The 53,754-nt window shown below is 64.5% G+C and carries 54 protein-coding genes and 3 tRNA genes (2 of these 57 only partly in view); 37 read left to right on the top strand and 20 right to left on the bottom strand.

The window, feature by feature from the left end:
* A protein-coding gene (locus tag L0D16_RS01690) for a (Fe-S)-binding protein (RefSeq protein ID WP_243029606.1) crosses the window boundary here: on the top strand, positions 1 to 1,573 show its 3' portion. 413 nt of this gene lie to the left of the window's left edge; the window shows 1,573 of its 1,986 coding nt (coding positions 414–1,986); the start codon falls outside the window, past its left edge; it ends in the stop codon at positions 1,571 to 1,573.
* Here L0D16_RS01690 and L0D16_RS01685 read toward each other — a convergent pair.
* The 4 genes from L0D16_RS01685 to L0D16_RS01670 are packed head-to-tail and all read right to left on the bottom strand — an operon-like array spanning position 1,563 to position 4,578.
* A complete protein-coding gene (locus L0D16_RS01685; RefSeq protein ID WP_243029605.1) occupies positions 1,563 to 2,105 on the bottom strand; it encodes a class I SAM-dependent methyltransferase in 543 nt (180 codons plus the stop codon). The genes L0D16_RS01690 and L0D16_RS01685 overlap by 11 nt on opposite strands.
* Complete coding sequence (locus tag L0D16_RS01680; protein ID WP_243029604.1) at positions 2,098 to 2,772, bottom strand: TerC family protein; 675 nt, start codon at positions 2,770 to 2,772, stop codon at positions 2,098 to 2,100. Before L0D16_RS01680 ends, L0D16_RS01685 begins: the two co-directional genes overlap by 8 nt.
* Positions 2,769 to 3,707, bottom strand: coding sequence for an alpha/beta hydrolase-fold protein (locus tag L0D16_RS01675; RefSeq protein WP_243029603.1), 939 nt, complete (start codon positions 3,705 to 3,707; stop codon positions 2,769 to 2,771). Before L0D16_RS01675 ends, L0D16_RS01680 begins: the two co-directional genes overlap by 4 nt.
* A 31-nt stretch (positions 3,708 to 3,738) precedes the next feature.
* Positions 3,739 to 4,578, bottom strand: a complete 840-nt coding sequence (locus L0D16_RS01670; protein WP_243029602.1) for a DUF1517 domain-containing protein — start codon at positions 4,576 to 4,578, stop codon at positions 3,739 to 3,741.
* A gap of 110 nt (positions 4,579 to 4,688) precedes the next feature.
* Between L0D16_RS01670 and lon the strand changes: the two genes are divergently transcribed.
* Entirely contained in the window at positions 4,689 to 7,115 is a 2,427-nt protein-coding gene (gene lon, locus L0D16_RS01665) for an endopeptidase La (protein WP_243029624.1), read from the top strand.
* A gap of 62 nt (positions 7,116 to 7,177) precedes the next feature.
* On the opposite strand, the gene bshA is transcribed toward lon, so the two are convergent.
* From bshA to L0D16_RS01635, 6 genes are all read right to left on the bottom strand, one after another.
* Positions 7,178 to 8,332 carry an N-acetyl-alpha-D-glucosaminyl L-malate synthase BshA gene (bshA, locus tag L0D16_RS01660; RefSeq protein ID WP_243029601.1) on the bottom strand — a complete coding sequence of 385 codons (1,155 nt, stop codon included), beginning with the start codon at positions 8,330 to 8,332 and terminating at the stop codon, positions 7,178 to 7,180.
* A 102-nt stretch (positions 8,333 to 8,434) separates the two neighbouring features.
* A complete protein-coding gene (locus L0D16_RS01655) occupies positions 8,435 to 8,932 on the bottom strand; it encodes a hypothetical protein (RefSeq protein WP_243029600.1) in 498 nt (165 codons plus the stop codon).
* A 69-nt stretch (positions 8,933 to 9,001) separates the two neighbouring features.
* Positions 9,002 to 9,271 carry a hypothetical protein gene (locus L0D16_RS01650; protein WP_243029599.1) on the bottom strand — a complete coding sequence of 90 codons (270 nt, stop codon included), beginning with the start codon at positions 9,269 to 9,271 and terminating at the stop codon, positions 9,002 to 9,004.
* Between the two features lie 3 nt (positions 9,272 to 9,274).
* Complete coding sequence (locus L0D16_RS01645; protein ID WP_243029598.1) at positions 9,275 to 10,498, bottom strand: vWA domain-containing protein; 1,224 nt, start codon at positions 10,496 to 10,498, stop codon at positions 9,275 to 9,277.
* 27 nt (positions 10,499 to 10,525) lie between these two features.
* Entirely contained in the window at positions 10,526 to 10,828 is a 303-nt protein-coding gene (locus L0D16_RS01640; protein WP_243029597.1) for a nucleotidyltransferase domain-containing protein, read from the bottom strand.
* Positions 10,818 to 12,212, bottom strand: a complete 1,395-nt coding sequence (locus L0D16_RS01635) for a sigma 54-interacting transcriptional regulator (RefSeq protein WP_243029596.1) — start codon at positions 12,210 to 12,212, stop codon at positions 10,818 to 10,820. Before L0D16_RS01635 ends, L0D16_RS01640 begins: the two co-directional genes overlap by 11 nt.
* Before the next feature lie 248 nt (positions 12,213 to 12,460).
* Between L0D16_RS01635 and hslV the strand changes: the two genes are divergently transcribed.
* The 8 genes from hslV to L0D16_RS01595 all read left to right on the top strand — a co-directional run bounded on the left by hslV (position 12,461) and on the right by L0D16_RS01595 (position 21,375).
* Positions 12,461 to 13,003 carry an ATP-dependent protease subunit HslV gene (gene hslV / locus L0D16_RS01630; RefSeq protein WP_243029623.1) on the top strand — a complete coding sequence of 181 codons (543 nt, stop codon included), beginning with the start codon at positions 12,461 to 12,463 and terminating at the stop codon, positions 13,001 to 13,003.
* The gene (locus L0D16_RS01625; protein WP_243029595.1) at positions 13,000 to 14,250 is read left to right on the top strand and encodes an ATP-dependent protease ATPase subunit HslU; all 1,251 of its coding nucleotides are present in this window, start codon (positions 13,000 to 13,002) and stop codon (positions 14,248 to 14,250) included. Before hslV ends, L0D16_RS01625 begins: the two co-directional genes overlap by 4 nt.
* Positions 14,251 to 14,259: 9 nt before the next feature.
* Positions 14,260 to 15,327 (top strand): tetratricopeptide repeat protein, encoded by a 1,068-nt coding sequence (locus L0D16_RS01620; protein WP_243029594.1) that lies wholly within the window; start codon positions 14,260 to 14,262, stop codon positions 15,325 to 15,327.
* A 122-nt stretch (positions 15,328 to 15,449) separates the two neighbouring features.
* Positions 15,450 to 18,428: a formate dehydrogenase-N subunit alpha gene (fdnG, locus tag L0D16_RS01615; protein ID WP_243029593.1), complete on the top strand. Its 2,979-nt coding sequence runs from the start codon at positions 15,450 to 15,452 to the stop codon at positions 18,426 to 18,428.
* A gap of 10 nt (positions 18,429 to 18,438) precedes the next feature.
* Positions 18,439 to 19,215, top strand: coding sequence for a 4Fe-4S dicluster domain-containing protein (locus L0D16_RS01610; protein ID WP_243029592.1), 777 nt, complete (start codon positions 18,439 to 18,441; stop codon positions 19,213 to 19,215).
* Positions 19,212 to 19,982 carry an NrfD/PsrC family molybdoenzyme membrane anchor subunit gene (gene nrfD / locus L0D16_RS01605; RefSeq protein WP_243029591.1) on the top strand — a complete coding sequence of 257 codons (771 nt, stop codon included), beginning with the start codon at positions 19,212 to 19,214 and terminating at the stop codon, positions 19,980 to 19,982. The genes L0D16_RS01610 and nrfD overlap by 4 nt, the downstream gene beginning before the upstream one ends.
* Positions 19,983 to 20,039: 57 nt before the next feature.
* Positions 20,040 to 20,651 carry a formate dehydrogenase accessory protein FdhE domain-containing protein gene (locus tag L0D16_RS01600; protein WP_243029590.1) on the top strand — a complete coding sequence of 204 codons (612 nt, stop codon included), beginning with the start codon at positions 20,040 to 20,042 and terminating at the stop codon, positions 20,649 to 20,651.
* Entirely contained in the window at positions 20,638 to 21,375 is a 738-nt protein-coding gene (locus L0D16_RS01595) for a formate dehydrogenase accessory sulfurtransferase FdhD (protein ID WP_243029589.1), read from the top strand. The genes L0D16_RS01600 and L0D16_RS01595 overlap by 14 nt, the downstream gene beginning before the upstream one ends.
* Here the strand turns inward: L0D16_RS01595 and tatA are convergent.
* Positions 21,365 to 21,529, bottom strand: a complete 165-nt coding sequence (tatA, locus tag L0D16_RS01590; protein WP_038030191.1) for a twin-arginine translocase TatA/TatE family subunit — start codon at positions 21,527 to 21,529, stop codon at positions 21,365 to 21,367. The two genes, L0D16_RS01595 and tatA, sit on opposite strands and share 11 nt — an antisense overlap.
* Positions 21,530 to 21,597: 68 nt before the next feature.
* Here tatA and L0D16_RS01585 point away from each other — a divergent pair.
* From L0D16_RS01585 to L0D16_RS01555, 7 genes are all read left to right on the top strand, one after another.
* Positions 21,598 to 21,674: transfer RNA gene (locus L0D16_RS01585), tRNA-Pro, on the top strand.
* A 1-nt stretch (position 21,675) separates the two neighbouring features.
* A tRNA-Gly gene (locus L0D16_RS01580) sits at positions 21,676 to 21,751 on the top strand.
* A 37-nt stretch (positions 21,752 to 21,788) separates the two neighbouring features.
* Positions 21,789 to 21,864 (top strand) — tRNA-Arg (locus L0D16_RS01575).
* Positions 21,865 to 22,013: 149 nt separating this feature from the next.
* Entirely contained in the window at positions 22,014 to 23,483 is a 1,470-nt protein-coding gene (locus tag L0D16_RS01570) for an ABC transporter ATP-binding protein (RefSeq protein ID WP_243029588.1), read from the top strand.
* Entirely contained in the window at positions 23,480 to 24,529 is a 1,050-nt protein-coding gene (locus tag L0D16_RS01565) for an ABC transporter permease (RefSeq protein WP_243029587.1), read from the top strand. The genes L0D16_RS01570 and L0D16_RS01565 overlap by 4 nt, the downstream gene beginning before the upstream one ends.
* Positions 24,529 to 25,362, top strand: coding sequence for an ABC transporter permease (locus tag L0D16_RS01560; RefSeq protein ID WP_243029586.1), 834 nt, complete (start codon positions 24,529 to 24,531; stop codon positions 25,360 to 25,362). Before L0D16_RS01565 ends, L0D16_RS01560 begins: the two co-directional genes overlap by 1 nt.
* 3 nt (positions 25,363 to 25,365) lie before the next feature.
* A complete protein-coding gene (locus L0D16_RS01555) occupies positions 25,366 to 26,505 on the top strand; it encodes a BMP family ABC transporter substrate-binding protein (RefSeq protein WP_243029585.1) in 1,140 nt (379 codons plus the stop codon).
* A gap of 158 nt (positions 26,506 to 26,663) precedes the next feature.
* On the opposite strand, the gene L0D16_RS01550 is transcribed toward L0D16_RS01555, so the two are convergent.
* From L0D16_RS01550 to L0D16_RS01540, 3 genes are all read right to left on the bottom strand, one after another.
* Positions 26,664 to 27,962, bottom strand: coding sequence for an acetyl ornithine aminotransferase family protein (locus L0D16_RS01550; RefSeq protein ID WP_243029584.1), 1,299 nt, complete (start codon positions 27,960 to 27,962; stop codon positions 26,664 to 26,666).
* 68 nt (positions 27,963 to 28,030) lie between these two features.
* Complete coding sequence (locus tag L0D16_RS01545; protein WP_243029583.1) at positions 28,031 to 28,579, bottom strand: NUDIX hydrolase; 549 nt, start codon at positions 28,577 to 28,579, stop codon at positions 28,031 to 28,033.
* The gene (locus tag L0D16_RS01540) at positions 28,576 to 28,962 is read right to left on the bottom strand and encodes a GatB/YqeY domain-containing protein (protein WP_243029582.1); all 387 of its coding nucleotides are present in this window, start codon (positions 28,960 to 28,962) and stop codon (positions 28,576 to 28,578) included. The genes L0D16_RS01545 and L0D16_RS01540 overlap by 4 nt, the downstream gene beginning before the upstream one ends.
* A 31-nt stretch (positions 28,963 to 28,993) precedes the next feature.
* Between L0D16_RS01540 and purH the strand changes: the two genes are divergently transcribed.
* Positions 28,994 to 30,484: a bifunctional phosphoribosylaminoimidazolecarboxamide formyltransferase/IMP cyclohydrolase gene (gene purH, locus L0D16_RS01535; protein ID WP_243029581.1), complete on the top strand. Its 1,491-nt coding sequence runs from the start codon at positions 28,994 to 28,996 to the stop codon at positions 30,482 to 30,484.
* A 67-nt stretch (positions 30,485 to 30,551) separates the two neighbouring features.
* A complete protein-coding gene (locus L0D16_RS01530) occupies positions 30,552 to 30,695 on the top strand; it encodes a hypothetical protein (protein WP_243029580.1) in 144 nt (47 codons plus the stop codon).
* A 68-nt stretch (positions 30,696 to 30,763) separates the two neighbouring features.
* On the opposite strand, the gene L0D16_RS01525 is transcribed toward L0D16_RS01530, so the two are convergent.
* The 4 genes from L0D16_RS01525 to L0D16_RS01510 form a co-directional block, all read right to left on the bottom strand.
* Positions 30,764 to 31,798 (bottom strand): fatty acid desaturase, encoded by a 1,035-nt coding sequence (locus L0D16_RS01525; RefSeq protein WP_243029579.1) that lies wholly within the window; start codon positions 31,796 to 31,798, stop codon positions 30,764 to 30,766.
* 207 nt (positions 31,799 to 32,005) lie between these two features.
* Positions 32,006 to 32,458 (bottom strand): D-aminoacyl-tRNA deacylase, encoded by a 453-nt coding sequence (dtd, locus tag L0D16_RS01520; protein WP_243029578.1) that lies wholly within the window; start codon positions 32,456 to 32,458, stop codon positions 32,006 to 32,008.
* A gap of 12 nt (positions 32,459 to 32,470) precedes the next feature.
* Positions 32,471 to 33,313, bottom strand: coding sequence for a DegV family protein (locus L0D16_RS01515; protein ID WP_243029577.1), 843 nt, complete (start codon positions 33,311 to 33,313; stop codon positions 32,471 to 32,473).
* Positions 33,297 to 34,139 carry a DegV family protein gene (locus L0D16_RS01510; RefSeq protein WP_243029576.1) on the bottom strand — a complete coding sequence of 281 codons (843 nt, stop codon included), beginning with the start codon at positions 34,137 to 34,139 and terminating at the stop codon, positions 33,297 to 33,299. The genes L0D16_RS01515 and L0D16_RS01510 overlap by 17 nt, the downstream gene beginning before the upstream one ends.
* 99 nt (positions 34,140 to 34,238) lie before the next feature.
* On the opposite strand from L0D16_RS01510, the gene serA reads away from it, so the two are divergent.
* From serA to L0D16_RS01480, 6 genes are all read left to right on the top strand, one after another.
* Entirely contained in the window at positions 34,239 to 35,804 is a 1,566-nt protein-coding gene (gene serA, locus L0D16_RS01505) for a phosphoglycerate dehydrogenase (protein ID WP_243029575.1), read from the top strand.
* Between the two features lie 186 nt (positions 35,805 to 35,990).
* On the top strand, positions 35,991 to 36,434 hold the full coding sequence (locus tag L0D16_RS01500) for a GbsR/MarR family transcriptional regulator (RefSeq protein ID WP_243029574.1): 444 nt from the start codon (positions 35,991 to 35,993) through the stop codon (positions 36,432 to 36,434).
* A complete protein-coding gene (locus tag L0D16_RS01495) occupies positions 36,431 to 37,621 on the top strand; it encodes an ABC transporter permease (RefSeq protein ID WP_243029573.1) in 1,191 nt (396 codons plus the stop codon). Before L0D16_RS01500 ends, L0D16_RS01495 begins: the two co-directional genes overlap by 4 nt.
* Position 37,622: 1 nt before the next feature.
* Positions 37,623 to 38,318: an outer membrane lipoprotein-sorting protein gene (locus L0D16_RS01490; RefSeq protein ID WP_243029572.1), complete on the top strand. Its 696-nt coding sequence runs from the start codon at positions 37,623 to 37,625 to the stop codon at positions 38,316 to 38,318.
* A gap of 1 nt (position 38,319) precedes the next feature.
* On the top strand, positions 38,320 to 39,516 hold the full coding sequence (locus tag L0D16_RS01485; RefSeq protein WP_243029571.1) for an ABC transporter permease: 1,197 nt from the start codon (positions 38,320 to 38,322) through the stop codon (positions 39,514 to 39,516).
* Between the two features lie 9 nt (positions 39,517 to 39,525).
* Entirely contained in the window at positions 39,526 to 40,209 is a 684-nt protein-coding gene (locus L0D16_RS01480) for an ABC transporter ATP-binding protein (protein WP_243029570.1), read from the top strand.
* A gap of 31 nt (positions 40,210 to 40,240) precedes the next feature.
* On the opposite strand, the gene L0D16_RS01475 is transcribed toward L0D16_RS01480, so the two are convergent.
* On the bottom strand, positions 40,241 to 40,672 hold the full coding sequence (locus L0D16_RS01475) for a hypothetical protein (protein ID WP_243029569.1): 432 nt from the start codon (positions 40,670 to 40,672) through the stop codon (positions 40,241 to 40,243).
* Between the two features lie 9 nt (positions 40,673 to 40,681).
* On the bottom strand, positions 40,682 to 42,058 hold the full coding sequence (locus tag L0D16_RS01470) for a PucR family transcriptional regulator (RefSeq protein WP_243029568.1): 1,377 nt from the start codon (positions 42,056 to 42,058) through the stop codon (positions 40,682 to 40,684).
* A gap of 145 nt (positions 42,059 to 42,203) precedes the next feature.
* On the opposite strand from L0D16_RS01470, the gene hpaI reads away from it, so the two are divergent.
* From hpaI to L0D16_RS01410, 12 genes are all read left to right on the top strand, one after another.
* A complete protein-coding gene (gene hpaI / locus L0D16_RS01465; RefSeq protein WP_243029567.1) occupies positions 42,204 to 43,091 on the top strand; it encodes a 2,4-dihydroxyhept-2-ene-1,7-dioic acid aldolase in 888 nt (295 codons plus the stop codon).
* Complete coding sequence (locus L0D16_RS01460) at positions 43,088 to 43,828, top strand: fumarylacetoacetate hydrolase family protein (protein ID WP_243029566.1); 741 nt, start codon at positions 43,088 to 43,090, stop codon at positions 43,826 to 43,828. The genes hpaI and L0D16_RS01460 overlap by 4 nt, the downstream gene beginning before the upstream one ends.
* Entirely contained in the window at positions 43,825 to 45,375 is a 1,551-nt protein-coding gene (gene hpaE, locus L0D16_RS01455; protein ID WP_243029565.1) for a 5-carboxymethyl-2-hydroxymuconate semialdehyde dehydrogenase, read from the top strand. The genes L0D16_RS01460 and hpaE overlap by 4 nt, the downstream gene beginning before the upstream one ends.
* 4 nt (positions 45,376 to 45,379) lie before the next feature.
* The gene (hpaB, locus tag L0D16_RS01450; RefSeq protein ID WP_243029564.1) at positions 45,380 to 46,831 is read left to right on the top strand and encodes a 4-hydroxyphenylacetate 3-monooxygenase, oxygenase component; all 1,452 of its coding nucleotides are present in this window, start codon (positions 45,380 to 45,382) and stop codon (positions 46,829 to 46,831) included.
* Positions 46,828 to 47,331: a 4-hydroxyphenylacetate 3-monooxygenase reductase subunit gene (gene hpaC, locus L0D16_RS01445; protein WP_243029563.1), complete on the top strand. Its 504-nt coding sequence runs from the start codon at positions 46,828 to 46,830 to the stop codon at positions 47,329 to 47,331. The genes hpaB and hpaC overlap by 4 nt, the downstream gene beginning before the upstream one ends.
* Positions 47,319 to 48,275: a 3,4-dihydroxyphenylacetate 2,3-dioxygenase gene (gene hpaD, locus L0D16_RS01440; RefSeq protein WP_243029562.1), complete on the top strand. Its 957-nt coding sequence runs from the start codon at positions 47,319 to 47,321 to the stop codon at positions 48,273 to 48,275. The genes hpaC and hpaD overlap by 13 nt, the downstream gene beginning before the upstream one ends.
* A gap of 101 nt (positions 48,276 to 48,376) precedes the next feature.
* A complete protein-coding gene (locus tag L0D16_RS01435; protein WP_243029561.1) occupies positions 48,377 to 49,549 on the top strand; it encodes an ABC transporter substrate-binding protein in 1,173 nt (390 codons plus the stop codon).
* A gap of 3 nt (positions 49,550 to 49,552) precedes the next feature.
* Positions 49,553 to 50,530 (top strand): branched-chain amino acid ABC transporter permease, encoded by a 978-nt coding sequence (locus L0D16_RS01430; protein WP_243029560.1) that lies wholly within the window; start codon positions 49,553 to 49,555, stop codon positions 50,528 to 50,530.
* Positions 50,530 to 52,284, top strand: a complete 1,755-nt coding sequence (locus L0D16_RS01425) for a branched-chain amino acid ABC transporter ATP-binding protein/permease (protein ID WP_243029559.1) — start codon at positions 50,530 to 50,532, stop codon at positions 52,282 to 52,284. Before L0D16_RS01430 ends, L0D16_RS01425 begins: the two co-directional genes overlap by 1 nt.
* Positions 52,281 to 53,009 carry an ABC transporter ATP-binding protein gene (locus L0D16_RS01420; RefSeq protein ID WP_243029558.1) on the top strand — a complete coding sequence of 243 codons (729 nt, stop codon included), beginning with the start codon at positions 52,281 to 52,283 and terminating at the stop codon, positions 53,007 to 53,009. The genes L0D16_RS01425 and L0D16_RS01420 overlap by 4 nt, the downstream gene beginning before the upstream one ends.
* A complete protein-coding gene (locus L0D16_RS01415; RefSeq protein WP_243029557.1) occupies positions 53,006 to 53,347 on the top strand; it encodes a phenylacetic acid degradation protein PaaD in 342 nt (113 codons plus the stop codon). The genes L0D16_RS01420 and L0D16_RS01415 overlap by 4 nt, the downstream gene beginning before the upstream one ends.
* Positions 53,348 to 53,356: 9 nt before the next feature.
* Positions 53,357 to 53,754 carry the beginning of a phenylacetate--CoA ligase family protein gene (locus L0D16_RS01410; protein WP_243029556.1) on the top strand. The gene runs 937 nt beyond the window's last position, so 398 of the gene's 1,335 nt are visible here — the first part of the coding sequence; its start codon is at positions 53,357 to 53,359; the stop codon falls past the right edge of the window.

The raw sequence follows: 53,754 nt of genomic DNA, 5'->3' as shown, positions 1-53,754 counted from the left end.
TTGGAACCCCAGGGTGCTCCTCCACGAGCGGGTGCGCCAGGGGATACCCCGGGACTCGGCCATCGTGGGGGCCTTCATCACCTTTCACGTGGGAAGCCGCCTTCTCTCCAAGGCCGCGGGCCTGGCCCAGGGGGAACCCGATCCCTTCCAGCCGGTGGCGAGCCTCCTAGCCAGCCTCCTTTCCGGGCTTGCCCCCTCTAGCCTGGTGGTTTTGGAACACGTCTTCTGGTGGGGGGCCCTGGGTTCCATCCTGCTCTTCCTCCCCTACTTCCCCCGTTCCAAGCACATCCACCTGATGATGGGCCCCATCAACCTGGCCTTTGGCCAGGAAAAGCCCGGGGTCTTGCGGCCTCTGGATTTTGAGAAAGAGGAGGAGAAGTTCGGGGCGGAGAAGCTGGAGGACCTTTCCTGGAAACGGCTTTTGGACGCTTACGCCTGCATCATGTGCAACCGTTGCCAAGAGGCTTGTCCGGCCTACACCACGGGAAAGGCCCTTTCCCCAGCAGCCATCGTGATTTCTGAGCGTTACGAGCTAAACGGGATTCTCCCCGCCTTCGCCAGCGGCCAGGAAAGCCCCCGGCCCCTCATGGACTTCGCCCTAAATGAGGAAGCCCTTTGGGCCTGCACCACCTGCATGGCCTGCGTGGAGGTCTGCCCGGTGGGCAACGAGCCCATGCTGCACATCCTGGATGTGCGCCGGGCCAAGGTGCTCATGGAGGGAGCCTTCCCCCAGGAGCTGAACAACGCCTTTAGGGGGATGGAGCGCTCCGGCAATCCCTGGGGCATCGGCCAGGACAAGCGCCTGGACTGGGCCGAGGGGCTTAACGTACCCACCGTGGAGGAGAAGCCCCACCCCGAGGTCCTCTACTGGGTGGGGTGTGCGGCCAGCTACGACCCCCGGGCCCAGAGGATCGCCAGGAGCATGGTGGAAATCCTCAACGCCAGCGGGGTGGACTGGGCGGTCCTGGGTCGTAAGGAGAAGTGCACGGGCGATTCCGCCCGGCGAGCGGGCAACGAGTACCTTTTCTTCCAGCTGGCCATGGAGAACGTGGAAACCTTAAACCAGGTGGCCCCCAAAACCATCGTGACCACCTGCCCCCACTGTTTCCATACCCTGGGCAATGAATACCAGGCCTTTGGCGGGGAGTACCGGGTGGTCCACCACTCGGAGTTCATCGCTGAGCTGTTGCGCTCGGGGCGGCTGAAGGTTTCCCAGGAGGCCCGGCGGGTGGTCTTCCACGACCCTTGCTACCTGGGCCGGCACAACGGGGTGTACGAGGCGCCCCGGGAGGTGCTCAAGGGGGTGGGCTTGGCCCTCAGCGAACCCCAGAGGAGCCGGGAGCGGAGTTTCTGCTGTGGAGCAGGCGGGGCCCAGTTCTGGAAGGAGGAGGAGCCTGGGGCCATGCGGGTTTCCCAGAACCGCTACCGGGAGCTTAAGGGCACGGGGGCCGAGGTGATCGCCACGGGGTGCCCCTTCTGTATGGCCATGATGAATGTGGAGGTGGCCCAGGACGAAGCGCCTCCCGAGGTTTTGGACATCGCCGAGTTGGTGGCCCGGGGGCTTAGGGCCTAGGCTTCTGGTAGACGGCATAGACCCGGTAGCCCTCCATCCACCCCTCCCCGAAGGCACGTAGCCCAAGGCCGAGGGGAGGGGTGAGGAGCTCGTAAGGTTCCCAGTAGTAGGGGCTCTCCGGCCTCCTCCGCCGGATGGCTTCTAGGCGGCTAAAGCCCTCCACCAGGACCAGCCCTCCTGGGGCCACCAGGGGAGGAAGGGCCTTAAGAAGTGGGCGGTTCACGTAGTAGCTCATGAGGATGGCGGCGAAGGGACCCCGGGGGAGGAGGGAGAGGGCTTTGGGGCCCTCCAGGTCCAGCTCCACCAGGGTAAGCCCCGGGGTGCCGGCCAGCCTTCGCAGGGCCTCGAGGCTCTTTTCCACCAGGACCACGGGATGGCCCCGGTGCAGGAAGTAGCGGGCGTTCCGCCCCAGGCCTCCGGCCAGGTCCAGGATGGGCCCAGGGGGTACGAAGGGGCCATAGGCCCGCACCGTGAAGGCAGGGGCTCGTTCCCCTTCCCATTCCCGGTAAAAGGCATCCCAATCCCTAGGCATGTTTCCGGAAGGCCAGGAGGCTTCCCCCCAGGAGGATGAGGAGGGTTACGCCCCAGAAGGCGGGCTTGGGCAGGTGCCAGGCCAGTTCGGGGTGGTGTGAGAGCTCGGCCAGAGTGGCGCTTCCCTCCAGGAGGAGCTTGACCCCCGCCCAGCCCACCAGGGCGTAGGCCACCTTTTCCAGGCTAGGGTACCGCTCCATCACCGCCACCACGTAGCTGGCGGCCAGGCGGATGAAGAGGATACCCAGGGCCACGCCTAAAAAGACCAAGGCCAGGTCCTGGGAAAAAGCCACCACCGCCAGGATGGAGTCCACGGCAAAGGCCAGGTCCACCAGGTTGATGAGGAGCACCACCCGCCAGAACTCCCGGGCGGTGACCGCGGGAAGCCGCTGGGCCTCCGGGTGGTTGCGGAAATGCTGCAGCATGAGGAAGAGGAGGTAAAGCCCTCCCAAAACCTGGACCCACCATAGCCGGATCACGTACACGGCGAAGAGGAGGGCTAGGCCCCGCAGGAGGTAAGCCCCCAGGACCCCGTAGAACAGGGCCTTGCGGCGGAGGTGGGCTGGTAGGGGTTTGACCATCACCGCCAGCACCAAGGCATTATCTCCGGAGAGGAGGGCCTCGAGGACCGCCACGGAAAGGAGCACCAAGGGCGCTTCCCCGCTCATGCCTCCCCCAAAAGGTACCTGAGCCCTGGGGCCAGGCCTTGTTTCCACGTGACCCAGTTGTGTCCCGAGGCCCTTTCCCGGTAGGCATGGGGAACCTTGCGGTCGGCGAGGAGGGCAGCAAAGCGGCGGGCTGGAGCCAACAGCCATTCCAAAAGACCCACCTCCAGGTAGATGCGGGGTAGGACCTGGGCCTTGGCGTACTGCTCTAAAAGCCACTCCTGGTCCCGATAGGCGTCGGTGCCACCTGGGTGGGCTTTCAGCGCTGGGGAGAGGGCCAGGACCTTGGGGAAGCGATCCGGGTGGCGCCAGGCCTGCCACAAGGAGAAAAGCCCCCCCAAGGAGGCCCCCACCAGGACCAGATCCCCTAAGGAGCCATAGAATCCCTCCACCTCGGCCAGCACTCGGTGCAACTCCTCCTCGTAGCGTTCCGAAAAGCGGTACTCCTGGTTCCGGTCTATGGGTTCCACGAAGACCAGGCGGACCGGGGGGATTTCGCCTGCCTCCTCTAAGGCTCGGGCCACCTTGTGCAGGCCTGCGGTGCGGTAGAAGGCCACCCCATCCTGGGCCACCAGGGTGGCCTTGGGGCTTGCCCCGGTTTCGGCCACATAGTAGCGCCTCTCCCCCAGGCGGTGCCGGGCCACCTTGGGCTCCTTCCTTGGCTCGGGCGGGGCCTCAAAACGGTGGCCGGGAAGCCTAACGGCCCGGGGGTAGGTCCACCAGGGGTTGTCGGCCCGCTCGGGGTTATCGGGATCGGGGAAGGGATGTCCCCTGGCGTCCAAAAAGGCATACTCCACGTAGGCTCCTTCCGGGAACTCCAGGGTGACGGGGCCTGAAAGGGGAAGGGGGTTTTTCTCCCAGTCGGTGAAATCCCCGATTAAGGCCTGGGCCCCAGGAGGGGGTAGGAAGGTGACGGTGCGCCGAGAGACCTGTACCACGGGTCCACTCTACCCGGAGGGCTTCGCCCGTTCAAAGCTTGTCCAGGTCGGGGTAGAGGAGGAGAAGCTCCTCTTCCGTGAGGGCCTCCCCCTCCTTTTCCGGGGTCCAGGAGAGGTAGGCGGCCATGAGGGTGTAGGGGCTGGAGCCTGCCAGGTCCATAAGGGCCTCCCGTGCCCGGGACCGGGTCAAAGGGGACCGGGGAGGAAGAAGCCGGTGGTCGGCCAAAAGGAGGCTTACCGCCAGGTAGCGTCCCCCGGGTTCCACCTGGGCCTGGTATCCCCCTGCCACCTGCTTTTTCCCCTCAAAGTGGCGGAAGGTTTCCTGGTACTTGCTTCGCTCCTCCAGCATCCAGGCGTCAAACCGGGCCAAGGCCTCCTCCTCGGAACCCGCGGCCACCTGGTAATCGCCAAAGCGCCAGGCGGCCTCCTCCCGGAGGAGTAGAAGCGCTGCCTCGTCCACCAGGTCCGCCAGGCCCTTGGCAGAGGTGGTGTCCGCTTCCTCGGCCAAGCGCCTTAGGGCCCTTTGCACCTGGGGACGGGCCAGGAGGGCCAGGCGTAACCTGGCCACGCTGGCGGTGGGGCCTTCCCCTGCCCGGCGGAGGCCCCGCACCATGTAGGCGGTCATCAGGATCAAGCCAAAAAATACTAGCACCGGCACCAGGCCTAGGCTTGCGCCTCCACCCCCGGGGTAGACCACGATGGGGCCGGGATAGGTGGGGTAGGATGGGGCCGGCATGGGGAAGACGGGAGCGGGGCCAGGGCTCATGGGGGGTGGGCTTGGGCTGTAGGGGCGCCCGCCCACCCCACCCCCGCTTTTCTGGGCAAGGGCCATGGCCAGTCCCAGAAGAAGGACCCAGAGGAAGCGGCGCATGGCTTTAAGCTTACGCCAGGAATGGGGGCCTGGTGCTAAACGCCATAATGCAGTAAACTTGACATAGGTAGGCTTAGGATATGGACGAGATCAAGGAAAGGAGGGAAACCATGCTGCCAGAAACCCTGCCCGTTTGCCCGGTGAGGGGCTCGGTCATCTACCCCACCATGGTGATGCCCATAGACGCTGGCCGGCCCATTTCCATTCGGGCCATTGACGAGGCCTTGGCCCGGGAACGGGTGCTGCTCATCGTGAGCCAGAAGGACAAGGAGGTGGAAACCCCTAAGCCTTCGGACCTCTACGAGGTGGGGACCGCCTGCAACATCCTCAAGATGCGCAAGAACCCGGATGGCTCGGTCCAGGTGTTGGTCCAGGCCTTCGCCCGGGTGCGGGTGAAGGAGTGGCTGGACCTGGGGGACCACCTCGAGGCCAAGGGGGAGGTGCTCTCCGACGAGCCCGGAGAGGCCACCTTGGTCAAGGCCCTGGTGCGGGAGGTGAAGGACAAGTTCCAGGCCCTTCTCAAGGAGGGCAAGTACCTGGCCCCCGAGGTGGCGCAGTTCATCTTAAACCTGGAAGACCCCAGCCAGCTGGCGGACTACGTCGCCTTCCACATGGACTTCCGCCTGGAGGACAAGCAGCGGGTTTTGGAAATCCCCAGTGTGGCGGAGCGGCTCAAAAGGGTGTTGGTCCTCCTGGAGGCGGAGCTGGAGCTCATAGAAACCCAAAGGCGCATCCAGCAACAGGTCAAGGAGGAGATTGACCGCAACCAAAGGGAGTACTTCCTCCGGGAGCAGATGAAGGCCATCCAGCGGGAGCTCCATGGGGAGGAAGGCGCCGAGGAGGTGGAGGAGTTCCGCAAGAAGGTGGAGGAGCTGGACCTGCCCCCCGTGGTGCGGCAGGAGGTGGAGCGGGAGCTCAACCGCTTCGCCCGCATGCACCCCGATTCCGCTGAGGCCAGCGTCATCCGCACCTATCTGGACTGGATCGTCAACCTTCCCTGGAACGTGCGCACCGAGGACAACCTGGACCTAAACCGGGCCAAGGAGATCCTGGAAAGGGACCACTACGGCCTGGAGAAGGTGAAGGACCGGGTGTTGGAGTACCTGGCGGTGCGGAAGCTAAAAGCCGAGCGGGCCAAGCGGGGGGAGATCCCAGCGGACGAGGTGAACAAGGGGCCCATCCTTCTCTTTGTGGGGCCTCCCGGGGTGGGGAAGACCTCCATCGCCAAGAGCATCGCCGAGGCCCTGGGCCGCAAGTACGTGCGCATCTCCTTGGGGGGTGTGCGGGATGAATCCGACATCCGCGGGCACCGGCGCACCTACATCGGGGCCATGCCCGGCCGCATCATCCAGGGCCTGCGCCAGGCGGGCACCAAGAACCCCGTCTTCCTCCTGGACGAGGTGGACAAGCTGGGGATCTCCTACCAGGGCGACCCGGCGGCGGCCCTCCTCGAGGTCCTGGACCCCGCTCAGAACAAGGAGTTCGTGGACCACTACCTGGGGGTGCCCTTTGACCTTTCCGAGGTGATGTTCATCTGCACCGCCAACTTCCCCCAGAACATCCCGGCCCCCCTTTGGGACCGGATGGAGGCCATAGAGTTCACCAGCTACATTGAGCAGGAGAAGCTGGAGATCGCCAAGCGCTACCTCCTACCCCGGCAGATGCGGGAGACCGGCCTCCTCGAGGGCCAGGTGGTGATCACGGAGGCGGCCCTTATGCGCCTCATCACCCACTACACCCGCGAGGCCGGGGTGCGCCAGCTGGAACGGGAGATCGGCTCCTTGTTGCGCAAGGCGGCGCGGCAGATTCTGGAAGAGGGCAAGAAACGGGTACGCATCACGGAAAGGGACTTGGAAAGGTACCTAGGCCCTCCCCGCTTCCTACCGGAAACCGAGGCCCGCGAGCCCCAGGTGGGGGTGGCCACGGGCATGTACTACACCCCCGTGGGCGGGGACATCATGTTCGTGGAGGTCTCGGTAATGCCCGGTAAGGGCAACCTGATCCTCACCGGGCAGCTGGGGGATGTGATGAAGGAATCCGCCCGGGCAGCGCTTTCCTACGCTAAGCGCAACGCCGAGCGCTTCGGCATCCCCTTGAAGCGTTTTGAGGAGTCGGACATCCACATCCATGTGCCGGCGGGGGCCATTCCCAAGGAAGGTCCTTCCGCCGGGGTGGCCATCGTGAGCGCCTTGGTCAGCGCCCTCACGGAGGTGCCCGTCCGCCACGACATCGCCATGACCGGGGAGATCACCTTGACGGGCCGGGTTCTGCCCATCGGTGGGGTTAAGGAGAAGGTGCTGGGGGCCAGGCGGGCGGGGATCCGGGAGGTGATCCTTCCCAAGCAAAACGAAGCCGATCTCAGCGACATCCCCAAGCCCCTGCGCCAGAACATGACCTTCCACTTCGTGGAGCACCTGGACCAGGTCCTGGACCTGGCCCTGGTGGGGGGGCTTAAGGCCCTGGAGGAACGGGCCCGGCAGACCAAGGCCAAGGGGGCAAGGGGGCGGGCCAGGAAGGAAGTGGTGGCCCATGCCTAGGGGGCGGCCCCGGTGACGGGAACCCCGTTTTCTCCCCGCCGTGGGACCTTCCCCGGCGGGGTTTAGGTTTCCGATCCGTAAGGGGGGGCCCCCAGGGCCTTCTGGTACACCTCCAGGTAGGCCTGGGTGATCCTTTCGGGGTGGAAATGGGCCATGGCGTATTCCCGGGCTAACTGGCGCATCCTGGGGAGTTTGGGATGGGCGAGGAGGTCCAGCACCGCCTGGGCGAAGCCTTCCAGGTCCCCCAACTCCACCAGGCGCCCCACCTCGGGGCGAACCAGTTCCGGAACGCCACCCACCGCGGTGGCCACCACGGGCACCCCGCTGGCCAGGGCCTCGAGGGCTGCCTGCCCGAAGGATTCCTCCTCTGAGGCCAGGAGAAATAGATCGGCGGCTCCCAGAATCTCCTCGGGGTGGGGTGTGGGGGGATGGAAGGAAACCCAGCGCTCCACCCCCAGCTCCTCGGCCACCCGCTTGGCCTCCCCCTCCTCCGGGCCCTTGCCCAGGAGGAGAAGCCTGGCCTTTACCCTTCTCCGCACCTTGGCGAAGGCCCTGACGATATCCGGCACCCTCTTGATGGGACGGAAGTTGGAGGCGTGCACCAAAAGCCACTCCCCCTCTTCCGTATAAAGCTTCTTACGCTCCGGCCTGGGGTAGAAGCGCTCTGGGTCCACCGCGTTGTGGATCACCACGGGGCTAACCCCAAAGGCCTTCTCTGCCTCCTGGGCCAAGGCCCGGCTGACCGCGGTGGTGGCCTTGGCCCTTTGCAGGGCCTTCCGGGTGGGCCCGTGGAAGGCGGGGTCCATCCCCAAAACCGATACGTCCGTGCCATGGAGGGTGTGCACCAGGGGCAGTTCCTCTCCAAGGGCCAGGTAGGCGGCGGCGGCGTGGGGGATGGCGTAGTGGGTGTGGACCAGGTCCAGCTGCAGGCGTTTGGCTTCCCGCTCCAGCACCCCAGCCAGGGAAAGGGTGTACAGGGGGCCGGGGAAGACGGGGTAAAAGGGGAGGTCCACGGGGATGTAGACCACAGGGCTGTCCTTGGGGAGGCGGAAGGGCCTTTCCGTGGCGAAAAGATAGACCCGGTGGCCCATCTGGGCCAGGCGGTGGGCCAGCTCCGTGGCCACGATGCCGCTACCCCCGAGGCCAGGGTAGGCCACCAGGCCGAGCCTCAGCACCCGCACGCCCAAACCCGCAAGAAGGGAGAGGGCTGAACCCATCCCCCCGGACCCTTGCCCATGGGAGAGGCTCCTTCAGGGTGTTCCCCGGTGGGTCGCAAGCCGAAGGTCATGCCCCCAGTTTAGCGTAAGGCCAGGGAGGCCCTAGGGCCGCCAGCCCGAGGGGGTTGCGGGATAGGGGGGATGGGCTCCCCGGGGGACCTCGAGGCGGAAAAGCCGGGAGAGAAGCACCACGCCCCCCTTGGTTCGGGCCTGGGTAAGGGCCAGGTCCAGAAGCTGGGAAAGCTCCAAGAGGAACCGGTCTTGCCGCTCCTTGGGCACAGGGAGGGCCCCAAAGGTGAAGCAGGCGGGGTTGACCGCCGGGCAGTGGGGCTCCACCCTTAGCCTTCCCCCCAAAAAGTAAACCCGCCAGGCCCCTAGGTCCACCCGGTACCCGGCCCGCAGGTGGTCCCGGTACTGTTCGGAGAGTCTCCGCCAAAGTTCCTGGGCTTCCTTACCCGTTGGGCTTAGGGTGTAGCGCCACTCCCGGGCCCCTGCCTGGGAGAGGGTTTGGCTTTGGGTAAGCCGCCAGTCCTCCGCAAAGGCCCCAGGGAGGGTCAGGAGGGCCACGATGGGCAGCCAGTAGGGTGTGCGCATGCCCATGCCTTTACGCTGCCATGAGGAGGGCATAAAGCGGGTGATGGATTGCCCCATAAGAGAAGGCGTCCCCTTTCAAAGGCCTCGGAGGATCTCCTCTCCCTCCTCCATGTAGGTGTCCCAAGGAATCAACACGTAGCCCCGGCCGGAATGGGCAGGATAGTAGGGCAGGTCAAGGCGTAGGGGCGTGCGCACCTGTTTCAGCTCCTGCACCAAGGCGGGAGGGGGTTTGGGGTAAAGCTGGGGACGGAGCCTTTCCAGGAGAAGGCTCAGGCGGAAAACCCAGAGGGTTTTCCCAGGCCTCTGCCGGTGAGGAGGGGTTCCCGAGTCTTTGGGTGGCCTCATGGCTCAGTTCCTTTGTACCTTTTTGTTCAAGAAGTCCAGGAGAAGGTACCTTCCGATGTTGCCGGGGTGGGTGAGGTAGGCCTTGCCCCGGGTAATCTGGGAGAGCTTCTTCACGAAGGCCAGAAGCTCGGGTTCCCGGGCCAGCATGAAGGTGTGGATGGGAATCCCCTCCTTCCGGGCCAGGGTGGCCTCTTTGAGGGTTTCCGCCAGGATCAAGGGGTCCAGGCCCCAGGCGTTTTTGTAGACCTCCCCGCTGGGCAGGGTAATGGCCGAGGGCTTGCCGTCGGTGATGAGGATCATCTGCCGCATCTCCCCGCCCATCTTCTTAAGGAGGGTCCGGGCCAGCTCCAGCCCGGCCTTGGTGTTGGTGTGGTAAGGCCCCACCTGGGCCAGGGGTAAGCGGGAGAGGGGAATCTCCTCGGCGGTGTCGTGGAAGAGGACGAAGCGCACCCGGTCCCCGGGGAACTGGGTGCGGATCAGATGGGCCAGGGCCAGGGCCACCTTTTTGGCGGGGGTGAAGCGGTCTTCCCCATAGAGGATCATGGAGTGGGAACAGTCTAGGAGGACCACGGTGCTCATGCTGGCGGTGTACTCCGCCAAATCTATGACCAGATCCTCTGGGGAAAGCGCCGCCAGGCCCTTGGCTATGGCCCTCTTAAGGGTTTCGGGTACGTTGAGCTCCAAGGGGTCCCCCCACTCAAAGCCCTTGGTTTCCCCGGTTTTTTCCACCCCTGGGGCGTGGTGGGGGGTGGGGTGGAGGCCCGGGGCGTTGCGGCCTAAAGCCCCCAGGAGTTCCCGGAGGCTCTTGAGGCCCAGGAAGTCGGAAGCCTTCTCCGTGAGCTCAAAGCGGGCTTCTCCCGCCTCTCCTGTGTACCCACCTTGGGCGGGGTGCGTAGGGTCCTCTCCAGGTAGGCGGATGTACCCGGCCTCCCGTAGCCTTTCCAGCATGCGGGTGAGGGCCTGGTGGAGCCGGGTGTCCTCCTTGCGCTCGGCGAAGCGGGCTTCCCGAAGCCAGTCCTCCGGCACCAGCTCGTTTTTGAGGAGGGCCTGGAGGAGGGCGTCGTAGAGGTCCTCGAGGGTGGGCCGGCGTTCAGGGTCCGGGTCGTAGCGCTGGAAGGGGTCGGAAAAGCCCGAGTCCAGAAGGAAATCCTCGAGGAGGCTCAGGATCTCCTCGGGGGAAAGGTCTTCCAGGCCTCCCTCGTAGCGGCTATAGCGAATGGCCCTCATCCGTCATCCTCCAAAGAACCTTGCCCGCTAGTACTCGGCCCATACGATCCCTTCCCTTAGAACCCTTTCGCGAAAGACGGGGTCTACTTCCCCCAGGTCCACCAGGTCCACCCGTCTAAGCACCGGGGCTTCCTCCAAGGCCTCCCTTAGGAGGGGGAGGAGCTCCCCGAGGGGCAGAGGACCCAAGAGGGCTAGGTCCAGGTCCGAACCGCGCTGGGCGTCTCCCCGGGCGTGGGAGCCATAGAGGATCAGCTTCACCCCTTTGCCCTGAAGGTAGGGGGCTAGCGTCTTCAGCACGGCTTCCTTGTCCCGCTCCAGGCTAGTTGCCATAACCCCTCGCCCTTTCCGCGGCCTGGTAGCTGGTCTCGCCCCGCGCCAGCTTTCTCCTGCCCACCAGGCCTTCCAGGATGAACTCCCCCGCGGAAAGGAGCACCTCCGCCTCCTGGCTTTCCGCCAGGACCTGGGCCGCTTCCAGGAGGCCTGGCACCTCTTCCATAGCCCTTAGGGCCTCCTCCAGGTTTCCCTCCGGTAGGGTGAGGAGGTTCCCCTCCTCAAAGTAGGCCACGATGGCCTCGGTCTTAAGGCGGTAGCGGGGGAGGACCAGGCCAAAGGCCCTTTGCACCAGGTCCCGGGCCACCTTTTCCGCTCCCTGAAGCTCCCCCTCGTACTCCAGCTCTAGCTTCCCGGTGATGGCGGGAAGCCCGGCGTAGAGGTCCAGGGGTCGGGCCACGGGCCTTGTGCCCTGTAGGAGGGCCCGCCTTTCCGCGCTGGCCGCCACCACCTCCAAAAGGCTGATGGCCAGGCGCTGGGAAACCCCGGCGGTCTGGTCCACCCGGCGGTCCTCCCGGGCGGCGAAGGCCACGGCCTCCACGGAAAGGCGGATCCACTCGGGGAGCACCACCTCCTCCGGTACGAAGGCCTCCTGGGCACTTATCTTTAGGCCCTCCTCGAGGGTCCTCGGGTAATGGGTGCGGATCTCGCTGCCAATCCGGTCCTTTAGGGGCGTGACGATCCGCCCTCGGGCGGTGTAGTCCTGGGGGTTGGCGGTGAAGACCAGCCAGACGTCCAGGGGCAGGCGGATGGGGTAGCCCCGGATCTGCACATCCCCCTCTTCCAGGATGTTGAAGAGGGCCACCTGTACCTTGGGGGCCAGATCCGCCAGCTCGTTCACGGCGAAGATGCCCCGGTTCGCCCGGGGCAGGAGGCCAAAGTGGATGCTCTCCAGGTCGGCTAGGCCCGTACCCCTTCGCGCTGCCTTGATGGGGTCCATGTCCCCGAGCAGGTCCGCCACGGTGGTGTCAGGGGTGGCCAGCTTTTCCACATAGCGCTCCTCCCGGGGGATCCAGACGATGGGGGCCTCATCCCCCGCCTCCTCCAAGAGCCTTTTCCCTTCGGGGGAGATGGGCCTTAAGGGGTTGTCCCTGAGCTCGGTGGCCAGGGCGGGGATCTCCTCGTCCAGAAGGTTCACCAAGGAGCGCAGGATACGGCTTTTCGCCTGGCCCCGGGTGCCCAGGAGGATGAAGTTTTGCTTGGCCAAGATGGCCTGCACCAGGGCGGGAATCACGGTGTCCTCGTACCCGTGGATGCCGGGGAAAAGGGGCTCGCCTTTCTGCAGCTTTCCCCGGAGGTTTTCCCGGGCCTCCTCTTTCACCGTGCGCACTAGCTTCGCCAAAGGGTAGGTGCGGCGGAGTTCGCCGAGGGTCTTGGCCTTCACCCTTTCAGTTTAGGGCCAGGGGGAGGGAAGGGTTTGTGGCGGAGGGCGGCAAGGGATTACCGTGAGGGGGTGAACCGGGCAAGGGACGGGGTGGAGTAGGCCAGGTACCACCTGCGCCATGCCCAGCAGGCTGCCGAAGCAGCGCCCTAGGGACTTCACCGGGGCTGGGCCAGGTTTAGAAGCTGGGCTTCCCTCTTAGTAATCCTTCCCTAACGGCCTTCTCATGGCCACGCGGTAGGGTGCCCCTTGTGGAGATCCACGGCACCACCATTCTGGCCGTGCGCAAGGACGGGGTTACCGCCTTGGCGGGGGATGGCCAGGTTACCTTTGGCCAGACTGTGCTCAAACGGGGAGCGGTGAAGGTGCGGCGCCTGGAGGTGGGGGAAGGCATCCTGGTGGGCTTTGCCGGGGGAGTGGCCGATGCCCTAAGCCTCCTGGAGCGCTTTGAGGAAAAGCTTAAGGAGGCCAAGGGCAACCTGCTAAAGGGGGCGGTGGAGACCGCAAAGCTTTGGCGTACCGATCGGGTTTTGCGCCACCTGCAGGCCATGATCATCGCCGCCGACCGGGAGTCCATGGTGCTCCTTTCCGGAAGTGGGGAGGTGATCACCCCGGAGGAGCCCCTTTTGGCGGTGGGTTCTGGGGGCCCCTATGCCCTAGCCGCCGCCAAGGCCCTCTACCGCCACTCGGGGCTTTCCGCCCGGGAGATCGCCGCGGAGGCCCTGAGGATTGCCGCGGAGGTGGATCTTTACACCTCGGGCCAGGTGACGGTGTTAACCTTGGGGGAGGCATGAACCTGACGCCTGCAGAGATTGTCCGCGAGCTTTCCAAACACATCGTGGGCCAGGAGGCGGCCAAGCGAGCGGTGGCCGTGGCCCTAAGGAACCGCTACCGCCGGAAGAAACTCCCTCCAGAGGTGGCCCGGGAGGTGACCCCCAAGAACATCCTCATGATTGGGCCTACGGGGGTGGGCAAAACGGAGATCGCCCGGCGCCTGGCCCGCTTGGCGGGGGCCCCTTTCGTGAAGGTGGAGGCCACCAAGTTCACCGAGGTGGGGTATGTGGGCCGGGATGTGGACGCTATTGTGCGGGACCTGGCGGAGGCCAGCTACGGGCTGGTCCTCGAGGAGATGAAGAAAAAGGTGGAGGAAAAGGCCCTGGCCTTCGCCGAGGAGGAGCTCGCCACCCTGCTTCGCGCTTCCCTTGCCGAGGTGCGCTCGGGCCGGCTGGATAGCCTCTCCGTGGAGGTGCAGGTGGAGGAGGAGATAGGCCTGCCCTTCATGGGGGTTTTGGGTGGGGAGGGTTTTGGGGGCATGGGGGAGATGCTGAAAGGCCTTCTCCCTAAGCGCCCGGTGCGCAAGCGCATGACGGTGAAGGAGGCCCGGGAGGTCCTCAAGAACCAGCACGCCGAACGCCTCATTGACAAAGAGGAACTCAAGGAGGAGGCCAGGAGGCGGGCCCAGGAGGACGGCATCGTCTTCATTGACGAGATAGACAAGGTAGCCCGTCGGGAAGGGACGGTGGGGCCGGATGTGTCCGGGGAGGGCGTGCAGCGGGACCTTTTGCCCATCGTGGAGGGTACGGTGGTCTCCACCCGCATCGGCCCGGTGTCCACGGAGCACGTGCTCTTCATCGCCGCGGGGGCGTTCCACGTGGCCAAGCCCTCGGACCTAATCCCCGAGCTTCAGGGCCGCTTCCCCATCCGGGTGGAGCTTTCCCCCTTGGGCCCCGAGGAGTTCTACCGGATCCTAAAGGAGCCGGAAAACTCCCTGATCCGCCAGTACACGGAGCTTTTAAGGGCGGACGGTACGGAGCTCCACTTCCACGAGGAGGCCCTAAGGGCCATTGCCGAAGCGGCCTACCGGGCCAATCAGGAGCTGGAGGACATCGGGGCCAGGAGGCTGGCCACCGTCTTGGAGCGGGTGTTGGAGGAGGTAAGCTTCCAGACCGACCTGGGCCGGGTGGAGATCACCCGGGCCTATGTGGAGCAGAGGCTGGAGGCGGTCTTCGCCTCGCCGGACCTGACGCGGTACGTGCTATAGGAGGGAAGGATGCGCTGGTTTCTTTTGGCCTTAAGTTTGTTGGCGGTACCTGGTTTGGCCCAGACCCCACCCCCGGCGGCCAACCAGGTGGAGAAGCAGGATGCCTTCCGCCTTGGGGTGCAGCTGTACGCCCTGGGTCGGTATGAGGCCGCCTTAGAGCTCTTTGAGCGGGCCTTAAAGGAAAGGCCCCAGGACCCGGATGTGGTCTACTGGCTGGCCCGGGCCCAACTGAAGGTGGGGCTCCTTAACCCCGCTTTGGAGAACGCCAAGGGCCTGGTGGCCCGGAATCCCCGGTACATTGGGGGGTACATGGTGCTTTCCGAGGCCTACGTGGCCCTCTATCGGGCTTCGGAGGACCGGGAAAAGGGAAAGGCTTATCTGGAACAGGCCCTTAGCGTGCTTCGCGATGCCGAACGGGTGAACCCCCGCTACGCCCCCCTCTTTGCCCAGCGGGGCTTGGTCTACGCCTTCTTGGGCCAGGCGGACAAGGCGGAGGAGGCCTTTAAGAAGGCCCTCAGCTTGCAGGATTCGCCGGAGGTGAGGGCGGCTTTGGCCGAGCTCTATCTGGCGGCGGGCCGCTTGGACGAGGCCCTGGAGCAGTACGCCAAGGCGGTGGGGCTTGCCCCCAAGGAAGGGGGTCTGCGGGTGCGGTATGCCTCGGCTCTCTTGTTGAAGGGCCGGGCGGAGGAGGCGGCCAAGGTCTTGGAGGAGGGGCACCGGCTCAAGCCCCTGGATGCGGAGGGCTGGTACACCCTGGGCCAGGCCTACTTCGTCCTAGGGCGCTATAAGGAGGCTGGGGTGGCCTTGGAAAATGCGGTGGCCCTGGCCCCCTTGCGCTTCCCGGTGGCCTACTACTACCTGGGCCAGGTTTACCTGGCCTTGGGGGATGCCCAGAAGGCCAAAAGCCGCCTCACGGTGGCGGTCCGCCTGGAGCCCAAGCGGGCCGAGTACCGCTACCAGCTCTGCCTGGCCAACGAAAAGCTAGGGGACAAGGAGGGAGCCCGCTACCAGTGCCAGGAGGCCTTGAAACTGAAGCCGGGGTACAAGGAGGCGGAGGAGGTGCTGAGGCGTCTTTAGAGGATAGGTAGTCTACCCTATGCGCGTAAAGGGGCGTCCCGTTTTGAGGGACGCCCTAGGACTTTTGCCCCTAGACGGAGTACGGGGGACCGGAGTACAAAGGGTAACATAAGGAGGTAAATATGCTTACCCGTCGCAAGTTTATCGGCCTGGCCGGCGCCGTTACGGGGGGAGGTTTGCTTTTGGAGCGGGGTTTGGCCCGGGGGGCTAGACCCGTGTTGCGTAAGCCCATCGGGGAAAAGCCCCTCATCTGCCCTTATTGTTCCACGGGATGCGGCATGATTGCAGCGGTACAGGAGGGGAAGCTAGTGAACCTCGAAGGCGACCCGGACCACCCCATCAACCAAGGGGCGCTTTGCTCCAAAGGGCAGGCAGCCCGGGGGTTTGTGCAAAGCCCTTACCGGGTTACGAAGGTTCTTTACCGGGCCCCTGGCGCTGACCGGTGGGAAGAGAAGGACTGGGAATGGGCTTTGGATCGCATCGCCCGCCTCATTAAGGACACTCGCGACCAAGGTTGGGTGGAAGTGGATGACCAAGGCCAGGTGGTGAGGCGCACTGAGGCCATTGCCACCTTGGGCAGCAGCGTGTGCTCCAACGAGGAAGCCTACGCCATGAGCAAGCTTTTCCGGGCCCTAGGGATCGTTTACATTGAACATCAGGCGCGCATCTGCCACTCCTCTACGGTTCCCGCTTTGGGCGTGAGTTTTGGCCGCGGGGCCATGACCAACCACTCCATTGATTTCAAGAACGCCGATGTAATCCTGGTCCAAGGTGGTAACCCTGCGGAAAACCACCCCCTCACCTTCCGCTGGATCCTCGAGGCGAAGGAGCGGGGGGCCAAGCTGATCGTGGTGGATCCCCGCTTCAACCGTACGGCCGCTAAGGCGGACCTCTTTGCCCAAATCCGCCCCGGCACCGACATCGCCTTCATGGGGGGCATGATTCGTTACATCCTGGAGAATCGTCGCTACGACGAGTTTTACGTTAAGCACTACACCAACGCCTCCTTCCTGGTAAACCCAGAGTTCAAAACGGCTGCTGAGCTGGATGGTCTATTCTCCGGATACAACCCAGATAAGCGCACCTATGATACCGGCACCTGGACTTACCAGCTGGATGAAAACGGCCAGGTGAAGACCGACCCCAGCTTGCAAGATCCCCACTGCGTTTTCCAGCTTTTAAGGAAGCAGTACGAGCGCTACACCCCTGAGGTGGTGTCCAAAATCACAGGGGTGCCGGTGGAAAAGCTTTTGGCCATATACGATCTCTACTCCTCCACGGGCCGTCCAGACCGGGCGGGGACCATTACCTACGCCATGGGGGCCACCCAACACACGTATGCCACTCAGCACATCCGCACGTACGCCATCGTGCAGCTTCTCCTTGGCAATATTGGCCTTCCTGGAGGAGGCGTTAACGCCTTGAGGGGTCACTCCAACGTTCAGGGTACCACGGACTTTGCGCTTCTTTACCATGATCTTCCAGGGTACTTGGGTCTGCCTACGGGCGACAAACCCACTTTGGATGAGTGGATAGCCTCCAAGGTACCCAAGGCTAACTACACCCCTTCTGCTAACTGGTGGCAAAATTACCCCAAGTACTTTGTGAGCCTTCTCAAGGCGTGGTGGCCTAAGGTGGATCCCAAGGAGGCCTACGGCTATCTTCCCAAACTCTCGCCCCACAAGGGGGGTATCCCCGACAGGAGCGCCGATTATTCCCACTACGCCATCTTCCAAGCCATGTTTGCCGGTCGCATAGAGGGGCTTATTGCTATTGGCCAGAATCCGGCCAACTCCGCTGCCAACGTTAATCTGGTTCGGAAGGCTCTGGACAACTTAAAGTGGCTGGTGGTGGTGGATCCGATGGAGACGGAGACCGCCACCCATTGGAAGCGGCCTGGCGTGAATCCCAAGGACATTCAGACCGAGGTGTTCCTCCTCCCCTCGGCGGTGTGGGCAGAGAAATCTGGGAGCATCACCAACACTGGTAGGTGGGCGCAATGGCACGACAAGGCTTTGGAGTCGCCAGGGGAGGCTAAGGAGGAACTGTGGATCCTTACCGAGCTGGTCCAGCGCCTTAAGAGGCTCTACGCCGAGGAAGGCGGGCCCAACAAGGAGGCCATCCTTAACCTCTCCTGGTGGGAATACTCCGATCGCATGGCCGAGGAGGTGGCCAAGGAGTACAATGGCTACGACCTCACCACTGGCAAGCTCATGGCCAAGTTTGCCGACTTAAGGGACGATGGCACCACCGCTTGCGGTAACTGGATTTATTGTGGTGCCTTTACCGAGGAAGGCAACAAAATGGCCCGCCGTGACCCCAAGGATACCCACCCCTTGGGACTGGGTCTCTTCCATAACTGGGCTTACGCTTGGCCAGCTAACCGGCGTATCCTTTACAATCGCGCTTCCACGGACCTGAAGGGACAGCCCCGGAATCCTGCCAAGTGGTTGGTGCGTTGGAACCCCAAGGAGGAGAAGTGGGAAGGGGATGTGCCCGATGGCGCTGCTCCACCTGATAAGGCTTTACCCTTCATCATGCTCCCCGAAGGAGTGGGCCGGCTCTTTGCGGCGCAGCTTAAGGATGGTCCCTTCCCCGAGCACTATGAGCCTTGGGAGAGTGCCCTGGCCAACTTGATTTCTGGCCAGGACAAGAACCCTGTGTGTAAGGTTTGGGTGGGGGAGCTGGACGTCTACGGCACCCCAGAAGAGTACCCCATTGTGGCCACCACCTACCGCCTCACCGAGCACTGGCACACGGGGATGATGAGCCGGAACGTACCCTGGCTGTTGGAGCTACAGCCCGACCCCTTTGTGGAGATGGACGTGGAGCTAGCTAAGAGCCTGGGGATCAAGAATGGGGATTGGGTGCGCATCAAAAGCGCCCGCGGTGAGATGAAGGCGGTGGCGGTGGTCACGCCTCGGGTGCAACCCGTGAAGGTTGGGGATAAGACCCTCCACCAGGTGGGCATTGTGATCCACTGGGGCTATCAAGGAGGGAATCCTGGGGATTCCGCTAACCAGCTCACGCCCCAGGCTCTTGACCCCAATACCTTCATCCAGGAAACGAAGGCTTTCCTGGTGAGGATTGAGAAGATTTAGGAGGTGGGGAATGCCGAACCCGAAGGACTTTGCCATACTGTTTGACGCAAGCCGCTGCATAGGTTGCAAGGCTTGCCAGGTCGCATGCAAGCAGTGGAACGACCTCGAGGCGGAGAACACCAAGAACTACGGGAGCTACGCCAACCCGCCCAAGCTTACTGCCCATACCTGGATCTCCATGCGCTTCTACGAGGGGCTGAGGCCCAACGGGGACCCTTACTTTGATTTCATCCGCGTGGCGTGCATGCACTGCACCAACGCCCCTTGTGTGGGCGCATGCCCTGTTGGGGCTATGGCCCACCGGGAGGGCGGGGTGGTTACGGTGGACGAACGAACCTGTATCGGTTGCCGCGCCTGCGTGCAGGCCTGCCCCTATGGGGCGGTTCACTTTGACGAGGCTCACGGGGTGGTGCAGAAGTGCACCATGTGCTACGACCGGATTGCCCATGGGGACCGGCCGGCCTGCGTTAAGGCATGCCCCACCGATGCCCTGACCTTTGGTAGCTACGGGGAGATCCGGGCCATGGCAGAGGAGAGGGTTCGGGTGCTCAAAGAGCGGGGCCATGCCCGGGCCAACGTGTATGGCTTGGGGGAGCTAGGGGGCACCCACGTCCTTTACGTTCTTACTGACCATCCCAGCCAGTACGACCTGCCCAAGGCGGTGCGGGAAGCCGAGAAAAGGGCAGCTGCGGGCTGGCTTTCTACAGGTATTGCCGCTGCGGTCCTGGGGGCTGGGCTGAAGTTTCTGGTGGAGCGGCGCGAGGCCTTGAAGGGAGGTGGGCAATGATCACCTTGAACCTCCCTAATCCCATAGGCGAGGAAGCCTGGGGTTTGTGGATCGCCCTCTACTTTTTCCTTGCAGGAACCACAGGTGGAGCTTACCTGTTAAGCGTTCTTTTCTACGAGCAGGAGATGGTGCGTCGGAGCGCTCTTTGGGCCTTCTTGGGGGTGGTGCTGGGCTCGGCCTTGTTGGTCCTGGACCTTGGGCAGCCCTTGCGCTTCCTCAACCTATTCCTAGGGGGGTTGCATCCCGGCTCGGTGATGTGGCTAGGGAGTTGGTTCCTGGTGTTGTCGGGAGTGGGGCTTTTGTGGGTCTACCTGCGGCCCACCGCCAAGGGGTTTCAGCAGGGGGTGGCCGTCCTGGTAGCCTTGGTGGTGGGGTATACGGCAGTGCTCCTCATGCAGATGGCTAAGCCCTTCTGGAACGCTTCCCCCCTTCTCCCTTGGCTCTTCCTGGCCTCCGCAGCCACCGCAGGCGGGGCCTTACTTCAGCTGTGGCACCCTGACGAAAGGGTTAGCCGTCTCGTTGGGGTGGCAGCCTTGGTGGAAGGGGGGGTATTGCTCTTGCACCTTATCTGGACGTATCCCGCTGCGGCGGGAGCAATCCTGGCCCTGTTGGCAGGTCCTTTGGCTTGGGTTTTCTGGGGATTTGTGGTGGTAGGGTGGGGCTTGCCCTTTTTCCTGGAGAAGCGCAACGCCACCCTGGCTGCCCTCTTCACCTTGGTGGGAGCCTTTTTGCTCCGCTACTTCGTGGTGATGGCTGGGCAAGTGTAAGGCGAGGCCCCCCGCTTTGGCTAGCGGGGGGTAAGCTTTACCCAAAAGGGGGTAAGCGTGGTAGAGATCTTGGAAGAAGTGCACCGTAGATTGAGCCGGTTGCCCAAGCACCCTGGGCCCTTAGCCAAAGGGCTGAAAGAGGCTTTGCTGGAGGTGCGTCGGGTTGTAGAGGCTGTGGCGCCTTGGCTTCTCTCAGGAGTGCAGCTTCCCCCGGAGGGGCAACTTCTTCAGGATGCTTGGCAGCTCAGGGAGGGGAAGGTGCCCAAGAATGGGGCCTATGCCTTTTGGCTCCACCAGGCCCTGCGCCTTGTTTCCTGGCCAGAGGCCTCGAGGGCATCCTCTGGCGGGGATTGGCAGGAGCGCTGCCCCAGCTGTGGGGGTTTTCCCGACGTGGGGTACTTGGATGCAGAGGGGCGCCGTTTCCACGTCTGCGCTTTTTGTGACACCCAGTTCCGGTCCATGCGCTTGGCCTGTCCCTATTGTGGGGAGACACACCCGGGGCGTCTGGCCTATTACGAAGAGAACCCCTACCGCATCCATGTGTGCCGCTCTTGTGGGGAGCGGTTCGTGCTCCAGGACCTTCGCCTCAAGGCCCATTTGGACCTTCCCGCTCTAAGGGCGAGAGCCGCTTGGTACGCCCTGGCAGAGGAAAACGATGTGGAGGTTTGAGGGGGGCGGCTTTAAACAGGAAGCTTTTTCCCTACCGGAGGAGGAGCGCTTCCTCCTGGTCGTCAACGGCAAGCCCTGGGCCTCCTTTAGCTACACGCCGGGGGACGAGGTCTACTTGGCCTTGGGGCATCTTTGGTTAAGCGGGGTGCTTTCGGGCCTCGAGGGGGTGCGCTGGAAGGTGGGCGAGGGGGTGGTGGCTGTGGATCTGCCCACGGATCCCGAAAAGGGCGTGGGCGTGCGGGATAGCGGCTGCGCTGCGGGGTTGCGCTATGGCGAACCCCGGCTTGTCCCTTTGCCCACGGTGTCCTTGGACCCCGAGCACCCCCTAAGGCTTATGGCCCAGCTCCGCCAGAATGCGGTTCGGTACGCCCAGACCCGGGGCATCCATGGGGCAGCCCTTTTTGACCTGGCCGGGCGGCTGCTCTATCTCAACGAGGACATCGGCCGCCACAATGCCGTGGACCGCTTGGCCGGCTACATGCTTTTGGAAGGGGTTAGGCCCCCTGTGGCCCTGGCGGTCACGGGGCGGGTGAGCCAGGAGATGGCGGCTAAGGCCATCGGGATGGGGGCGGTGCTCCTGGTAAGCCGTACGGGGGCGACGGCTCCCGCGGTAAGCCTGGCGCGGCGCTACGGCCTGGCCCTGGCCGCCTATGTGCGCCCCACCGGCTACCGCCTCTATGCCCCAGGCGGTATGCCCGTACCTGAGGAGATCCTCAAGCCTTAGGCTCTTCCTTCTTCTCCTCCCCCTCCTGAAGCCCCTTTTTGAACTCCTTCGCCGACTGGCCAATGCCCCGGGCCAGCTCGGGAAGCTTCTTAGCGCCGAAAAGGAGGAGGATGACCAAAAGGATGAGGAGGATTTCCACTGGACCTAAGCGCATGGGGCCATTGTAGCACGCCTTGACCCTCTTAGGGTCAAGTGTTATCGTGGCCTTTGGGGTGGTCGCTCCGGGGCGTAGCGCAGGCCGGTAGCGCACCTGCTTTGGGAGCAGGGGGTCGCCCGTTCAAATCGGGCCGCCCCGACCACGCGGGAGTAGCTCAGTTGGTAGAGCATCGGCCTTCCAAGCCGAGGGTCGCGGGTTCGAGTCCCGTCTCCCGCTCCAAATGGCCGGGGTGAACCCACACCCCGGCTTTGTCCATGGGCCCGTAGCTCAGGGGACAGAGCAGCCGCCTTCTAAGCGGTAGGTCGGGGGTTCGAATCCCTCCGGGCCCGCCAGCTCCAAGACGCCATGCTTTACCCCCCGGTAGCGCGGCCGGGGGGTTCCTGCTGCGGCTTCGCTACTGCTGGTCGCCGGGTACCCTATGGGAGTAAGGGAGGCTCTAGCCCGCACATGGTATTCTCAAGGCCGGGCTTTGGCCCGGCCCATGCTGAAGCTGGAGAACATCACCAAGCGCTTTGGTCCTGTGGTGGCCAACCGCCGCATCACCCTCGAGGTGGCCCCTGGGGAGGTCCTGGCCCTTTTGGGGGAGAACGGGGCGGGGAAGACCACCTTGGTCAGCATCCTCTACGGGCTGTATGCCCCCGATGAGGGGCGGATTCTTCTCCAGGGGAAGGAGGTGCGCATCCATTCCCCCAAGGAGGCCCAGCGCCTAGGCATCGCCCTGGTGCCCCAGCATCCTGAGCTCATAGAGGCCCACACTGTGGCCGAAAACCTGGCCCTGGGGCTTGACCTGCCTCCCGTCTTCTCCCGCCGAGCCCTGGTGCGGCGGCTGGCAAAGCTTTTGGAAGGGCATCCCTTGGGCGTGGACCTCGAGGCGCCCGTGGCCCGTCTTTCCGCAGGGGAGAAGCAAAGGGTAGAACTCCTCCGCGCCTTGCTCAACCGCCCCAAGGTCCTCATCCTAGATGAGCCCACCAGCGTCTTGACGCCCAAGGAAGCGGAGGCCCTTTTCCAGGAGATCCGGCGGCTAAAGGGTCTGGGTCTTTCCGTCATCTTCATCAGCCACAAGCTGGACGAGGTCTTGGCCATTGCTGACCGTATCGCCGTGCTCCGGGCTGGGGAGAAGGTGGGGGAGGTCTTACGCCAGGAGGCGGACAAGGACCTCCTGGTGCGCCTTATGGTGGGCCGGAGCCTGGCCCCACCCCCCAAGGTTCCCCCACCCCGGGCGGAAGTGGTCCTGGAGGTGGAGGACCTTTTGGTGCCCCGGCATGGTTTTCCCGTGCAGGGGGTTTCCTTCGCCTTGCGGGCGGGGGAGGTGCTGGGGATCGCAGGGGTGGCGGGGAGCGGGCAGGCGGAGCTCCTGCAAGCCCTGGCCGGCCTTAGGCCCTTTCAGGGGAGGGTGCGCTTTCTGGGGGAAGCGTGGCCCCAGGATCCCGCCCGCCTCTTCGCCCTTGGGGTGGCCCACATTCCCGAGGAGCGCAGTATGGGCGTGGTGGAAGGCATGAGCGTGGCGGAGAACCTGGCCCTGCGCACCTACCGGCGCCTAGCCCCTCGGGGTCTGCTGGATTACCGGATCATGGAAAAGGAGGCGGAAGCCCTGATTGGGCGCTACGGCATCCGCACCCCTTCCCCCCGCACCCCGGTGCGTTTTCTTTCCGGGGGGAACGTGCAGAAGGTGATCCTGGCCCGGGAGCTTCGGGGCGGTCCCCGCTTGCTTTTGGCCATGCATCCCACCTACGGGGTGGACGTGGGGGCAGCGGAAGAGGTCTATGAACGTATCCTGGACCTGGTGCGGGGCGGCTCGGCGGTGCTTTTGGTGAGCGAGGACCTGGACGAGATCCTAAGCCTTTCCCATCGGGTAGCCGCCTTGTACCATGGCCGCTTTGTGGGGCCCATCTCCCGGGAGGAGGCGGACCGGGAGCGCCTGGGCCGGATGATGACGGAGGGGCGGGTATGAGGTGGGAGCTGGATCCTAGTCCTTCGCCCAGGAAGGTTCTTCTCACCTATGCCCTGTTCCTGGGCCTTGCCCTTTTGGGCCTGGGCCTGCTTTTCCTCCTCTACGGGGTACCGCCCCTCAAGGCGTACGCCCTTCTCCTTTCTCCCTTGACGGATACCCTGGGCCTGGCGGAGGTGATGCGGCGCACCATCCCCCTTCTCCTGATCGGGGCAGGCCTGGCCCTGGCCTTTAGGATCGGGTTTTTCAACATTGGGGCAGAGGGCCAGCTCCTCATGGGAGCGGTGGGGGCGGCCTATGTGGCCCTCTTCCTGCCTCCCGGGCTTTGGAGCCTGCCCTTGATGTTCCTGTTCGGGGGGAGTCTAGGGGCCCTATGGGCGGGGCTTGCCGCCTGGCTTCGGGCGCGCTTCGGGGTCAATGAGATCCTCACCACCCTCATGCAAAACTACCTGGTCTACTACCTGGTGGTCTATCTGGTGGCGGGGCCCTGGAAGGGCCAGATGGTTTTTGGCTTTCTCTACACCGACCGCTTCCCCCCTGAAGCCCAGCTTCCCCGGCTAGGGGACACCCTGGTGCACTGGCCTACCCTGGTTCTGGGGATGGTGGCGGCTATGGGGCTTCAGGTTCTTCTCTTTCGCACCCCCCTTGGCTTTGAGTGGCGAGTACTGGGGGAAAACCCGGAGGCGGCCCGCTACCTGGGCCTTAAGGGGGGAAGGCTGATCCTCCTGGCGGCCCTTCTTTCCGGTTTCCTTGCGGGCCTTGCGGGGGTGGGGGAGGTGGCGGGGATCCATCTAAGGCTTCTGGAGCCAGCCCAGATTTCCTTGGGGTATGGCTTCACCGCCATCCTGGCGGCCTGGCTGGCCAGGGGAAGGCCCCTTGGGGTGCTCCTCACCGCCCCCCTTTTGGGCCTCATCCTGGCGGGGGGGGATGCCTTGAAGCTGGCCCTTTCCATGCCCTTTCGGGTGGTGGACGTGGCGGCGGGGCTTTTGCTCCTGGGCTTCATCGGGGCAGAGGCGTTAAGCCGCCGCCGCCTGGTCTGGAGGCGCTGATGGAAGAAGCCCTTTTGCGTGCGGTTCTCTTCGGTACTCCCCTCCTCCTGGCTGGCTTGGGGGCCCTCCTTTCCGAGCGGGGCGGGGTGGTGAACCTGGGGGTGGAGGGCATGATGGCCCTCTCCGCCCTGGTGGCCTTTGCTGTGGGCCTGCAGGTCCATCCGGCTTTGGGGGTCCTGGCCGGGATGGGGGTGGGGTCTTTGCTGGGGTTATTCCTGGGGGTGTTCGCGGTCTCCTTAAGGGCGAACCAGTTCGTGGCGGGGCTGGCCCTGGCGGCCTTGGGGCTTGGGGCCTCAGGGCTGTTGGGGAAGCGGTACGAGGGAACCCCCTTGCCCAACCCTCTGCCGGAAGGGATGTTGGCCATGCTGGCCTTGATCCTGGCCTTGGGTCTTCATCTGCTCCTTTCCCGCACGCGTTTTGGCCTCTACCTGAGGAGTGTGGGGGAGAACCCTAAGGCGGCGGATCTCTTTGGGGTTAGCGTGGACGGGGTGCGGTACCTGGCCCTGGCCCTGGGGGGCGGGATGATCGGCCTGGCGGGGGCCTATCTTTCCCTGGCCTATCGCCCCTCCTGGACGGACGGCATGACGGCGGGGCTGGGGTGGGTGGCCATCGCCCTGGTGATCCTGGCGGCCTGGCAGCCTTTGCGGGCCATCTTTGGGGCCTACCTTTTCGGCCTCTTATTCTTTCTCCAGTTCCGCTTGCAGGGCAGTGTACCTATACCGTCGGAGGCCTTTGCCGCCATGCCCTACCTTTTGGTTATCCTGGTCCTGGCCCTTTCGGGCCGCGCCCGGGCCCCCAAGGCCCTGGGCCAGCCCTTTGACCGGGGGAGGTAAAGGATGCGGAGGATTTTAGGTTGGCTGTTGTTGGCGTTGGGGTTGGCATGGGCCCAAGGGGATAAGTTGAAGGCCTGCTTCATCTACGTGGGCCCCATCGGGGATGCGGGGTGGACCTATGCCCACGATGTGGGGCGCAAAAAGGCGGAAGCGGCCCTTCCCTGGTTGGAAACCCGGTACGTGGAGAGTGTGCCTGAGGCCCAGGCCCTTCCCGTCATCGACCGGTTCGTGAAGGAAGGGTGCCAGGTGATCTTTGCCACCAGCTTCGGCTACATGGAAGCGGTCCTCGAGGGGGCGAAGAAATACCCGAACGTCATCTTCGCCCACGCCACCGGGATCAAGCGGGCCCCCAACGTGGCCACCTACATGGCCGACTTCTACCAGGTCTACTACCTGAACGGCCTGGCCGCCGGGGCCCTTTCCCGGACGGGCAAGGTGGGGTATGTGGCCGCCTTCCCCATCCCCGAGGTGAAGCGGCACATCAACGCCTTCACCCTGGGGGTTCGGGCGGTGAACCCCAAGGCCCAGGTCCTGGTGCGCTGGATTAACGCCTGGTACGACCCGGCCAAGGCCAGGGAGGCCACGGAGGCCCTTCTGGCCCAAGGGGCGGACGTCTTCACCTTCACCGAGGACACCCCCACGGTGATCCAGACGGCGGCCAAGAAGGGGGCTTACTCCTTTGGCCACTACACCCCCATGCTGAAGTTCGCCCCAGACCACGTGGTCTCCGGCCAGATCGTGCACTGGGATGTGATCTACATTGACTTCCTCAAGAAGGTAAAGGAGGGCGTTTACACCCCCAAGAACCTGGAAAAGGTGGACTACTTCTGGCTCCTGCAGCATAAGGCGGTGGAGATGGGGGCGGACTATGGGGTTCCCATCAATCCCAAGCACGTGCCCCTCTTGAAGAAGGCCCAGATGACGGTGGGGGGAAAGAAGGTCGGCGTCTACGACCGCATCATGGCCCTGCTGAAGGATATGCAGAGCCCGAAGCCCACCTTTGACCCCTTCACCGGTCCCATCCAGGACCGGAAGGGGGTGTTGCGCATCCCGGCGGGCAAAAAGGCCACCCTCGAGGAGCTCCTCACCATGGAGTGGGCGGCCCCTGGGGTGGTGGGGGACTGGCCCGGAGAACCCAGGTAGAACCCCAGGGACTGGGGCCAGGGAGGACTCCCCTGGCCCCGGTTCCCTTCGGCCCGACCCCGGGTGGCACCGCCTTGGGTGGGGATGCGCCTTGCGCGCGGTCCAGAAGGGCTCCCGGGGAGGGGTTGTGGGACCCTTGGCCCTGGAGGGGGATGGGGCTAGAGGGCCTGGAAAACCGCCTCCAGGATCTCCAACCCCAGGGCCGCTTCCTCCTCCGTGAGGATGAGGGGAGGGGCGATGCGCAGGGCGGAAGGCCCGGCGGGAAGGAGAAGAAGCCCCTTCCTGAAGGCCAGCTCCACGGCCTTGTCCCTGAGGTCGGGCCGTTCCTCCTCGGGCGTGCCGAAGTCCAACCCGATCATGAGCCCCCTTCCCCGCACATCCCCCAGGAAGGGGAAGCGCTTTTGCATGCTCCCCAGTTCCCGCAGGAGGAACCCCCCCACCCGGGCGGCGTTGTCCATGAGGCCAGCCTCCAGGAGGTCCAAGGTGGCGTGGGCGGCGGCGGCGGCCACCGCCTGGCCGCCGAAGGTGGTGCCGTGGGCCCCGGGGCGCCAGCTGGAAAGCTCTTCCCGGAAGAGGAGGGCGCTTAAGGGATAGCCGGAGGCCAGGCCCTTGGCCAGGACGTAGACGTCCGCCTGGACTCCTTCGTGTTCCAGGGCGAAGAAGAGCCCTGTACGGCCGGCCCCAGACTGGACCTCATCCGCCACCAGGAGGATGCCGTGCCTTTCCAGCAGGGCCTTTAGCTTGGGGATGAACCCTGGCGGGGGCACCAAATACCCGCCTTCTCCCTGAATGGGCTCCAGGAAGAAAGCGGCCACCTCCTCCGGGGCCACCACGGTGCGGAAGAGGTGCTCCAGGTATTCCAGCACGGTTTTCCCCGCCTCTTGCGGCCTGGCTCCCAGGGGGGGCCGGAAGGGGTTGGGAAAGGGCACGTGCACCACCCCGGGAAGAAGGGGGGAGAAGCCCTTGCGGTAAGCGCTCTTGCTGGCGGTGAGGGAAAGGGAACCCAGGCTTCTGCCGTGGAAGGCCCCGGTGAAGGCGATGAGGTAGGGCCTGCCCGTGTGCTGGCGCACCAGCTTGATGGCGGCCTCTATTCCCTCGGTGCCCGAGTTGCCGAAAAAGACCCGGTAGCCCCCGCCCAATCTGGCCACCAACCTTTCCGCCAGGGAAAGGGTGGGCTCGTGGGTGAAGTCGGAGAAGCACACGTGGGCGAAGCGCTCCGCCTGGGCCTTCACCGCCTCCAGCACCTTAGGGTGGGCATACCCGGTGGTGTTCACCGCGATCCCCGCCATGAAGTCCAGGAAGACGTTGCCGTCTACGTCCTCCAAGAACACCCCCTGCCCCCGGGCGGGAACGAAGGGGTAGGGGCGGATGTAGGAGGAGGAGAGGACGGCCTGACCCCTTTCCAAAAGGGCTTGGGCTTTGGGACCGGGAAGCGAAGTGTGGATGCTGGGTTTCATACGGGGCCAGTCTACCAAGGCCCTGGCCCCCTTCCCAGGCGCATTTTATGCGGTTTGGGCTCGGCTTTTTACAGGAGTCCTTCGGCTTCCAGGTGGGGGCGGGCGTAGAAGAGGGTGAGGGCGGTGGAGGCGTCCTGGATCTCCCCGGCCTGCAGAAGGCGGTAGATGTCCCGAAGGGGGAGTTCCACGGTTTCCAGGAGCTCCCCATCCTCCAGGGCCGGCCTGGCCACCACCTCCGCCTGCAGGGCCAAAAAGGGGTGGAAGACCACGGCGGTGAAGGAGGGTTGGGGGTGGAAGGGAGGGAGGGAGAGGAAGCGCTTGGCCGCGGCCCCCACTTCCTCCAAAAGCTCCCGCCGGGCGGCCTCCAGGGGGGTTTCCCCAGGGTCCACCTTGCCCGCGGGGATTTCCAACAGGAACTTGCCCGTGGGGTGACGGTACTGGCGGATGAGGAGGGCGGTGGCCCTATCGGTCACGGGCAGGACGAAGCTGGCCGCCACCGGCCCCGGGCGGTAGATGTAGGTGAGTTCCTTGCCGGTGTGGGTGCGCACCCTTTCCCTCACCAGCCTGACGGGCTCGCTGAGGATCTCTTCCAGCTCTATCCGCTTCCAAGGGCTCATTTCGCCAAGCGCTCAATCACCCGCCGCACCTTCTCCCCAGGGGCCCTAGGCCCCAGGGCCTTGGTCACCACCCCGATGGCCGCCAAGGGGGTCTTGAACTGGGATAGGTCCAGGTGTTCCCGGATCCAGGCCTCGAGCTCCTCCTCGCTCATCTCCTGGGGCAGGAAGCGGTCCAGAAACTCCACTTCAAAGGTGTTGCCCTGCTCCAAGGCGATTTCCCGCAAGGCCTTCAGCACCTTCACCGCTTCGGCGTCGGGCAGGGGTTTGCCATCCCCTTTGCGGTCCAGCTCCGCCTTCACCACCCGGGCGAAGTCCAGGGTCTTCTGGTCCCGGGCCTTCATGGCCTCCTTGATGGTTTCCTTGATGGCCTCGTAGATGCTCATCCCCCTTAGTCTAGCCGGTAAAATGCCCTTCATGTGGGCGCTCCTTTCCGTTTCCGATAAGAGGGGGCTTGTGCCCTTTGCCGAGGGGCTTTTACGGTTGGGCTTTAAGCTTTTGGCCACCGGGGGGACCTATAGGGCCTTGAAGGAGGCGGGTCTTCCCGTGACCTACATCTCCGACTTTACCGGCTTTCCCGAGGTTCTGGAGGGCCGGGTGAAGACCCTCCACCCCAAGGTGCACGCCGGGCTCCTGGCCCGGCCCGACCAGGAGGAGGAGCTTAGGGCCTTAGGCTTTGACCGGATCGCCCTCTTGGCCGTGAACCTTTACCCTTTTCGGGAGACCGTGGCCAAGGGGGCCAGCTTTGCCGAGGCCCTGGAGCAGATTGACATTGGGGGGCCGGCCATGCTCCGGGCGGCGGCCAAAAACCATGGGGCGGTGCTGCCCGTGTGCGATCCCGAGGACTACCCCAGGGTCCTCGAGGCCTTGGAGGAGGGCCCAAGCCCAGAGTTCCGCAGGGAGCTGGCCCGCAAGGCCTTTGCCCACACCGCAGCCTACGACGCCGCCATCGCCGAGTGGCTGGCCGCGGAGAAGTTCCCCCCCGAGAAGTTCTTGGTCCTAAGGCGGGAAAGCCCCTTGCGCTATGGGGAAAACCCCCACCAGGAGGCCGCCCTTTATCGCGTGGAAGGGGAGCGGGGGCCCCTTTTGGAGGCCCAGGTCCTCCAGGGTAAGGCCATGAGCTTCAACAACTACCTGGATGCGGAAGCCGCCTGGAACCTGGTTTCCGAGTTCGCCGAGCCCGCCTGCGTGGCCATCAAACACCAAAACCCCTGCGGGGTGGCCCTGGGGGAAGGCCCCTTGCAGGCCTACCGGAAGGCCTATGAGGCCGATCCCGTTTCCATCTTTGGGGGCATTGTGGCCTTTAACCGACCCGTGGACGGGGCCACGGCGGAGGCCATGAAGGAGGTGTTCTTGGAGGTGGTCCTGGCTCCGGACTTTACCCCGGAGGCCCTAGCCCTCTTTTCCCGTAAGAAGAACCTGCGCCTGCTAAGGGTTCCCTTGCCCGCCCAAGGGCCCTACCTGGACCTACGCCGCATGCGGGGTGGGGTCCTCCTCCAGGATGCCGACACCCTGGACCCCATCACGCCGGAGGTGGTGACCCAGGAAGCCCCCAGCGAGGCCGAGTGGCAAGACCTCCTCTTTGCCTGGAAGGTGGTGAAGCATGTGCGCTCCAACGCCATCGTGGTGGCCAAGGCAGGCCAGACCCTGGGCATTGGGGTGGGGCAGACCAACCGCTACGCCGCTGCCAAGCACGCCCTCAAGACCGCCAAGGAAAAGGCTAAGGGAGCGGTTTTGGCTTCCGATGCCTTCTTCCCCTTTGACGATGTGGTGCGGCTTGCGGCGGAGTTTGGCATCCGGGCCATTATCCAGCCTGGGGGAAGCGTGCGGGACGAGGACTCCATCCGGGCCGCCGACGAACTGGGCCTGGCCATGGTCTTCACCGGGGTGCGGCACTTTAGGCACTAGGCGCGCCAAAGCCCATGGGCCCTACACCATAAGCCTGGGGCCTAGCCTGGCGCAGCCTGAGGAGGGGATGCGCGCCCGCTTGCGCCTTACGGGAAGCCAGGTGTCCCCCGTGGCCCGGAGGCCTTTGGAGGAGCTGGCCCAGGGGTGCTGCCCTTCACCAGAGCAGAGGGCGCACCTGGAGAGGCCTCCCGGGGACCTTCTAGAGGCTTGAGGGGGAGCATTGGGGCCTTGTGTAGCAAAAAGGAGCCCCAGGGGGCTCCCTTAAACCTAGGGGAGCGCCTAGTAGGCCTTTTTGCCTTGGGCTTCCCTAAGGCGCCTATGGGCTTCCTTAAAGCCCACCAGCTTGCGACTTTCCTCGTCGTAGAGGTGCATGTCGGCAAAGGCGATCTTGAAGGCATCCTTGAGGGTAACCGTGGGGGCCACCTTTACCAGGTCCACCTCTTCCTGCACCTTGGGCAGGAGGTAGTTGGGGATCTTGGGGGCCAGGTGGTGGATGTGGTGGAAGCCGATGTTGCCCGTGAGCCACTGGAGCACCTTGGGAAGCTTCAGGTAGGTGCTTCCCTCCATGGCCGCCTTCAGGTACTCCCAGCGGGGGTCGTGCTCCCAGTAGACGTCTTCAAACTGGTGTTGCACGTAGAAGAGGAAGATCCCAATCATCCCGGCCATGTACTGGATGGGCAGGTAGACCAAAAGAAGGGTTTTCACCCCGAAGAAGACCACGATGCCCGCCAAGAGAAGGGCGAGGAAGAGATTGGTGAGGGCCACGGAGTTGCGCACCGAGGGCTTGTCGGAGCCGTAGCCCAAGGGAAGCCGGTAGGAGAGCATGAAGACGTAGATGGGTCCCAGGAAGAACATGACCCACGGATTGCGGTAGAGCCGGTACTTGAGCCTTTCCCAGGGGCTGGCCTTCAAGTACTCCTCCAGGGTCATGGTGTAAATATCCCCTACCCCCCGCTTGTCCAGGTTGCCGCTGGTGGCGTGGTGCCGGGCGTGGGAAAGTTGCCAGTGGTGGTAGGGCACCAGGGTGAGCACCCCGGTGAAGAAGCCCAGGAGGTCGTTGGCCCACTTCTTGGGAAAGAAGGAGCCGTGGCCGGCGTCGTGTTGCAGGATGAAAAGGCGCACCAGGAACAAGGCGGCCACGAAGTCCAGCAGGAGGGTTAGGGCCACCGATACCGAGAGGGCTTTGTGGGCCAGGTAGAAAAGGAGGAGAAGGGGCAGAAGGGTGTTGGCCACCTGGCGCAGACTCCTCCAGGTATTGGGCTTGGCATAGGGCTTGATGAGGGGGATCCAGTCTTTGGGTTCTACTTTTCTCATACCCACTCCTCTTTCCAAGGAGTGCCTCAGGTTACTCCCGGGATGGATGAGGACCGTGAGAGAGGTTCGCCATGGGGATAGGGGTTTGCCCCTCCATCGGGCTGACTGGCCCTACTCCCCAGGGCTGAAAGGGTGGAGACCAAGGCGGACGGCGGCGCCTGGGCCTCGGGTAGGCCCAAAGGCGCCTCTTTGGGATGCCGAAGCCCATCAACGGGGTCTAGCCTCTGAGTCCAGGATGAGGGTTACCGGGCCGTCGTTCACCAAGTGGACCCGCATGTGGGCCCCATAGACGCCGGTTTCCACGTGCACTCCCTGTTCCAGGAAGGCTTCTATGGCGGCTTCATAGAGCCTTCTTCCCACGTCTGGGGGTGCGGCCTTGACGAAGGAGGGGCGGTTGCCCTTGCGGGTTTCGGCGTAGAGGGTGAACTGGCTCACCAAAAGCGCTTCACCCCCCACCTCCTTTAGGGAAAGGTTCATCTTGCCCGCCTCATCCGGGAAGATGCGCAGGTTTACAATCTTGCGGGCCAGGTACTGGGCATCCTCCACGGTGTCCCCTTGCCCCACCCCCAGGAGGACCAGGAGCCCTAGCCCGATCCTCCCTACCTCTTCGCCATCCACCTCCACAAAGGCTTCCGTGACCCGTTGGATGACCGCTCGCATGCTCTTACCCCCCTAAGGCCTGGGCCCGGCGAAGAGGGCCACGGTGCCAGGGCCAGCGTGGACGCTCACCGCCGCCCCCGCCTTTAACGTACCCAAGACCTCCACCCCTTCTGCCTTCAGGACTTCGCCCAAGGCTTTGGCGCCTTCGGGGTTGCCCGCATGGGCCAGGTAGGTAAGCCCCCCCTGGGGAAAATCCCGGCGGAAAAGCTCGGCCACCTTGCGAAGTCCTTCTTTGAACCCCCGCACCCGGGGCCCCGGGAAGACCCGGCCTCCCTTTACCTCGAGGACCGGCAGGATTTGCAGAAGCCCCCCCACGAACCTTTGCAGGCCCGATATGCGCCCCGAGCGGTGCAGATAGGTGAGGGTCTGGGGAAGGACATAGCCCCGAAGCCTTTCCCGGTAGGGGGCCAGGGTTTCCTCGAAGCGTTCCCAGGCCAGGCCCTTTCCCAAAAGCCTCCTGGCCTCCTCCAGGAGCAGCAGGAGGCCTCCGTTCAAGGACCAGGAGTCCAGCACCTTGACCCGTTCCCCAAACTCCCGGGCCACCGCCATGGCGGTGGCCACGGTGCCGGAAAGGTGCCCGGAAACATGGACCGAGAGCACCCGTTCGTGGCTTTGCAAAAGGGTTTTGTAGGTGGTGCGCAGGTCCTCGGGGGCCACTTGGCTGGTGGAAAGCCGCTCGCCTTGCCGCAAGAGGTCCAGAACCTCCTCGTCGGTGATCTCCAGCTGGTCGCGGAAGGTTTTATCCTTCCAGATCACCTGCTGGGGCACCACATGGATGCCCCGGCTCAGGGCTTCCTCGGGGCTTAGGCCCAGGGTGGAGTCGGCCACGAAGGCCACGTTAGAGGCTGTAGGCATAAAACCCGTAGGTGCCGGGGCCGGTGTGGCTGGCGATCACCGCCCCCAGTTCGCTCACCAGGGCCTCCTCCACGGGAAGGCCTGAGGAAAGGACCATCTCCTTTAGCTCCTTGACCGCGTTCTCCTCGGCACTAAAGAGGAAGAAGGCTCGGATGCGCTTCCTTCCCTGGGCCCAGGTTTGGAAGTCCCTAAGGATCTCCTCCCGGGCCTTCCTTTCCCCCCGGGCCCGGCCTGCTGGTTCCACCCGGCCCTCTTTGAGGGTCAGAATCGGCTTGATGCCCAGAAGGGTGCCCAAGAAAGCCTGGGCCCCGCCGATGCGGCCGCCCCGCTTCAAAAACTCCAAGGTGGCCACGCTGAAGCGCACAAAGTGGTCCTTGCGGATGCGGTCTAGCTCCGAAAGCACCTCCTCCAGGGTGTGGCCTTGGGAAAGTAGCTCGTGGGCCCGGAGCACCATCATACCGATCCCCAAGGAGGCGGCTTGGCTATCAAAGACGGTGACGCGGCCGGGAAAGTCTTGCGCCGCCAGCGTGGCCGACTGGACCGTGCCCGAAAGCTTGGCGGAGATGTGGAGGGAAAGCACGTGGTCGGCCGCCATCAGGGCTTCCCGGTAGGTGCGCTGGAAGTCCTCGGGGGAAGGCTGGCTGGTGGTGGGAAAGGCGGTACCTTCCCGGACCTTTTGGAAAATCTCCGCGGGAGAGATCTCCTCCCAGTCCTTGTAGATGCGCCCTCCCAGGTTCACGTAAAGGGGCACCACCCGCACCCCCAGGCCCTCCCGTAGGGGCTTGGGTAGGTCGGCGGTGGAGTCGGTTACCAGGCCTACCTTCATACCTCCTCCTCTTGGTCCTGGACAGGATACCACGGGTGGGCCCTGGGATGCAGGGGGATTCTTGCCCTAGCGGTGGGTTTCTGCTAGGGTCAAGGGTATATGTGGCGGGTTCTGGTTTCCGACGACATGCGGCTTGGGGATACGAAGTACCCGGGAGTGCTCTTGGACTATCGTCCAGGGATTGGGCGGGAGGAGCTTTTAGAGATCATCCCCGCCTACGATGCCCTCATCACCCGCAGCCGGACCCAGGTGGACGCCGAACTTTTAAAGCGGGGGAAACGCCTTAAGGTGGTGGGCCGGGGCGGGGTGGGGGTGGATAACGTGGACCTCGAGGCGGCAAGCCGCCTGGGCATCCTTGTGGTGAACGTTCCCGAGGCCAACACCCGCTCGGCGGCGGAGCTGGCCTTTGGCCTCCTCCTGGCGGCGGCCCGGGGCATTGCCCTTTCCGACCGCAAGATCCGCGCCGGGGAGTGGGACCGGAAGTTTTTGGGCTTGGAGCTTAAGGGCAAGACCCTGGGCATCATCGGCCTAGGGCGGATTGGAGGCCAGGTGGCCCGCTTCGCCAAGGGCTTTGAGATGCGGGTTCTGGCCTACGACCCCTATATCCCCCGCACCCGGGCGGAAAGCCTGGGGGTGGAACTTTTGGAGGACCTTGCCGACCTCCTCCGGCAAAGCCACTTCCTCACCGTCCATGCGCCCCTAACCGAGGAGACCCGGGGGATGATCGGCCGGCGGGAGCTTTACCTCCTGCCCCGGAATGCGGTGGTGGTGAACGCCGCCCGGGGAGGGATCGTGGACGAGAAGGCCCTTTTGGAGGTACTGGAGGAGGGCCACCTCTTCGCCGCCGGTTTGGACGTGTTTGCGGAGGAGCCTCCCCCCAAGGACCACCCCCTGCTAGGGCATCCCCGGGTGGTCCTCACCGCCCATCTGGGGGCCAACACCATAGAAGCCCAGGACCGGGTGGGGGAGGCGGTCTTGGAACGGGTGGTGCGCACCCTGGAAGGGGATCTTTCCTACGCCTTGAACACGGGGTTTGACCCCGAGGCCCTCCAGGCCCTAAGGGGCTTCCTACCCCTGGGGGAGGCCCTGGGCAAGCTCCTCGCCCAGATCACCCGGGGCCGGCCCGAGGTCTTAGAGGTGAGCTTCCTGGGCCAGTTTGAGAAGGACCCTGAACCCATCGCCAGCGCCGTGGCCAAGGGCTTCCTTTCCCGGGTCTTGGGGGAGGAGATGGTGAACCTGGTTTCCGCAAGGCCCCTTCTTAAGGACCGGGGCATCCGTCTCATCACCCGCAAGGAGGAGCAGGCGGGAGAGTACACGAGGCTTTTGGAGGTGCGCCTCTCCACAGACCAAGAGGAGCGCCGGGCCCGGGGGGTGGTGATGGCGGGCCGGCCCAGGCTGGTGGGTATAGATGACTATGCCCTGGAGGTGGTACCCGAGGGGTACATGCTGGTCTGCGTGAACTACGACCGGCCCGGGGTGGTGGGCCAGGTGGGAACCCTTCTGGGGGAGGCGGGGGTGAATATCGCCGGGATGCAGCTGGGCCGGGACGTGCCGGGGGGAAGGGCCCTTTTTGTCCTCACCGTGGACCAGAAACCCGCTTTGGAGGTGTTGGAGGCGCTTAGGGCCTTGCCGGTTTTGGAGCGGGTGGACCTGGCGGAGCTTTAGGGGTGGATCGGGGAGAGGAGAAGACTAGCACAAGCTAGTTTAATCGTGAAATAACGCACATATCCCCTCCACGGGGCCTAGGCAAAACCCGCCTCGAGGCGGCCGCCCCCAGGCCCGGGGGCCTAAGGAAAGGATTCGTGAAGTTTAGTATTGACAAAACTTACGGAACCCGCCTATCCTGGTTCTATGGACCCCTCCCTAAAACAATGGGTGGAAGAGACGGCCCTACTCTTTGAGGCGGCGGGCCTTCCCCGGATGGCGGGGCGGGTTCTGGCCTTTCTCCTGGTGGCCGAGCCCGCGGAACAAACCGCCAAGGAGATGGCCGAGGCCCTTGCCGCCAGCAAGGGTGCCTTAAGCCCAGCCCTCAACCTCCTCACCCGGCTGCAGCTGGTGGAGCGCCTACGCCGCCCTGGGGAACGCGCCGACCGCTACGCCGTGCGCCCTGGGGCTTGGAGGCGGCTTCTATTGGAGAAGGCCAAGACCCTATCCCTTTACCGGCAACAGGCGGAAAAGGGCCTGGCCCTGGTGGGGAAGGCCAAAGGGGAAAGGCTTAGGGAGATGCGGGCGCTTTATGCCTTCTTTGAGCGGGAGCTCCCCAAGCTTTTGGAGAAGTTTTCGGAGGAGGCATGAGCCTTCTTAAGTTGGCCTGGCGGAATGTGCTTCGGCAAAAGCGGCGCACGGCCCTGTTGTCCTTGGTGGTGGTGTATGTAACCGTGGCCGTTCTTTTTCTGTACGGATTATTGGACGGGTACGGGGAAAGCTTGGTGGAGGCCTATGCCCAGTACGTGCAGGCTCCGGTGGTGGTGGCCAAGGCTGGCTGGTGGCAAGACCCCGATCCGGAGCATGGTCTTGAGGTTCTGCCCACCCTGGCCCACCCCCTCATCCAGGCCCAGAGTCCCCGGCTTTCCCTGTATGCCCTTTTGCGCTCTCCCTACCGTGTGCAGGGTGGGGTGGTCCAGGGAGTGGATCCGGAAGGGGAGAGGGCGCTTTCCCGCGTGCCTTTCAAGGTGAAGGAGGGCCGCTGGCTTAGCCGTTCGGGGGAGGTGGTCCTGGGGTACCGCTTGGCCCAGAGGCTGGATGTACGGCTTGGGGAAAGGCTGGTGGTGGAAACCGGCCAGGGGGCCTTGGGGCTCGAGGTGGTGGGCCTGGTCCAGGCGGGGGTGGGGAACGTGGACTTTGCTGGGGTCTATGTGCACCTGGAGGATGCCAGGAGGCTTTCCGGAAGGGGGATACTGGCCACCCACGTGGCGGTAAAGGTGCCCAGGGGGCAGGAGGCCTCGGTGGCCCAGGAGCTCAACCAGAACCTTCCCCTAGGCCTTAGGGCCAAGGGGGTCTGGGATCTCATGGGCCCCATCCGGGCCGACTATGAAGGAAGCCGCCTGGTCTACCTTCCCCTTATGGGCCTTTTCATGTTGCTGGCCGCGGTGGCGGTGGTGAGCACCGTCTATGTGAGCGTGCGGGAGAGGCTGAGGGAGTTTGCGGTGGTGGAGAGCCTAGGGTTCGCCCCGGCCCGCCTGGCGGCCCAGGTGGCCTTGGAGGCGGCCTTGGCCAGCGGCGTTGGCCTAGTGGCTGGGCTTGTGTTGGGTTACGGCCTCCTTTGGTACACCTCCACCCATGATGTGTTCGGTCCCCTGATGCGCCTGTCGGTGGAGCTTTTACCTGAAGCCGGGCTTTCCGAGCACCTTTATACCGCCTTTAGGCCCGTTTACGGTCTTTACGCCAGCTTGGTGGTGGCCCTTTCCGCTCTGCTGGCCCTTCTCTTTCCCGGAAGGTTGCTGCTTGGCCTCGAGCCTTCCCACTACGTCAAGGGGGAATGAGATGAAGGGGATGCTCTTCTACCTCCCGGTTCTTTTAGCCCTAGCCTCGGCCCAAACCCCGCTGGAGAAACTCCGGATAGCCCTGGACCGGCTGCGGGGGCCGGCCCACCAGGGGGTGTATGAGCTCCAGGTGGAGCGGCTAGAGTTCGTGCGCACCTACCGGCTCAGGGTTTACACCGATGGCAAGAGAACCCATCTCCGGGTCCTGGAGCCCGGGAACGAAGCGGGCCAGGCCTTTCTTTTCTTGGGGGAGGACCTCTACCTTTACGATCCCAGGTTGGGTCGCACCCTGCGCCTGCCCCCTGCGGGCCGGGGGGAGCGGTTTTTAGGTTCGGACCTCACCTTTCAGGACCTCATGGGCCGGGATCTGGAGGAGTTTTTCCAGGTGGCCGAAACCCAAGGAATTTTGGTGCTGACGCCCAAACCCGCAGCCCCTACCCCCTACGGGAAGGTGGAGGTGCACTTAAAGGAGGGTTTGATTGAGCGCATCCTCTATTACGACCAGCGAGGCCAGGCGGTGCGGGAACTTAGGCTTGCCGGTTACCAGGGTCTGAACGGGGCCTACCTTCCCCGGGAGATGGAGCTGAGGGACCTCAAGCGGCCTGGTCACCGTACCCTCTTGCGGATCGCAGAGATCCAGGTGGGGGCCGTGCCAGAGCGGTGTTTTAATCCTCTGTACCTGGAAAGGGGGTGTTAGGATGCTGCGGCTCGCCTGGCGCAACCTCCTCAGAACCCCAGGGCGCAGTTTGGTTACGGGTGGGGTGGTGGCTTTGGTGGTCTTTCTGTCCTTGCTTTTCCTCTCCGTTTACGCTGGGGCTTTTGACGCATTTTACCGCCTTCTTTTGGAAAGGACCGGGCATTTGTTGGTCCGGGTGGAGGATTATGAGGACAAAACGGACCTTGAGAGCCTTACCTTCCTGCCTCCTTCCTTGCCCTTACCCCCGGGAGCCGAAGTGGAAGGGGTGTTGGAGGGAGGAGGCTTGGCCATCGTCGGGGGGCGGAACCGTACGGTGGTGATCACGGGTATGGAACCCCGGGGCCTGGCCCGGCAGCAGGGTCTTCTGAAGGAGGGGGGCCTCCCTCGAGCCTCAGGAGAAGCCCTCTTGGGGGAGGCTTTGGCCCAGGCTCTCCAGGTGGGCTTAGGTGATGAGGTGGTGGTCTACGCCCCCGGGGGGTTTGGTCTTGGGGTGTATGCCTTCCGCGTGGTGGGGCTTTTGGATTTTCCGGAGACCCACCTCGAGGCCCAGACCCTTATGGTTCCCCTGGAGGATGCCCAGGCTCTTCTGGCCCCAGGCCGGGTGAGCCGGTTGGAGATTCGGCTTCCTGGGCTTGGGCTTTACGATCTAAAGGCTCTGGAGGAAGTTAAGACGGCCCTGGCTCCCCACTTGCAGGGGCTGAAGGTGGAAACGTGGCTTGAGGCTAACCCCGTCTACGCCGCCTTGCTCCCCTTATACGACACCATCATGGCCATTTACGTGGGCATCTTCTTTGTTCTGGCAGGGCTGATCCTCTTCAATGCCCTTTACCTTTCCCTGGTGGAAAGGGTGCGGGAGTTTGGTCTATTGGCGGGCTTGGGCCTTAGCGGGAGGCGGATTTTGGGCCTGGTTTTCTGGGAGAGTTTCCTTTTGGTGGGGGTGGCGGCCTTGCTGGGTATGGGGGCGGGGCTACTCGTGCATTTGGAGCTGGCCGATGGCTTCCGCCTGCCCTTGCCCCAGTGGATGCTGGAACAGTACCGGGAGTTCGGCCTGCCGGAGGTGCTCTACGGCCGGCTGGGGGTGAAGGAGGTGCTCCTTACCCTGGGCTATGCGGTGGGGGTAGCTCTATTGGCGGCCTTATGGCCGGGGTATGTGGCCTCGAGGCTCGAGCCGGTGGAGGCCATGCGTTACGTTCCCTAGGAGGAAAGTATGCCTATCATTGAGGTTAATAGGGTGCGGAAGGTGTACCGGGGCGACGGGGTGGAAACCGTGGCCCTTAGGGGGGTGGACCTGACGGTGGAGGCGGGGGAGTTCACCGCCTTGGTGGGGCCTTCGGGTAGCGGGAAAAGCACCCTTCTCCATCTCCTGGCGGGCCTGGACCTGCCCACGGAAGGGGAGGTCTGGGTAGGGGGGGTATGGCTTTCCCGGCTGTCCCGGAGTGAGCGGGCCCGGGTGCGCCTGGAGAGGATCGGCCTGGTATTCCAGGCCTACAACCTGCTTCCCGTCCTCACCGCCTTGGAGAACGCCGCCTTGATTCTGGAGTTTAGGGGTGTCCCCAAGGCCGAGCGGGAGAGGAGGGCCCTTGCGGCCTTGGAGGCTTTAGGCCTGAAGGAGAAGGCGGGCCGCTTTCCCCGCCAGCTTTCGGGAGGGGAGCAGCAGCGGGTGGCGGTGGCCCGGGCCTTGGCCGCTGAGCCCCTCCTCATCTTGGCCGACGAGCCCACGGCCAACCTGGATTCCAAAAATGGTCTGGCCTTGATTGAGCGCATGAAGGCCCTGAACCGGGAGCAGGGGGTGACCTTTCTCTTCTCCACCCACGACCCCAGGCTTTTGGAGCATGTGAAGCGGATCGTACGCCTGGAGGACGGAGCCATCGTGGGGGAGGAATGGCGTTAGTAAGGGGGGATGGCGGGGGCGTTCCCGGGCCTTAGCGCTTTTTCCCAAAGCCGTAGACCAGCTCCTCCCCCTTGCGCACCACCAGGAGGATGGCGGACCGGTCCAGGCTGTCCTTAAGCAGGTACAGGCTGCGCACCTCCCCGTCCACGGTTTTTTCCTCCTGCCGTTCCACGAAGTAGCCCGCGGCGGCGAAGCTGGTGAGCACCTGCTGCACGAAGGCTGCATGGAGCCTGCTGGCGATCCCTTTGGCCACGAAGGCCTCGAGGGCGTACCCCTTGGCCTCGGGGAAGCGAAGGAGGAGGGGCTCGGGGCTTTTGGCCTTATAGCTCCCCGTGGGCAGGCGTACGGCGGGGTCCAGGCTGGAGGCCAGGGCCACCACGGTGGTGGCCTCCAGGAGGGTTTGGGCGAAGCTAGCCCCGCCCAAAAGCAGGAGGACCAGGAAAACCATCTTGGGTTGTCGCATGCCCGGATTTTACCCCATCAGGAGGTCGCGGGCCCTTAGGGCCAGGTGCACCTGGGCTAGGACCTCGGGCCGGGAGAGAGGGCCAAGGACCTCTTCCAGCCGCTTCAGGCGGTAGCGCAGGGTGTTGGGGTGGATGTGGAGGGCATAGGCGGCTTCCTCCACGCTGCCCGTGGCCATGTAGACCTCGAGGGTCCTTAAGAGCTTGGGCGGAAGGGGCAGGTAGCGATCCACCAGGGCCTTCAGGTCCTCGGGGGACTGTTGCAGGAGTACGAAGGCCACGGGGTCCAGGCCGCTGAAGGAAAGGGCCTCACCTGTGCGGGCGGCCTTTAGGGCGATGAGGGCTTCCCGGTAGGCGGTTTGCACCTCTTCCCCGGCGGCATGGACCGCGGAGTAGCCCAGGCGGCTTCCCGGGGGCAGGGCAGAAAGAAGGCTTTGCGCCTCCTTTTGGGGGTTATGCACCTGCCACATGGCCACCAAGCGGTTACCGCGGATGGTGAGGAGGTAGGGGACCCCCAGACGATCCAGGAAGGTGCCCGCCCGGCGGCGGAGCTCTAAGGTGGCCTCCCGCCTCCTTTCCTCCGCCAGGCGGTGGCGCCCGGGCACCGCCTTTGGCTCCACCAGGGCCAGGACCCATTCCACCCCTTCGGTGAAGCCAAAGGCGAAAAGTCGGTCGGATTCCGCCTCCCCTAGGATCAGCCCTTCCAGCAAAGCCCCACCCAAGGATTCCTCCCGCATCCTCTCCAGGGAGCGCTCCAAGGCCCGTACCTTCAGCAGGCGGGCCGCCACCTCCAGGAGGCCTCGAGCCCGTCTGCGCTCCCCTTCCTCCCCGTAGGCCACCAAGAGCCCTTCCCCCGCTTCCCAGGCGGTCCATTCCCTGCCTTCCCCCGGTTCCCGGGGGTGCTGGGCGGGCACGGGGCCGGCGAAGCCCAGCACTTCCCCCCAGGGGGCTACCCGGGCCAAGGCCAGGCCGGTGGCTTGGTGGAGAACTTCTAGGAAGGGTCTATCGGGTAGCTTGATGAGGAGGTCCAAGAGGCTGGCCAGGCTCATCCCTGCCCCCAGGTGGAAGAGGCGCAGGGCCACGGCCTTGGCCAGTTCCTCCCGCTTTAGCCAGGGGGGATGGGCGGCCACCCCTAGGCCTTCCTTGCGGGCAAAGTCCAAAAGTTCCGGGTCCGGATGGGAAAGGAGGAAGCCCGAGGCGGTGCGGTAGCGCCAGAGGTTCCCCTCGGGCCGGAAGAGGAGAAGGGCTCCTTCCAGGGGCAGGAGGGGCTTGGGCTCCTCCAGGAGGTAAAGGACGGGGCGGTCTGCAGGGGCTAAAACCTCGAGGCCCAGCTCCTCGGCCAGGGCCTGGAAGGCGATGGAGGAGGAACCAAAAACTGACTCAGCCATTGTTAATAAGCACAATAAACCTTTAGGCAGGAGCAAGCAAAGGGTGGCCTTTTGTGCTTTTGCACAAAAAGGATGGTTGTGTTCGTGTCCCGACCAATTGCCCGCTGCCCTGGCCCACCCCCATCCTGAGGGGGAAAGGAGCAGCATGTTTCAGGGTTCCATTCCTCCTTTGCCCACACCTTTCCGCAAGGGACGCATTGACGAGGAGGCCCTAAGGCGCCTGGTGGAAAGGGCTATCCAAGGGGGTTCCCACGGCCTCAGCGTGGGGGGGACCACCGGGGAGCCCGGAACCTTAACCTTGGAGGAGAGGAAGCGGGTCATAGAGGTGGCCCTGGACCAGACGGCGGGGCGGGTTCCGGTCATCCCCGGAACCGGGGCCTTGAGGCTGGAGGAAACCCTGGAACTCACCCGCTTTGCCCAGGAGGCCGGGGCCCAGGGGGCCATGGTCATCGTCCCCTACTATCTGAAACCCAACCAGGAGGGGCTATACCGCTACTTCGCCGAGGTGGCGAGGGCGGTGCCCGACTTCCCCTTAATCCTCTACAACATCCCGGGCCGAACCGGGGTGGAGATCGCCCCCAAGACCGTGGCCCGCCTCCGGCGGGACTTTCCCAACATCGTGGGGCTCAAGCACTCCTCCAAGGACCTGGAGTACCTCTCCCAGCTCTTCCAGGAGGCGGGCCGGGACTTTCTCGTTTTTTGCGGCCTGGAAAGCCTTACTCTGCCCATGATGAGCCTGGGGGCGGTGGGGACCATCGCCGCCACCGCCAACTGGCTTCCCCAGGAGGTGGCGAGGCTCACGGAACTGGCCCTCAAGGGGGATTACCAGGGGGCGAGGGAGCTCCACTACCACCTCCTCGAGGCCAACGAGGCCATCTTCTGGGACACCAACCCCATCCCCCTAAAGACGGTGCTTTCCTGGATGGGCCTTTTGCAGAAGGAGTGGCGCCTCCCCTTGGGCCCCACCACCCCCGAGGTGGAGGCGAGGCTTAGGACCATGGCCCAGCGCTACGGGCTTTTGGAGGGGGCATGAAGCTTTGCCGCTTTATCAGCAAGGGCCGGGTCCACCAGGGGGTCTATCGGGACGGCCTCCTCCTGGACGAGGCAGGGGAGGCCCACGACCCCGAGGGGGTTACCTGGCTCCTTCCCTTTACCCCCGGCAAGGTGATCGGGGTGGCCCTGAACTACGCCGACCATGCGGAGGAGCTGGGGCTTTCCCGCCCCGAGGAGCCGGCCCTTTTTTGGAAGCCCAATAGCAGCCTTCTCCCCCACAAGGGGGTGGTGCGCTACCCCCAGGGGGCGGAGTACATGCACTACGAGGTGGAGCTGGCGGTGGTGGTGGGCCGACCCATGCGCAAGGTAAAGGTTAAGGATGCCCTGGACTACGTCCTGGGCTATACCATCGCCAACGACCTGGTGGTGCGGGACTATGTTTCCAACACCTTCCGGCCTCCCATCCGGGCCAAGGGGCGGGACACCTTTGGCCCCCTTGGCCCCTTTCTGGTGGTGGGGGAGGTGGAGGACCCTCAGAACCTTGTCCTGAGGGCCTATGTGAACGGGGAGCTTCGCCAGGAGGGGCACACCTCGAGGATGCTCTACTCCGTGGCGGAGCTTTTGGAGTACATCTCCGAGTTCATGACCTTGGAACCCTACGACGTCATCCTCACCGGTACCCCCAAGGGCATAAGCCGGGTGTTCCCTGGGGACGTGATGCGGCTGGAGATCCAGGGGCTGGGTGCCCTGGAAAACCCCATTGAGGAGGAGGCATGAGGTACCAGGACCAGGTGGCGGGGATTCCTTGGGAGAGGATCGAGGCCATCCGAAACGCCCTGAAGGGATGGACGGCCCTCCACTTCATCGGCGGAGAGTTCCGCTCCTCGGAAAGCGGGGAGGTCTTCCCTACCCTGGACCCTTCCGCCAACCAGGTGCTTTCCCATGCGGCCCGGGGCGGGGAAAGGGAGGTGGACCGGGCGGCCAAGGCGGCCCACGAGGCCTTCCCGAAATGGAGCCGCACCCCAGCCCGGGAGCGGAAGCGCTACCTCCTGAGGATCGCCGAGCTTTTGGAAAAGCATGCGGATGAGCTGGCGGTGGTGGAGGCTTTGGATGCCGGGCAGGTTTTGCGCATCGTGAAGGCCCAGGTGGCCCGCTCCGCGGAGAACTTCGCCTTCTACGCCGAGTACGCCGAGCACGCCATGGAGGACCGCACCTTCCCCGTGGACCGGGACTGGCTCTACTACAGCCTACGGGTCCCGGCTGGCCCCGTGGGGATCATCACCCCCTGGAACGCCCCCTTGATGCTTTCCACCTGGCGGATCGCCCCCGCCTTGGCCTTCGGGGACACGGTGGTCCTGAAGCCTGCGGAGTGGAGCCCCTTAACCGCCAGCAAACTGGCGGAGATCGTGCAGGAGGCGGACCTTCCCCCTGGGGTCTTCAACCTGGTGCAGGGGTTTGGCGAGGAGGCGGGGGCCGCCCTGGTGGCCCATCCCCTTGTTCCCCTCATCACCCTCACCGGGGAGACGGAGACCGGGAAGGTGGTGATGCAAAACGCCGCTAAGCACCTGAAACGGCTTTCTTTGGAGCTTGGCGGGAAGAGCCCGGCCTTGGTCTTTGCCGATGCTGATCTGGAGCGGGCTTTGGATGCGGTGGTGTTCCAGATCTACTCCTTCAATGGGGAACGGTGCACGGCCAGCTCCCGCCTGTTGGTGGAGGAGAGCATCTTTGAGGACTTCGTGGGGAGGGTGGCCGAAAGGGCCCGGGCCATCCGGGTGGGCCATCCCCTGGACCCCGAGACGGAGGTGGGGCCCCTCATCCACCCCGAACACCTAGAGAGGGTGTTGGGGTATGTGGAGGCGGGCCTTAGGGAGGGGGCCAGGCTTCTGGTAGGCGGAAGGAGGGCCAGCACCTCCTTCCGCGGGGAAGACCTCTCCCAGGGGAACTACCTGGAGCCCACCCTATTCGTGGGGGAGAACCATATGCAAATCGCCCAGGAGGAGATCTTCGGTCCCGTTTTGCTGGCCATCCCCTTCAAGGACGAGGAGGAGGCCCTTAGGAAGGCTAACGCTACCAGATACGGCCTGGCGGCCTACGTCTTCACCAAGGACCTGGAGAGGGCCCACCGCCTGGCCCTAGAGCTGCAAGCGGGCCTCATCTACCTGAACAGCCACAACGTGCGCCACCTTCCCACCCCCTTTGGCGGGGTTAAGGAGAGCGGGGACCGGCGGGAAGGGGGGTGGTACGCCCTGGAGTTCTATACCGACCTCAAGGCCGTGGGGCTTCCCCTAAGGCCCCCTCACGTGCCCAAGTTCGGAAAGAGGTGAGAGGATGGCAAGAACAGGAGCGGAGTACCTGGAGGCCCTCAAGGAGCGCCCCCCTAACCTCTGGTACAAGGGGGAAAAGGTGGAGGATCCCACCACACACCCGGTTTTCCGGGGGATCGTGCGCACCATGGCGGCCCTATACGACCTGCAGCACGACCCCCGGTACCGCGAGGCCCTCACCTACGAGGAGGAGGGGAGGCGGCATGGGATGAGCTTCCTCATCCCCAAGACCAAGGAGGACCTAAAGCGCCGGGGCCAGGGCTACAAGCTTTGGGCGGATCAGAACCTGGGGATGATGGGCCGTAGCCCGGATTACCTCAATGCCGTGGTCATGGCCTATGCCGCCAGCGCCGAGTACTTTGGCGAGTTTGCCGACAACGTGCGAAGCTATTACCGCTACCTCCGCGACCATGACCTGGCCACCACCCACGCCCTCACCAACCCCCAGGTGAACCGGGCCAAGCCGCCCTCGGCCCAGCCCGATCCCTATATACCCGTGGGGGTGGTGCGGCAGACGGAAAAGGGCATCGTGGTGCGCGGAGCCCGCATGACCGCCACCTTTCCCCTGGCGGACGAGGTTCTCATTTTCCCCTCCACCCTGCTTAAGGAGGGGCCGGGGAGCGAGAAGTACGCCATCGCCTTCGCCCTGCCCACCTCCACCCCGGGCCTCCACTTCCTCTGCCGCGAGGCCTTGGTGGGAGGGGATAGCCCCTTTGATTATCCCCTCAGCAGCCGCCTCGAGGAGATGGACTGCCTGGTGATCTTTGACGACGTGCTGGTCCCCTGGGAGCGGGTCTTCATCCTGGGAAACGTGGAGCTTTGCAATAACGCCTACGCCGCCACGGGGGCTTTGCATCACATGGCCCACCAGGTGGTGGCCCTGAAGACCGCCAAGACCGAGGCCTTCCTGGGGGTGGCGGCCCTGATGGCCGAGGGGATCGGGGCCGACGCCTACGGCCACGTGCAGGAGAAGATCGCGGAGATCATCGTCTACCTGGAGGCCATGCGGGCCTTCTGGACCCGGGCGGAGGAGGAGGCCAAGGAAAACGCCTTTGGCCTCTTGGTGCCTGACCGGGGGGCCCTGGATGGGGCCAGGAACCTCTACCCCAGGCTCTACCCCCGCCTTAGGGAGATCCTGGAGCAGATCGGGGCCAGCGGCCTCATCACCCTGCCCTCGGAACGGGACTTCAAGGGACCCTTGGCTCCCCTGTTGGAGAAGTACCTGCAGGGGGCGACCCTCGAAGCCAGGGAACGGGTGGCCCTTTTCCGCCTGGCCTGGGACATGACCCTCTCGGGGTTTGGGGCGCGGCAGGAGCTTTACGAGCGCTTCTTCTTCGGGGACCCGGTGCGCATGTACCAGACCCTCTTTAGCGTGTACGATAAGGAACCCTACAAGGAGCGGATCCGCACCTACCTCAAGGGGGCGCTTTCCGTGTTTAGGGAGGTGGAGGCGTGACGGGTGCCTTTCCCGAGGAATCCGCGGGTTTGCCTACGCCAGAGAAGTCCCTTAAAGAGGCGTTCCGGGAGGCCTTAAGCCGCTTTGCCGCCGGGGTTACGGTGGTGTCCGCCCGGTTGGGGGAAGAGGAACGGGGCATGACCGCCACCGCCTTCATGTCCTTGAGCCTCGAGCCTCCCCTGGTGGCCTTGGGCATCCACGAAAAGGCGAGGCTTCTGCCCATCCTGGAGGCCTCCCGGGCCTTCACCGTCAGCTTTCTGAGGGAGGGGCAGGAGGCGGTTTCCCAGCACTTTGCCGGGAAGCCCCAGGAAGGGGTGGCCCTGGTGGAGGGGAGGGTGGAAGGGGCCCTGGCGGTTTTGCGCTGCCGGTTGGCCGCGGTCTACCCTGGAGGGGACCACCGCCTGGTGGTGGGCCTTGTGGAGGCCATTGAGCTGGGGGAACCGGGCCTTCCCTTGGTGTACTTCGGCCGTGGCTACAGGAGGTTGGTATGGCCATCGTGAGGGTAGGGTTCCTGGAGCTTTGGGTTAAGGACCTGGAGAGGAGCCTGGAGTTTTACCAGGGGCTTTTGGGCTTCCGCCTGGAGCACAGGGAGGGGCAAAGCGCCTACCTGCGGGGTTATGAGGAGCTGGAGTGGAGCCTGAAGCTCACCCAAGGGGCCTTCCCCGCCGTGCGCAGCCTGGGCTTTAAGGTGGACGAAGAGGGGGTGGACCAAGCCCTGGCCTGGGCGGAAAGGGAGGGGCTTCCCCACCGTTTGGAGACCGACTGGGGACGGCCGCGGATGCTCCGGGTCCAGGATCCCTTTGGCTACCCCTTGGTCTTCTACTCGGGGGCGGAGAAGCTTCCCCGCGTCCTTCAGGACTACCACCTGTACCGCGGGCCGGGGATTTTGCGCATCGACCACCTGAACCTCTTCTCCCCTGAGGTGGAAAGGGCCACCCGCTACTACCAGGAGGTCCTGGGCTTCCGCCTCACCGAGTACACCGAGGACGAGGAGGGAAGGCTTTGGGCCAGCTGGCTCCACCGCAAGGGGAACGTCCACGACGTGGCCTTCACCAATGGGGAAGGCCCCAGGCTCCATCACTTCGCCTACTGGCTTCCTGACCCCATGGCCATCCTCAGGGCGGCGGACATCCTGGCGGGGGCCAGGAGGACGGACCAGATCGAAAGGGGTCCGGGGCGGCATGGGATATCCAACGCCATGTTCCTCTACCTTAAGGACCCGGACGGGCACCGTATAGAGCTTTACACCTCCGACTACCTCACCGTGGACCCCGACCTGCCCCCGGTGCGCTGGAGCCTGAACGACCCCAGGCGCCAGACCCTTTGGGGGCACAAGACCCCAAGAAGCTGGTTCCTGGAGGGCAGCGCGCTTCTGGACCTCGAGGACCGACCCTTGCCCACCCGGCCCTCTCCGTTGGCCGGCATCCCCGAGCACGTGACCTAGTTGACGGGACAGATGTCCCTAGGTAGACTGGAAGGCAAACGGTCGTTAGTTAGACCCAGTCCGGGCCTTGCCCGGTGGGAAAGGGACAAGGAGGGAAAAGCATGAAACGATGGTTGGCAGCCCTGTTGGTGTTGGCCCTTTCGGCCATGGCCCAGGAGGTTCTGAAGGTGGGCGTGGTGGTCTCCGCCACCGGTCCCGCCGCCTCCTTGGGGATTCCGGAACGGAACACCTTCCTCATGCTCCAGGAGATGCTGGACCGGACGGGAGGTGTGGCCGGGCGCAAGGTGCAGTTCATCATCCTGGACGATGCCTCCGACACCACCCAGGCGGTGCGCAACACCCGCCGCCTGGTGGAGGAGGGCGTGGTGGCCATCATCGGCACCACCACCACCCCGGCCTCCTTGGGCATGATCCCCGTGGTGGCCGAGGCCAAGGTGCCCATGATCTCCTTGGCGGCCAGCAAGGACATCATCCATCCCGTGGACGCCCAGCGCTTCTGGGTCTTCAAGACCCCGCAGACGGAGGAGCTCATGGCCCGGGCCATCGTGGCGGACATGGTGGCCAGAGGGGTGAAGACCGTGGGCTACATCGGCTTCAACGACGCCTACGGGGAGGGCTGGGCCCGCTTCTTTGAGGCCGAGGCCAAGGCCAAGGGCCTCCAGGTGGTGGCCAGCGAGCGGTATGCCCGCACCGACACCTCGGTGACCGGCCAGGTGCTCAGGATCATCGCCCGCCGGCCCGATGCCGTTCTCATCGGGGCGAGCGGCACCCCTGCGGTGCTGCCCCAGCGCACCCTGAGGGAACGGGGGTACGCAGGCCTCATCTACCAGACCCACGGGGTGGCCAACCCCGACTTCCTGCGGGTGGGGGGTAAGGACGTGGAGGGCACCCTCCTTCCCGCCGGCCCCATCCTGGTGGCGGAGCAACTTCCCAGCACCTTCCCCAGCAAGCGGGTGGCCCTGGACTACATCCAGCGCTACGAGGCCAAGTACGGTATCGGCAGCTACTCCACCTTCGGAGCCCATGCCTGGGATGCTTGGCTAATCCTGAAGCCGGCCTTGGAGCGGGCCTTGAAGCGGGTGGATCCCGCCAAGGACCTGGCGGGCTTCCGTTCTGCCTTGCGGGACGAGATCGAAGCCACCCGGAACCTGGTGGCCACCCACGGGGTTTTCACCTTCAGCAAGGAGGACCACCTGGGCCTGCGCTTTGAGGACGCTGCGGTGATGGTCCAAATTGAGGGAGGCCGCTGGAAGCTGGAGCGTATCTTCCGCTAAGCCATGGACGCCACCATCCTCAGCTTCCTACTCTTGGACGGGTTGCAAAACGGGGTGGTCTACGGGCTTCTGGCCCTCTCCCTGGTCTTGGTTTTCGCCGTTACCCGGGTGATCCTGGTGCCGATCGGGGAGCTGCTCATGTTCGCCCCCCTCTCCCTGGTGTGGCTTTTGGAAGGGAAGCTTCCCGGTACCCTGTGGCTGGCCCTGGCCCTGGGGGGGGCCTGGGCCCTGATGGACCGGGGCCGGGGGGCCCTGCTGCCCCTTCTGGGAGGGGTGGGGCTTTTCCTCCTTTTCCTGGTAGCCCAGGGCAGGCCCTTTTTGGCCCATGGGGCGGCGGTGCTCCTGGTGGTCTACCTGGGGGTGGCCACCTATAGGGTCTTCTTCCAGCCCATGCGGGGGGCCACGGTGCTCTCCCTTCTCATCATGGCCGTAGGCCTCCACGTGGCCTACCAGGGCCTGGGCCTGGTCTTCTTCGGCCCCGAGCAGTTCCGGCCCGCCCCCCTCCTTTCCGGGGAGGTCATGGTGGGCCTTTCCTGGCAGGGGGTTTTGGTCCTCCTCTTCGCCGCCTTGAGCCTGGCGGGCCTTTACCTCTTTTTCCGTTTTTCCCTTTTCGGCAAGGCGCTTTTGGCGGCGGCGGAGAACCGCTTGGGAGCCCGGCTTTCTGGCATACGTCCGGAGGAAGCGGGGATGGTGGCCTTTGGCATCGCTAGCCTACTGGCGGCCCTGTCCGGGCTTCTTTTGGCTCCCCTCATCAATGCCGCCTATTTCATGGGCTTTATGCTGGGGCTTAAAGGATTCGTGGCCGCCATCCTGGGGGGGCTTGCCAGTTACCCGGTGGCCTTCTTGGGGGCGCTTCTCGTGGGACTATTTGAAAGCTTTACCAGCTTCTACGCCAGCGCCTACAAGGAGGCCTTGGTCTTCCTACTCCTGGTGCCCGCCCTTTTCTACCAGAGCCTGAGGGCTAGGACGGTGGAGGAGTGATGCGCTACCTTTGGTTTTTGTTGCTCCTTTTGCCCTGGGTACTCTCCCCCTTTCCCTACTACCTCACCCTGCTGAACTTTTTCGCCCTCTCGGCCATGGTGGCCCTTTCCCTTTACGTGCTTACGGGCTTGGCGGGGATGACCAGCTTCGCCCAGGCGGCCTTCATGGGGATGGGGGCCTATGCCACAGCCCTTGTTACCCTTAAGCTGGGGCTTTCTCCTTGGCTGGGGCTTCTGGCAGGGCTGGGGTCGGCGTTTCTGCTGGCTTTGCTCCTGGGGGGGCTTACGGTGCGGCTGAAGGGCCACTTCCTGCCCCTTTCCACCATCGCCTGGCAGGTGGCCCTGTACATTCTGGCGGGGAACCTGGTGGGGCTTACAGGGGGGCACACCGGGCTTACCGATCTCCCCCCGCTGGGCCTCTTCGGTATCCCCCTGGACACGGGCCTTCGCTACGCCTTCCTTACCCTTTTCCTCTTGGCCCTTCTGATCCTGGCCCTCTATAACCTGCGCCATAGCCGCATAGGCCGGGCCCTTTTGGCCCTGAGGGGGGATGCCCTGGCGGCAGCCAGCTTCGGGGTGGATCCGGCAGCCCTCAGACTCAAGGCCTTTTTGCTCTCCGGGACCATCGCTGGCCTGGCCGGTTTTCTTTACGCCCACTTCCTGCGCTTTGTCAATCCCACGCCCTTTTCCCTGGAGGCCTCCATCAAGTATCTGGTGATGGCCGTGGCGGGAGGGGTGGGGAGCATTCCCGGAGTGCTTTTGGGAGCAGCTTTTTTCACCGGCCTCGAGGACTGGCTGAAGGACCTCCTGCCCCTCTTTCTGGGGCGGCAGGGGAACTACGAGACCATCGGCTATGGCCTGATCCTGGCCCTGATCCTTATCCTGGCCCCCAAGGGCCTCTGGCCCCTGGTGGAACGGTACCTGCCAAGCCGGGACCCAGGGCTGCCCCAGGGGGAACCCCTTTCCCTCCGGAGCCCTGACGGCCCCCGGGGTGAGGTGGTTCTGGAGGCTCGGGGCCTGCAGAAGTCCTTCGGGGGGCTTTTGGCGGTGGCTGGGGTTTCCTTCTCCCTAAAGCGGGGGGAGATCCTGGCCCTGATCGGGCCCAACGGGGCGGGGAAGAGCACCACCTTCAACCTGGTGGCCGGGGCCCTGCTCCCCGACCGGGGCCAGGTTTACCTCTTCGGCCAGGAGATCACGGGCCTCCCCCCCCACCGGATCCATGCCTTGGGCCTGGGCCGCACCTTTCAGCACCCGCACCTCTTCCCGGAGCTCACGGTGCTGGAAAACGCCGCCTTGGGTACCCATAGCCGCACCCGGGCGGGCTTTTTCCAGGCCCTTTTGGGCCTATCCCGCAAGGAGGAGGAACAGGCCTTGGCCACGGCTTACCGGGCCCTGGTGCGGGTGGGGTTGGAGTCCTTGGCCCTGGAAAAGGCGGAGCGCCTTTCCGTGGGCCAACAGCGCCTTTTGGAGATCGCCCGGGTCCTGGCCTCGGGGGCGGAGGTGCTCCTTTTGGACGAGCCGGGGGCGGGGCTAAGGGCCCAAGAGAAAAGGGAGCTGGCCTCCCTTCTCCGTTCCCTGGTCAGGGAGGGCTATACGGTCCTGATCGTGGACCACGACATGGACCTCATCATGGGCCTGGCGGACCGGGTGGTGGTGATGAACTACGGGGAGAAGATTGCGGAAGGAAGCCCCAAGGAGGTGCAGAGGAACCCCCTGGTGCGGGCGGCCTATTTGGGAGAGGAGGAGGTGGCATGAGTCTCCTTTCCGTTCAGGGTCTGACCGTGCGCTACGGGCCCCTGGAGGCGGTCCGGGAGGTAACCTTTTCCCTGAAGCCAGGGGAAGCCCTCACCCTCATCGGCCCCAATGGGGCGGGGAAGACCAGCGTGCTGCGGGGGCTTTTGGGCCTGGCCCAGGCGGAGGGGAAGGTTTTCCTGGACGGGGAGGAGGTGCGGCTACGGAGCCCGGAAGGCCTTCTGGCCCGGGGTCTGGTCCTGGTGCCGGAGGGCCGGGCCCTTTTTCCCGGGCTTTCCGTGGAGGACAACCTCCTCCTGGGGGGGTTTACCCGTTTCCGCCGGCGGGAGAACCTCAGGCCGGACCTGGAGAGGGTCTATGCCCTTTTCCCCCGGCTTTTGGAGAGGAGAAGGCAGCCCGCCGGTACCCTTTCCGGTGGGGAGCAGCAGATGCTGGCCATCGGCCGCGCCCTTATGGCGAGGCCCCGGCTCCTCCTTCTGGACGAGCCCTCCTTGGGCCTGGCTCCCCTGATGGTGCGGGAGATCTACCGCATCCTGGGGGAGCTTAAGGGCGCGGGGACCACCCTCCTTTTGGTGGAGCAAAACGCCAAGGTGGCCTTGGCCCTGGCGGACCGGGGGCTGGTACTGGAGGCGGGGGAGGTGGTCCTCGAGGGGCCGGCGGAGGCCTTGAGGCAGGACCCCCGAGTGGTGGAGGCCTATTTGGGGCTATCCCGGGAGGTGGAAGGGTGAGGGAGTTCCCGGGGGATACCTCCATGCGCACCTGGGGCCTCCAGGTTGGGTACCTGGCCCCGGGGGAAGCGGTGGTGGCCAAGGCGCACCCCAACTCCCACGGGGGCTTCCTCGAGGTACTGGGCCGCGGGACCTGCGCCTTGGCCCGCACCTCCCGGGGGTCCGCCGTGGGCCTCTCCTGCCGCCCGGATTACCTCCGTCCCCTCCCTACTGGGGTGCGGGTGGGGGCCAGGGCAGAGGAGGCGAACCTCTTCCGGCCCCCCGACACCTATCCGGTGGTCTCTGAGGGCGGGTTCAGCGCCTGGTCTTGTGGGAATGGTACTTCGCCTTGGAGGTGATGCGGAATGATGTACCAGCCGGAACTGGAAACCCTGTCCAGGGAAAAGCTTAGGGCCTTGCAGGAGGAGAGGCTTGGGGCCGTGGTGGCCTACGTGTACGAAAGGGTGCCCTTCTACCGGCGGCTTCTGGATGAAGTGGGGGTGGACCCGAAGGGGGTGCGGACCCTCGAGGACCTTCCCAAACTCCCCTTCACCAAGAAGGACCACCTCAGGGAAAACTACCCCTTTGGCCTCTTCGCCGTGCCCCGGGAGGAGGTGGCCCGCATCCATGCCAGCAGCGGCACCACGGGCAAGCCCACGGTGGTGGGCTACACCAAGAAAGACCTGCAGGTCTTCGCGGAGGTGGTGGCCCGCTCCCTGGCCGCCGCCGGGGCCAGGCCGGGCATGATGCTCCATAACGCCTATGG

The sequence above is a fragment of the Thermus altitudinis genome (genome assembly GCF_022760835.1).
Classification (GTDB): Bacteria; Deinococcota; Deinococci; order Deinococcales; family Thermaceae; genus Thermus; species Thermus altitudinis.
The sequence above is the reverse complement of the archived record's forward strand: the minus strand, read 5'-3'. Positions and strand labels throughout refer to the sequence as shown.

Bases quoted from the DNA above. Each gene is read 5' to 3' on its own strand.
- L0D16_RS01685 (WP_243029605.1), bottom strand. From the start codon at position 2,105: ATGCCTAGGGATTGGGATGCCTTTTACCGGGAATGGGAAGGGGAACGA.
- L0D16_RS01680 (WP_243029604.1), bottom strand. From the start codon at position 2,772: ATGAGCGGGGAAGCGCCCTTGGTGCTCCTTTCCGTGGCGGTCCTCGAG.
- L0D16_RS01670 (WP_243029602.1), bottom strand. From the start codon at position 4,578: ATGCGCCGCTTCCTCTGGGTCCTTCTTCTGGGACTGGCCATGGCCCTT.
- lon (WP_243029624.1), top strand. From the start codon at position 4,689: ATGCTGCCAGAAACCCTGCCCGTTTGCCCGGTGAGGGGCTCGGTCATC.
- bshA (WP_243029601.1), bottom strand. From the start codon at position 8,332: ATGGGTTCAGCCCTCTCCCTTCTTGCGGGTTTGGGCGTGCGGGTGCTG.
- L0D16_RS01655 (WP_243029600.1), bottom strand. From the start codon at position 8,932: ATGGGCATGCGCACACCCTACTGGCTGCCCATCGTGGCCCTCCTGACC.
- L0D16_RS01650 (WP_243029599.1), bottom strand. From the start codon at position 9,271: ATGAGGCCACCCAAAGACTCGGGAACCCCTCCTCACCGGCAGAGGCCT.
- L0D16_RS01645 (WP_243029598.1), bottom strand. From the start codon at position 10,498: ATGAGGGCCATTCGCTATAGCCGCTACGAGGGAGGCCTGGAAGACCTT.
- L0D16_RS01640 (WP_243029597.1), bottom strand. From the start codon at position 10,828: ATGGCAACTAGCCTGGAGCGGGACAAGGAAGCCGTGCTGAAGACGCTA.
- L0D16_RS01625 (WP_243029595.1), top strand. From the start codon at position 13,000: ATGAACCTGACGCCTGCAGAGATTGTCCGCGAGCTTTCCAAACACATC.
- L0D16_RS01620 (WP_243029594.1), top strand. From the start codon at position 14,260: ATGCGCTGGTTTCTTTTGGCCTTAAGTTTGTTGGCGGTACCTGGTTTG.
- fdnG (WP_243029593.1), top strand. From the start codon at position 15,450: ATGCTTACCCGTCGCAAGTTTATCGGCCTGGCCGGCGCCGTTACGGGG.
- L0D16_RS01610 (WP_243029592.1), top strand. From the start codon at position 18,439: ATGCCGAACCCGAAGGACTTTGCCATACTGTTTGACGCAAGCCGCTGC.
- nrfD (WP_243029591.1), top strand. From the start codon at position 19,212: ATGATCACCTTGAACCTCCCTAATCCCATAGGCGAGGAAGCCTGGGGT.
- L0D16_RS01595 (WP_243029589.1), top strand. From the start codon at position 20,638: ATGTGGAGGTTTGAGGGGGGCGGCTTTAAACAGGAAGCTTTTTCCCTA.
- tatA (WP_038030191.1), bottom strand. From the start codon at position 21,529: ATGCGCTTAGGTCCAGTGGAAATCCTCCTCATCCTTTTGGTCATCCTC.
- L0D16_RS01570 (WP_243029588.1), top strand. From the start codon at position 22,014: ATGCTGAAGCTGGAGAACATCACCAAGCGCTTTGGTCCTGTGGTGGCC.
- L0D16_RS01565 (WP_243029587.1), top strand. From the start codon at position 23,480: ATGAGGTGGGAGCTGGATCCTAGTCCTTCGCCCAGGAAGGTTCTTCTC.
- L0D16_RS01560 (WP_243029586.1), top strand. From the start codon at position 24,529: ATGGAAGAAGCCCTTTTGCGTGCGGTTCTCTTCGGTACTCCCCTCCTC.
- L0D16_RS01555 (WP_243029585.1), top strand. From the start codon at position 25,366: ATGCGGAGGATTTTAGGTTGGCTGTTGTTGGCGTTGGGGTTGGCATGG.
- L0D16_RS01550 (WP_243029584.1), bottom strand. From the start codon at position 27,962: ATGAAACCCAGCATCCACACTTCGCTTCCCGGTCCCAAAGCCCAAGCC.
- L0D16_RS01545 (WP_243029583.1), bottom strand. From the start codon at position 28,579: ATGAGCCCTTGGAAGCGGATAGAGCTGGAAGAGATCCTCAGCGAGCCC.
- L0D16_RS01540 (WP_243029582.1), bottom strand. From the start codon at position 28,962: ATGAGCATCTACGAGGCCATCAAGGAAACCATCAAGGAGGCCATGAAG.
- purH (WP_243029581.1), top strand. From the start codon at position 28,994: ATGTGGGCGCTCCTTTCCGTTTCCGATAAGAGGGGGCTTGTGCCCTTT.
- L0D16_RS01530 (WP_243029580.1), top strand. From the start codon at position 30,552: ATGCGCGCCCGCTTGCGCCTTACGGGAAGCCAGGTGTCCCCCGTGGCC.
- L0D16_RS01525 (WP_243029579.1), bottom strand. From the start codon at position 31,798: ATGAGAAAAGTAGAACCCAAAGACTGGATCCCCCTCATCAAGCCCTAT.
- dtd (WP_243029578.1), bottom strand. From the start codon at position 32,458: ATGCGAGCGGTCATCCAACGGGTCACGGAAGCCTTTGTGGAGGTGGAT.
- L0D16_RS01515 (WP_243029577.1), bottom strand. From the start codon at position 33,313: ATGCCTACAGCCTCTAACGTGGCCTTCGTGGCCGACTCCACCCTGGGC.
- L0D16_RS01510 (WP_243029576.1), bottom strand. From the start codon at position 34,139: ATGAAGGTAGGCCTGGTAACCGACTCCACCGCCGACCTACCCAAGCCC.
- serA (WP_243029575.1), top strand. From the start codon at position 34,239: ATGTGGCGGGTTCTGGTTTCCGACGACATGCGGCTTGGGGATACGAAG.
- L0D16_RS01500 (WP_243029574.1), top strand. From the start codon at position 35,991: ATGGACCCCTCCCTAAAACAATGGGTGGAAGAGACGGCCCTACTCTTT.
- L0D16_RS01495 (WP_243029573.1), top strand. From the start codon at position 36,431: ATGAGCCTTCTTAAGTTGGCCTGGCGGAATGTGCTTCGGCAAAAGCGG.
- L0D16_RS01490 (WP_243029572.1), top strand. From the start codon at position 37,623: ATGAAGGGGATGCTCTTCTACCTCCCGGTTCTTTTAGCCCTAGCCTCG.
- L0D16_RS01485 (WP_243029571.1), top strand. From the start codon at position 38,320: ATGCTGCGGCTCGCCTGGCGCAACCTCCTCAGAACCCCAGGGCGCAGT.
- L0D16_RS01480 (WP_243029570.1), top strand. From the start codon at position 39,526: ATGCCTATCATTGAGGTTAATAGGGTGCGGAAGGTGTACCGGGGCGAC.
- L0D16_RS01475 (WP_243029569.1), bottom strand. From the start codon at position 40,672: ATGCGACAACCCAAGATGGTTTTCCTGGTCCTCCTGCTTTTGGGCGGG.
- L0D16_RS01470 (WP_243029568.1), bottom strand. From the start codon at position 42,058: ATGGCTGAGTCAGTTTTTGGTTCCTCCTCCATCGCCTTCCAGGCCCTG.
- hpaI (WP_243029567.1), top strand. From the start codon at position 42,204: ATGTTTCAGGGTTCCATTCCTCCTTTGCCCACACCTTTCCGCAAGGGA.
- L0D16_RS01460 (WP_243029566.1), top strand. From the start codon at position 43,088: ATGAAGCTTTGCCGCTTTATCAGCAAGGGCCGGGTCCACCAGGGGGTC.
- hpaE (WP_243029565.1), top strand. From the start codon at position 43,825: ATGAGGTACCAGGACCAGGTGGCGGGGATTCCTTGGGAGAGGATCGAG.
- hpaB (WP_243029564.1), top strand. From the start codon at position 45,380: ATGGCAAGAACAGGAGCGGAGTACCTGGAGGCCCTCAAGGAGCGCCCC.
- hpaD (WP_243029562.1), top strand. From the start codon at position 47,319: ATGGCCATCGTGAGGGTAGGGTTCCTGGAGCTTTGGGTTAAGGACCTG.
- L0D16_RS01435 (WP_243029561.1), top strand. From the start codon at position 48,377: ATGAAACGATGGTTGGCAGCCCTGTTGGTGTTGGCCCTTTCGGCCATG.
- L0D16_RS01430 (WP_243029560.1), top strand. From the start codon at position 49,553: ATGGACGCCACCATCCTCAGCTTCCTACTCTTGGACGGGTTGCAAAAC.
- L0D16_RS01425 (WP_243029559.1), top strand. From the start codon at position 50,530: ATGCGCTACCTTTGGTTTTTGTTGCTCCTTTTGCCCTGGGTACTCTCC.
- L0D16_RS01420 (WP_243029558.1), top strand. From the start codon at position 52,281: ATGAGTCTCCTTTCCGTTCAGGGTCTGACCGTGCGCTACGGGCCCCTG.